A 57,671-nucleotide genomic window follows, 5' to 3' on the forward strand; every position below is an offset into this window, starting at 1 on the left:
AATATGTACTTACGTTTTCTACATTAAGCATTTACCTCAGCCCTCCCCATATAAGCCTCTATTACAGCAGGATGATTCTGAATCACTTCAGGAGGACCTTCTACTAACTTTTCTCCAAAATTTATTACAGTAATTTGGTTTGACAATGTATTTACTAGGTGCATATCGTGAGCAATAATTAAAATCGTAATGCCTTGTTCACTGACCTGTGTAAATAGATTCATAAGCTCTTTTGTTTCTTTCTGATTCATACCAGCAGTAGGTTCATCGAGTAATAATAACCGTGGATTTGTTGCTAAAGCTCTGGCAATCTCAACACGTCTTTGACTTCCATAGGATAGTTTGGCTGCGTACTCATGCCGCATATCCCACAAACCAACGAATTTTAATATTTCTTCAATACGTTCCCTTGCCTGCCGTTCCTTGTTCCGAAAGTTCTTTGTCCGGAATAAAGCAGGGAGAAGTTTTCCACCTGTAAAAAGATAGGTTCCTATTAATACAGTTTCAAAGACTGTCATATCAGGAAATAACCGGATATTTTGGAAGGTACGTGATACCCCTTGCTCGGCAATTTTATCTGGTCTCAATGAAGTAATATCCTGATTTAATAATTGTATTTTCCCTTCATCTGGCGTAATAACCCCTGTGATGAGGTTAAATAAGGTGCTTTTCCCAGCTCCGTTTGGACCGATAATCGCATGAATATTGTTTTGCGAAACCGAAAATGTTAAATTGTTAACTGCCTTTACTCCCCCAAAAGCCTTTGAAAGATTGTCGACGGTTAAGATAGCTGAATTAGTAACATAATTATTGTTCATAACTCAACCCCTCTTTCTCTAACGCTGTTTTTTCTATTCGTGAATTTTTTTGAAAAAGACGTTCTGTTACTAACTTTAATAACCCCATGATTCCCTTAGGGAAAAACATAATCATGACGACGATCAAAAATCCATAAATTAACATTCTTAATTCTGGTGTCTCCCGAAGTGCTTCTGAAGAAACGGTAAGAATCGATGCACCGATTAAGGCACCCGCTATTGAACCTTGGCCACCAATCATGACCATAGTTAAAATCGTTACAGACATTCCAAAAGCAAATGTTTCCGGACTTACAACACGTAAGAAATGAGCATATAAAGCGCCAGCCGCGCCGCAAAAGGAAGCCGATATGGTAAACATCATTACTTTTGTCTTAAATACAGGTATTCCCATCGCTTGAGCTGCAAGTTCATCATCTCTTATGGCCGTACAGGCACGGCCAAATCCTGATTTAATGATTAACCTTGTTACTAAAATACCTAAAAGTACAAATATTAATAATAAAGGGTAATAATCGTGATATTGTAAAAACATTAGCTCAAATGATCCTATTTTAATAGATGGAGGGGCAGGTATTCCGGCAATCCCCATTGGTCCTCCTGTAAGATCATTCCAGTTTAAAAATACTAGCCAGATGATCGTTCCAAATGCTAGTGTCGCCATTACTAGGTATTCTTCGATTAATTTCAATCCAATAAAACCAATGACAAATCCAATTAAGGCGGTTATGACAATGGAAAATGGAAGATTCACCCAGAGAGAAAAACCTAGTTTTTTAGCCAAAATGGCAGCAACATATGCTCCGATCCCAAAGAATGCTCCATGTCCAACGGAAACTTGACCAGTATATCCAACAATGAGGTCTAGACCTAATGCAAGGATGGCGTAGATCAGGATAAGATTAATAACATACATAAAGTAAGGATTCACAACTGCAAGAGGCAGGAGAAATAATGCAATCCCTCCAAAAATGAACACGATTTTTCGAAAACCTGTTTTTTTGATTAATTCCATCCTTTCTCCCCCCTTATACCTTCTGTTGAACGATTTTCCCAAAGATTCCTTGAGGACGAACTAATAAAATGAATAATAAGATGACCATGGCAACGGCATCTCTATAACCCGAAGAAATAAAACCTGCAGCAAAACTTTCAATTATTCCTAGCAATAAGCCGGCAATCATAGCTCCTGGAATATTTCCCATTCCCCCCATAACCGATGCAGTAAATCCTTTTAGTCCTGCAAATACACCCATCGTTGGATATACTAGGAATACAGGACCTACCAAAATACCCGCAAGTGCACCAACAGCTGAACCGATTGCAAAAGTAATCGAAATGATTTTGTTGGCATTAATACCCATTAATTGCGTAGCCTGAATGTTTTGTGAGGCTGCTTGGACTGCTTTTCCCATAAGGGTTCGATTGATAAATAATTCTAAAACAATCATGACTAGAATGGTGACTATGATAATATAAACATAGTGCTGATTGATCAGCATATCTCCAATACTTATATTCTTAGAAAGAAATGGAGAGGTTAATCTTTCCGGTGTGGCCCCCCAAATATATTGAGCTAAATTTTGTAGGACAATGGAGATCCCAATAGCTGCAATGAGTAAATTTAATTTAGGTGCACTTCGCATTCGCATGTAAACCACTTTTTCCATTAAATACCCTAGTAATGCTCCAGCACATACGCCTCCAATATAAGCAAGCCATAAAGGTGTATCTAATAATAGAAGATAAAGGGACACGAATGCCCCTCCCATATATACTTCACCATGTGCAAAGTTTATAAAACGAAGCACATTCCACACCATCGTGTAGCCAATCGCCATTAACGCGTATATGCTGCCGAGGACTATTCCATTTATTAATTGGTCAAAGAACACGATTATCCCCCTATTCTGATTCTTTAATTACTGAGAAGTTACCCTTTTGAACTTGCATAATCATTGGGGTATTTGAACGATCACCGTTTTTATCAAATTTAATTGGTCCAGTTATCCCTTGATATTCAATACTTGCCAATGCCGCGCGTGCTTTTTCAGCGTCGCCGCCGCCATCTTCTAGTGCTTTTGCAAGAGCCATCGCTGCATCAAAAGCAATTGCCGTATTGGCCTGTGCTGGAACATTATTTTCCTCAGCTAGCGCTTTAAATTCTTTCATTTGTTCTGAATCTGCGTTTAGATCAATCATCGACGCAAAAATATGATTTTCAACTGCATCTCCACCTAATGAAATGAGTTGCTCTGAATACATAGAATCATCTGGTGAGAAGAACTGTACATCCAACCCAGCCTGTCTTGCTTGTTGCTCAATTAACGCTACCTCGTTGTACAGTCCGACAACCATAACCGCATCAGGATTTAGGTTTTTAATCTTAGATAATTGTGCTGAGAAGTTTTTATCGCCTGGATTATATTTTTCAGTTGCAATAAATTCTACTCCAAGGTCTTTTGTCGATTTCTTTGCTGCATCATACATTGTAATTCCATAATCTGTATTTTCAAATAAGGCTGCTATTTTCTTTACCTTTTTCTCTTCTGCCATATATTTCATAACAGCAGGTACATAAACGGAACCAGTTAAGATTACACGAAATAAATACTCATTACCCGTTTTAGACAAATCAGGGCTTGCCCCCATATTTAAATGAAGGACTTTTGAGGATCCTGAAACTTCCTGGGCAGCCAATGTTGGTGATGAATTATATCCTCCAATGATAGCCTTAACCCCGTCATTCATAATCATTTTATTGACTACGGCAACGGCTTCTGAAGGAGTAGCTTTATCGTCACCAACTACTAACTCAAGCTTTTTGCCGTTTATGCCGCCTTCACTATTAATCTTTTTAAAAGCAAGATCTACACCATTTTTCATATCTTGTCCGTATTGTGCGTTATCGCCAGTCATCGGTGCTTGCAGCCCTACAAGAATCTTGTCACCACTCTCTGAATTTCCTGTTCCAGATGAAGAATTTGTCCCAGAACACCCAACTAACAATATGGCTAAGACCATAAACATAACAATCTTTTTCACTATTAATTTTGTAGATTGTGCCACATTAAGTCCCCCTTTAATATATTTAGAAATTTTTATTACTTACATAACTCATAGTCTTATAGAAGACTTTGTAGTATTAGGTTTAATCCCAGCTGCTTTTCGCACCAATTCACGATTAGGTTCCAAATCAAAATTGTTAAACACGGCCATTTGTTGAGCAAATGGCGGACTTTGGGCAAATAATTCAAAGGTGGTACGATGACCCGCATAAGAGGAATTTAACAAATCTCTTGCAAAATAGAGCAATTTTCCGCGGTCTTCCGGTGACCATGTCCCAACAGAGTAATATTGATCGATGTATGGTTTGATTTCCGAGTCTGCCATCGTGACAGAGTCTGGCGTTACCGCTAATTGTCCTCCAACCAACTCTCTTGTTAAATGAGCCATTGCCGGGAAATTAGCTAATGCAAAGACACGTCGGTGTACAGTAGTGATTGATTTGGCATCATTAATCCGCCTGGGCTTTTTTCTGCTTCTGCGACGGCTGCGGTTAAATGAGCATTAATTCCTTCACGATAATTAATAAGTTGAGAGATTTTCTCTTTTACTGCTTGTAGATGAGTCAAACCAGTTTGTTCGACATTCAATAAGGCGGCTCCGATTAAATAATCGGCCCTGCGCAACATTCTAAGGGTGTAATTAAAGGCAGAATAACGATGAAGAGTGGAACGGATATAAGCGGCAGATTCTAAGGAGCGATGGAAAAGGACATTTTCCCATGGAATTAAGACGTTATCGAAAATAAGTAATGTATCAATTTCTTCAAATTTTGTGGCAATCGGATAATCTTGAGGGTTTCTGTTAGTACCTAGAGATGTCCGGCAAATATGCTTCAATCCCGATGAACCCATATCACAAATGAATCCGCAGGCGAATGGAGCCATTTTTTCCGACCCAGCGTTCCAGTCTAAAATGGTTGGTTTTACAAATGCTTGATGTGCATAGGCAGCGGCTGTTTCAAATTTAGCACCCTTTACCACAATTCCTTTATCGTTTTCTTCAACGACATGAAGCAGGGTTCCACCATCTTTTCCACTGAATAATTTACTTCTATCGCCTTTTGGATCTGTATTCGCTGATACATGAAACAAATCTTCTCTTGCGACACGGTCAATGTGATACTTAATATTTTTGGCATAGGTTGGATCAATTTCATTTAGTTTATCTTGGGCATCAAAGAGGGACCACATTTCACCAATGGTTTCATCTCCAACTCGGTAAACTACCCCGCCAAGGTCGTCTAGAACGGTTTCCACATGTGTGCGAATAGCTCTCAAATCTTCCTTCGTCTCAGGTGCTTTGTATGCTCGAGATACAATCTCACCATCTGGCAGTCTGGTCGTTAACGTATTGGTATACTTCTCTTCAAACGCAATATCATACATTCTAGCTTTTACATCAATGATGGGCTTAAAGGATGGGTGTTCGGCCACGTTCCGAACTTTTTCACCATCAATATAGATTTCCCTTCCGTCATTCAGCGATTCACGGTACTCTTTACCTGTCATTAATCCCATATGATTCCTCCTATAATTTCATTGATGGCTAGAACCCGCTACATGAATTTCAAAGATTAAGTTTTCTTTGTTCATTTACGGAACTTTTCTTTAATTGTTCTTTAATTAAAAATAACAAATTCACAGTGTTAATGTCAATTAAATATTCAAAAAATTCTTTATTTTATAAATTCAATATTATTACTATATCAAATTTTAATTTAATTTTTTACATTAAAAATACTATTTTAATAGAGAAACTAGAAAGCATTCAAAAAGACCTATACTACAAATGAAGGCCCGCTAATATTAGCAAGCCTTCTATCGTAACATTAAAAGGAAAAAGACTTTATTCCTATCCTTTTCTTTCTTCAATCTTCTTAAACGCTAATCTCCTTTCCTGAAATCTTTCTGTCCAATTGAATAACTCCTTGCAAAATTAAATTTCCAACCTTCTCAATATCATCGGGTTCACTAAACTCTTCCGGGCAATGGCTTTTCCCACCGATACTCTTTACAAAAACCATAACCGATTTCGTTATACTTGCCATATGGGCGGCATCATGCACAGCCATGCTTGGCAGCGTTAAACAAGGTTCGTTCATTTCCCTAGCAGTGTTTTCAAGTACAGATACCATATCCTGATCTAAAATCACTGGTTTTTGGTCAAGAAATACTTCTTGATTGACTTTTACTTTTCTTCTACAAGAAACCTCGTTCCAAACACCTTGGATGGAATCAACCGCCTCATGAATAATCTCCTCCGACTCAGCTCTTATTTCCAAAATAAAATCAACTTGTCCAGGGATGATATTGGCAGCATTGGGAATTACATTTATTTTCCCTACTGTTCCGACAACATTACCCTTGGATTTGCAATACCGCTCCACTTCAAGAATCATTTCCGACGCGGCTGTAAGAGCATCTCGTCTATTAACCATCATGGTAGTACCAGAATGATTGGGGTCCCCTTTTACGGATACAAAACTTCGATAGGTACCAACAACACTGTTAATCACCGCCATCGGAATATTCGTGTTTTCTAGCCGCTGCCCCTGCTCAATATGAAGCTCAATAAAAGCTTTTTTATCATTGTGCATATTTTTCATTTCTGGGAATTTATCAAGTCCTCCGCCAACCTTCTTCAGTTCCTCACTCAGAAGGACTCCTTTTGAATCACGAATATTCTCTAACATTCCTGACGTTAAACGTCCGACAAAGCAACGGCTGCCAAAAGTGGATAGATTAAAATCGTTCGACTCTTCTGCAGTGAAGGAAACAATTTCAATATCATGGTCAAGGAGAATGTTATGGTCTTTTATCGTTTGGATAATTTCTTTTGCCATAAGAACTCCCAGAGGTCCATCGTAATTTCCCCCATTAGGAACAGAATCCAAATGTGAGCCAATAACGATACTGCCTTTCTTTTTTCCAGTACCTTTATATTTCCCCCAAATATTGGCTGCACCATCAATGGTAATTTGAAGTCCCATTTCCTTTAATTCATCTATAAACAATCGACGTACTTGATGATCTTCGTATGAGAAACTAGGTCTAGTCACACCTCCATGTTCATTCTTTCCATATTCGCTATATCGCTCAATATCTTGTAGTAAACGACTAAGAGTAATGTTCACTTTATTTTCCCCACTTTCACAGACTACCAATTTATCATTCTTTTTCTATTTTTTCTCAAGAAATAAAATGGGAGCAACAATTTTGAATAACTCCATCATTGCTGCTCCAGTTTTATAAGATTACTTATACAGAATGAATCTACTAATAAAACTCGAATTCTTTAAACGGCAAAGTTTTTTTCTGCCAAAAAGGAAATATGGCGGACATCTCCCAGTAATTTTTTGGCCGAAGAGTAGTTTCCTTGCAGTAATAATTTGCGAATACGAGTGGAAGAGATTAATTCACCTTGGTCACATTGCAGTGGATTTAAAACACCTACATTAAAATGAGCCCTTAAATCGTCGATAGTACCTTTTCGATCTTTCCCAAATTGAAAGTTTGGCCCTTCCCAGATTTCAACCGGTTTGATTAGGTGTAGTTCTTCTATAAAAGCAGAAACAGTTTGTTTGGTAAATGCTTCGTTAAATTGCCCTACAATCACATGCTCAGCACCCAGCATCTCAAGCCGGTTTAGCTTTTCATCGAGTGAAGTGATCATTTGGCAATTTTTAAAATATACCTTCGGAGGCGGATCAAAGGTATAGACGACAAAAGGAACTTCAAGTTGCTCCGCCCGTAATTTTGTTTTAACGAGCAATGCTTTGTGCCCTAAATGTACACCGTCAAGTGCACCAATCGTGAGAGCTGATGCTGGGAGCTTTAAAGTACCTGGTGCATGAATTTCCAAAGTAAAAACTCCTTTCTACTATATGCTAGAAACAGGTACAGACGATTTAATCCCTGCTGCTTTTCGCACCAGCTCACGATTAGGTTCCAAATCAAAATTGTTAAACACAGCCATCTGTTGAGCAAATGGCGGACTTTGGGCAAATAATTCAAAGGTGGTTCGGTGACCCGCATAAGAGGAATTTAACAAATCTCTTGCGAAATAAAGTAATTTCCCACGATCTTCTGGTGTCCATTCTCCAACAGAGTAATATTGATCAATATAAGGTTGGATTTCAGGGTCTGCCATCGTAGTAGAGTCCGGAGTAACCGCTAATTGTCCGCCAACAAGCTCTCTTGTTAAGTGGGCCATTGCCGGGAAATTAACTAATGCGAAGACACGACCGGTGTACAGTAATGATTGATTTGGCATCATTAATCCGCCTGGACTTCTTTCCGCTTCTGCGACGGCAGCGGTTAAATGAGCATTAATTCCTTCACGATAATTAATTAGTTGAGAAATTTTCTCTTTTACTGCTTGTAGATGAGTCAAACCAGTTTGCTCAACATTCAATAAGGCGGCTCCGATTAAATAATCGGCTCTGCGAAGCATTCTAAGGGTGTAATTAAAGGCAGAATAACGATGAAGAGTAGAACGGATATAAGCGGCAGATTCTAAGGAGCGATGAAAAAGGACATTTTCCCATGGAATTAAGACGTTATCGAAAATAAGCAATGTATCAATTTCTTCAAATTTTGTGGCAATCGGATAATCTTGTGGATTTCGGTCAGCACCGAGGGATGTACGGCAAATATGCTTTAGACCAGGTGAACCCATATCGCAAATAAATCCACAAGCGAAAGGAGCCATTTTCTCTGATCCGGCATTCCAATCTAAAATAGTTGGTTTTACAAATGCTTGATGGGCATAGGCTGCGGCGGTTTCAAACTTAGCGCCTTTTACGACAATTCCTTTATCATTTTCCTCGACCACATGAAGCAGCGTTCCACCGTCTTTTCCACTGAATAATTTACTTCTATCCCCTTTTGGATCCGTGTTTGCCGATACATGGAACAAGTCTTCTCTTGCGACACGGTCAATGTGATACTTAATATTTTTTGCATAGGTTGGATCAATTTCGTTTAATTTATCTTGGGCATCAAAGAGGGACCACATTTCTCCAATGGTTTCATCACCAACCCGGTAAACTACCCCGCCAAGGTCGTCTAGCACGGTTTCCACATGTGTGCGAATAGCTTTCAAATCTTCCTTCGTCTCAGGTGCTTTGTATGCTCGGGATACAATCTCCCCATCTGGAAGTCTAGTTGTTAACGTATTAGCATACTTCTCTTCAAACGCCATATCATACATTCTAGCTTTTACATCAATGATGGGCTTAAAGGACGGGTGTTCAGCTAGATTCCGAACCTTCTCACCATCAATATAGACTTCCCTCCCATCATTCAGTGACTCTCTATACTGTTTACCTGTCATTAATGCCATTCCAATTTCCTCCCTATAAAATTATATTTTTTTCATTCTACTTAGCTTCAATAAATTGACCAAATTTCCCACGATAATAGACTAGTGGATCCGCGCTTGCTGAGTGAGCATTTTGTACCTCAGCTAGAAAAACGGAATGAGTACCACCAGTTACTTCTTCAACGACACGACATTCAAGATGTGCAAGTGTATCTTCGAGGACAGGATTGCCTAGATCCCCGTAAGAGAAATGAACATTCTTAAATTTATCAGTATTTGCTCTAGCAAATCTAAGAGCTAAATCTTTTTGATTTTCATTCATAATGTTGACTGTAAAAGATTCTGCAGCCGATATCGCATGACATGTTCCTGTGCTTTTATTGACACAAACGAGCAGCATTGGCGGCTCAACGGATACAGAACTAACTGCGCTGGCAGTAATTCCAAAATCTACTCCGTTGTTTCTAACGGTAATAATCGATACACCGCTGGCAAAATGGCCAATAACATGTTTGAATTGATCTTGTTCAACCAAAGGTAACCGTTCTTTATTCTCCTTCGATGAATTCATTTACAAACACTCCTCATTTTTTATTTACGGAATAATTCTTAATATGTTCCTTAAATAAAACTATACAGAGGGTATAGAGTAATGTCAACAGAATTTTCAAAAAATTCTCTATAATTATATTGAAAATATTGTTTAATGTTAGGTAAACTTAAAATACATTTATTGATACCTAAATATTTTCATAATTGATATAATTAAATACAATCTTTTTATTGGGGGGAATTATTTGAAACCAAGAGTTGGAATTATTGGACCAGATGACTCGGTCCAACTTATTTCTGAAATTGCAATGGAATATAGTGACCACATCCAACCTGTGCCATTTATTTATTCCAATACAAATGAAGCTTCTGACTTGATACAAAAAAATCAACAGGCAGTTGATCTTTGGATTCTGGCAGGACCTGCATTATATAATTCATTTCTAGAGAGTGGTGTCAATCAACCCTTCTTTTTACTAAAGTTAGATGGTGCCAGCCTAACAAAGACTTTAGTAGAGATTGGATACAATGATAAAAAAGCGCTTGAATCCATTAGCATTGATATGCTAACAGAACGTGATGTCTATGAAACCTACAACGACCTTTATATTTCAAGCAATCAGGTTTATGTTCAAGAGTATACACATGAAACTCCGCTAGAAAGTCTTCTAACCTTTCATCAAAATCTTTATCAAAAAGGAAAAGTAGAACTTTGTATCACTTGTTTGCGTTCAATATATGATCAATTACGATTGGAAAATATTCCTGCCTATAGAGTTACTCCGACAAGAAGCAACATTCGTGAGACCCTATCAACGGCCATACAACAATGGGAAACCATGCATTTTAAACAATCACAAATTGCAGCAATACTTGTAAAGATTCAAGGTATAGAGAAAAAAGATGATCATCATATGGTATCGTACGAATTACATCGCTTAATTTTAGATATTCAGGCTGCCATCTTAAATTTTGCAGAATCTATTTCTGGCTCTTTTATCACCATTGGAACCGGAGCCTTTGTTATATTTTCCACGAGAGGTTCTGTTCAAGAAACAGAGAAACCGATTGGATCTCTTCTAGAAGAATTATCGTTAATTTCTGATTTACCATCCAATATCGGTATAGGTTATGGCGATACCGCTCTGTCAGCCGAAGAAAACGCAAGACTTGCTTTAAATCATGCTCAAAACTATGATTCTTTTTGTGCTTTTCTTGTTGATAATAATGGATCCATTGAAGGACCTTTAGAAGAAAAAGAAGTCATCACCTTCAAATACCGAACTGAAAATAAGGAAATAAGCGATAAACTTAAACATAGTGGGATAACTATCACAACATTTAATAAAATTTTGTCGGTGCAAAAAAGAGTTGGTAATGGTACCATTACCGCAACTCAGATAGCAGACACACTAAAAATGACTCCAAGAAACGCCCGCCGTATTCTAACGGGTCTACTGGACCAAGGAATTGCTGAAATCATCGGAGATGAGGCTCCAACCTCTAAAGGGCGGCCGCGGAAAATATATCGAGTGAGTGGTGGAGTAGAAACGGGGACAAGCAAAACCATTTAATGGCTATTTTAATAATAAATCTACTTCTGTTGTAATCTTTGAGTCCTATCCCATTTAAGATAGGACTTATTTTTATCTAACCCTTTTTATATTTATTTTTAGGATAGGTGCGATTGGGATAATCTACAAAGTGCATTCTCATATAAAGACAAAAATAATTGAAAATATTAGTGTTAATCGCTATATTTGATAAGGTAATAAAAGTAAAGTGACTGAGTTGATTGATTGTTCAGCACTTTTATTGGAGGATTGAGCATTGTGAAGTTAGGACCTCGCGTCATTAAAACAGGAATCGCTGTTACATTGGCCTTATATATATGTTCGGTATTAAATCTTGAATCCGCAGTCTTTGCGGGAATTGCTGCGATTTTTACGATTCAACCCTCCATTTACCGCACATGGAAACAAGTATGGAATCAAGCTCAAACCAATATCTTAGGTGCTATTTTTGCCTTTCTGGGATTATACTTTCTTGGCAATGACCCATTTTCTATTGGACTCGTAATCATTATTCTGATATCGATTAGTTTAAAGTTAAAAATGGGAGAAACGATTTCGCTAACGGTCGTGACGGTGTTAGCGATTATGAGTGCACCAGGTAACGATTGGCTCTTTGCTTTGAACCGTTTTATCGTTACCTTCATTGGAATGGCAATCGCATTATTGGTGAATATTTTTGTCTACCCGCCAAACTACAAGAAAAATTACGTAAATAAAATCAATGAAATTTTCCAAGATTTCTCTATTTTAATGAGAACCGCGATCTCTGACGAAATGACGGAAAAGTCGTTTAAGGAGCAAATGGAACAATTAGAGAATGATATTTTTCAATTAGAAGAGCAATTTATGTTATTTGATGAAGAACGCGAAAAAATGTCCAAGATCAATAATATGGATGTACGAGAAATTGTTGTGTTTAAGCAAATGTTTAAATCACTCCAACATGGATATATGGTCTTAGAGGATATTGATTCCATCTATTTTACCAGTAAGCCGACACCTGAAGAAAATCGGCTTTTTGATCAACACCTCGAGTATCTTATCAAGTATCATGAGCTGTTTCTATTAAAATATGATGGAAAAATAAAAATGGATCTACCTTCATTAGAAGATGAGTTTTTGAAACAAACAGAGGTCTTTTTGGAAAAAGTAATGAAGTCCTATCTTGAAAATCATAAAATTCAAATGACCGTTATTGGGGCTTCTGTTTATCATTATGCCTTTCAATTGGACCGTTTGAATACCTTGGTAGAACAATATATGAAGAAATCACATTAGAATATAGTTAACTTTTTTAAATTTATATTTTGTTCTTGAAGATCCAATTCAACTTACACTTGAAACTAACTAGTAAAAAAGCAACCTAAGGTTGCTTTCTTTATTAATAATATCTTTTCAATTTATAGTTGCATCTATCTATAAGGCGTTTTTTACGTTCTTTATTTCGAACAATTTATTGTTCAATCTAGGAGTATAGATAATTAGAAATCCAGATCTCCCAATCGTATAGACAATGAACGCAAGCCATAAGCCATGATTATGCCAGATAGGTGTTACCGTAATTTGAATAAGAATATAGACAATCATTGCATAAATCATAGAGTTTCGGACGGGAGCAATTTCAGTCGCTCCGGTAAAGACACCATAAATCACAAGGCCAAAACACGCAGCAAACGGATAAAGAATTAACCATATTCCATATTGAGTTGAAAGTTCGATAATGCTAGGTATATTTGTAAATAGGGCAATAATTTGTTCATGAAAAAATCCATATACAAAAGCGATAGAAAACGCGGTAATCACCGCCCATTGCTTTGATAAAGTAAGTGTTTTTTTATATAATTCCTTGTCGTTCGCTCCTACCGCTTTGCCGACAAGAATACTTGTGGCATTCGCAAACCCTTCGAAAAAATAAGCCATTATGTAATGAATTTGAAAAAGCACTGCATTTGCAGCTAGAAAATCTGTTCCAAACGAAGCACCCTTTGCCGTAAACATATTAATAACGACTAATAAACAAATAGTTCGAATAAACAAATCCTTGTTAACGTTGAACATCTTTTTCATCGACACAGTATCTATCAGTTCTTGAAAGGATGGTAATCTCCATACGAATGGTGATGCCTTTATCACAATAAGTAATCCTAATATAAAGGCTGTCACTTCAGCAATCAAAGCCGCCGTAGCAACCCCTTTAACAGCAAATGAAAAGACATGAACAAAAACAATAGCCAATATCATATTCAAAACATTCATAAACACTTGTAAAAATAATGATTCTTTAATCTTAGCCATCCCCATTAGCCAGCCAAGGATGACATAGTTCATCAAGGTAAAAGGTGCTCCCCAAATTCTAATTCGAAAATATTCTGCAGCAAACTTACTGACATCAGAATCAGAGGAAAACAATATCAGAGCCAAATATTCAATCGGCCATTGTAAGAGAATAAAACAAATTCCCACCACAACAGCTAATAGAAAGGGACGCGCTAAAGCAAGTATTCCTTGATCTGGGTCGCTTGCCCCGTTCGCTTGTGCAGCAAAAGCAGACGTACTAACCCGTAAAAAACCGAATACCCAATATAATGTATTAAAAATTAAAGTCCCAACTGCAACTCCGCCAATATAAGCCGAATCAGGAAGCTGCCCTACTACGGCTGTATCTACGGCGCCTATCAAGGGCGTTGTCATCGTCGAAATTGTTAAGGGAATTGCCAAAGCAAGGTACGCTCGATGATTCATTCGGAACGGCCTCCTTCTATATCAATTAAAAACAATAGCCCCGATTTTTTAAATGAAATCGAGGCATTCGAAAATGTAAATACTTTATAATTAAGCACGTCTAACCGAGCGAAAACGCGGATGACTAGCAAGCATTGAATCTCTCATTTCATTTACCACAGGATGTTTTGATGTGAAAAACAGATTTTTCTCATCGTATAAATCGACTAGTTCCCCTTTTTCTAACACACCTAGTCGATCACTAATGGTATAGGCAGCGTTAATGTCATGGGTAATAAAAAGATACGATAACCCGAAGTCTGCTTTTAACTCTTTTAGTAATTCCAAAATCAGGGTTTGATTCACCATATCCAGACTACTAACAGATTCGTCAAGGACAATCAGCTTTGGCTTGAGTGAGATGGCTCGAGCAACATTGATTCTTTGCAATTGCCCGCCGCTAAATTGATTTGGATATTTTTTCAAATCTTTTTCACTGAGCCCTACCCTTTCCAATAATTCAATTACGGTTCGTTTTTGTTCAGTGGGTGTAAGCTTTTCATAGTTTTCCAACGGTTCTGCAATAATTCGTTCGGCCGTCATTCGTGGGTTGACCGATGAATATGAGTCCTGAAAGACTGCCTGAAGGTCCCGGCGTATATTTTGACGAATATGTTTATCTGCGGAATAAATATCATGCCCTTGAAACAGAACCTGTCCAAGTTGCGGCCGTTCCAAACCGAGAATCACTTTTCCTAAGGTACTTTTTCCAGCACCACTCGTACCGAGCAATCCTAAACAAGTTCCTTCCTCTATATTAAGAGAAATGTTAGAAAGTATTTTTTTAGAACGGTCTTTCCAGTTGAACAACTTTCGGGATCCGTAGCTATGAGTTACATCCTTTACTTGTAATAAACTCATTTTTCCACCCCTTATTTAAGCCAAATGGATGACAGATTCATTTAATGGTAATACTGAGCGTGCATTTAAAAGTTTTTTCGTATACTCATGCTGTGGCGCGTCAAATAGCTGGAACACGTCCGCTTTTTCTACGATTCGACCATTCTGCATAACAGCCACTTCATCCGCCATTTCAGCAATGACCCCAAGATCATGGGATACTAATAATATAGCCGAACCATATTCAGAGCGAATTTTATCTAGGTGATATAGCACTCTCTTTTGATTAGTTACGTCAAGAGCAGTTGTTGGTTCATCGGCAATAATAACCGACGGATGTAAGCATGCTGCGATCGCAATCATCACCCGTTGAAGCATACCCCCACTCAATTGAAAAGGATAATGTTTTAATAGTTTATCGGGATTTGGTAAATTCACATGACACATCGCTTCAATAGCAAGCTCTTTTGCCTGTTTTTTATTCCATTGTGTATGGGAGCGTATGGTTTCAATAAATTGATGACCTATCGTAAAAACAGGCGTAAAAGCATTCATGGGATTCTGCATTATAAAGGCGATATCCTTACCACGAATCTTACGCATTTCTTTCTCACCTAAACCGTTCAATTCGTGCCCTTGTAATTCTATGCTTCCGTCAACCTTGGTAGTTATCCGGTCGAGCAGCTGAAGAATGGCCATACTCGTAACGGTTTTACCGCATCCACTTTCTCCAACTAGCCCAAGGACCTTTCCATGCTTTAATTCAAAATTTATATCTTGAACGAGAGTGGCAGCCCCATTCTTTGAATTTACCTGAACATGTAAATCTCTAACTTGCAGCACATTTGACTCTTCTCTACCCAACATTCTCATTCCTTTTTAAAATCGCGTTTGACTCCGTAACGTTCTGATAACGCTTCGCCCAATAAATTGAAAGTTACAATAACTATCATAATCATTAAACCAGGATAAATCATCAATGCAGGATTTGTACGAATATACGACTTTCCTTCGTGAATCATGGCTCCCCATTCAGGTGTTGGCGGTTGTACCCCTAACCCAAGAAACGACATGGCGGAAATATCCATAATCGCCCAACCCATTTCTAGTGTTCCCATGACAACAAGCGGTGGAAGCACATTTGGGACAATATGATTTTTAATAATCTTCCATTGCGAAGATCCACTTATTTTCGCAGCAGCTATAAAGTTTTGTTCCCTAAGACTAAGTACCATTCCTCGGAACATTCTTGCATAGTAAACCCATTGGACAAGCATTAGCGCGAAGATAACCTGCCGAAGTCCAGGACCGAAAATACCAACCAAACCAAGTATTAGGATAAGACTAGGAAAAGCCATCACACCATCACAAAATCTCATCAAAACCTGATCAACCCAGCCGCCTTTATACCCCGAGATGGTTCCTACGATTAACCCAATCACTAATGATGAAATGAAGATCAGCATGGCAAAGCCTAATGAAATTCGAGCTCCATATAACAGACGTGATAAATTACATCTTCCTAGGTGGTCGGTTCCTAATGGAAATTCCCATGAAGGAGGCTGTAGTTTATAAACTAAATTTACCGCTATTGGATCATTCGGTGCCAGCCATGGAGCAAATATCGCCATTATAAAAAGTATACCTAAAATGATTGAACATATGGGAATCACTTTTTGGTTTATGAATATCTTACGTAGACTGGTTATCATCAGCGGTGCCCTTCTTTCCTGGAGATGCGCGGGTCAATGTACATTTGAATTAGATCCACTATCAAATTGCTAAAAATAAATAAGCCAGCTGCAATAAACACATAACATTGAATGACAGGTATATCACGATTAAAAATCGCTTCTATAAAATACCGGCCAAACCCCGGCCAAGAAAAAACGGTCTCAACGATAATCGTTCCCGTCAAAAGTTTTCCAAGATTCATCCCTAGTCCAGTAATCATCGGTGAAATAGCAATCCTTAAGACATGCTTGACCATAATCGTTTTTTCTTTAATTCCCCTTGTTCTTGCGAATAGCACATAAGGCTGTTGTAAATTTTCAAGGATGCTGGTACGCAATAACCTTGTGTACATCGCAATTAACGGAAGTGCAAGTGTAACCGAAGGCAGAACTAGATGCTGCCATGTACCAATCCCCTCTACTGGGAAAAGATCAAGCTTAACAGAAAAGAAAAATATTAATATATATCCGAGCCAAAATGAGGGAATGGAAGCCCCGAAAAAAGAAAGTAAGCGGCTAAAATGATCAATTGCACTGTTTTTCCTAATTCCGGCAAAAAAGCCAAGGGGGACACTAACAAGCACCGCAATCGCTAAACTTCCAAGAGCCAGCTGGATGGTCGCTGGAATACGAGTTGAAACCTCGTCCCAAACAGGCTTATTCGAAAGATAAGATATGCCAAAATCAAGTTGGCATATCTTCATAATAGAGTTTACATATTGGATGAAGAATGGTTGATCCAAACCAAACTCATGTCTTTTTTGGGCTAAAATCTCATCAGTCGGTTCAATATGGGCCGCTGTTAAATAAGCCTCAGCCGGATCCACCGGTGATAGGTGAATCATCCCAGTCGTTAGAAGTGCCGCCAAAAGAAAAACTGGGATAATAGACATCACGCGTTTTATGATATAAGTGCCCATAATAGCCTCCTGTTGCTTACTGCTTGATGCTAATTCCTGTAAATGGATGTTCATCACGATTAGCAGGGAAAGTGAAATTCGTGACATCCTTTTGATAAATCGCTGTTTTCTTAAGATAAGAAATAGGAACAATCGCACCTTGAACTTGCAGTGATGTTAAAATTGATGTGTAAAGCTGCTGACGTTCTGTTTCGGCTGTAGTTAGAGGAACTTGTGCAATTTGTTGTATTATTTCAGCTTTGTTTGGATACGCTGAAATGGCTTCATTAAATCCAAATCCTTCTTTTGCTACAATATTGATAAATGTATGTGGATCATAAGGAGCACCAAAGTTACTATATATATTGATATCAAAATCATTATCTTTAAATCTCTGAACCTGAACCGCAAGTTCTACCGGAGCAATATTTAATTTAACACCAATAGCTGCCCACTCTGATTGAAGCGTTTCTGCCATCGCTTTTTGAATCATTTCGGCTGAATTGTACATCATCTCAATTTCAAGTAATTTCCCATCTTTTTCACGAACTGTTTTTCCCTTCGGAAGAGTCCAGCCCGCTTCGTCTAACAAGGACTTTGCTTTCTTCACATCATTTTTAATGGTCTTCACATCAATATCGGAAGTGTAGGGCAAGTTTGTCGGTAAAATAAATTCTGCCGTTTCTTCTAGTCCAGACGTAATCCCTTCTACCATTGCTTCTTTATTAAATCCATAATGCAGCGCCTGGCGAACACGTTCATCAGAAAGATTTTCTCTTGCTGAATTTAGTACAAGCTGTCTTGTCGCTACTGGCTCAGAAATACTAGTTTCATATTTACCAGTAGATTCTAGTTGTTTGAAACTATCTAAACTGATCATTCCTTCTCCATAAATTAAGTCTATTTCACCTTTTTCAAACGCAAGTACTCTCGTTTCCGCATCAGGAATGACTTTTACTTGAATTTTTTCTACTTTTGGGATTTCACCCCAATAATTTTCATTGCGTTTATAAATAGCATATTCATCTGCTTTATGCTCTTCCAAAATCCATGGTCCTGTACCAACCGGTTTAACAACACCTTTTGAGGTATCCCCATCCTCCGGGAAACCAGCTTCACCTAAGAAACGGACTGGTCGAACAACGGCTAACTCCTGGATGGTTGGGTAATAAGGTTCTGTTAATATCATTTTAAACGTATGCTCGTCAATGACTTCAATACTGTTTATTTTCGAAAGGAACCCCAACCAGCTATGTAAATCCATATGCTTTAAAATCGTATCAAAATTCTTTTTTGCAATGTCTGCATTAAAGCTAGTTCCATCAGTAAACTTCACATCTTGACGTAGATGAAATGTATATTCTTTGCCATCTTCTGAGATATCCCATGATTCAGCAAGATGTGGTTTCAACTCGCCTCCATCTCCATAGCTTACTAACGGCTCATAAACCATGGACTGTGCGAATAATTGTGAAGGATTATAAACATGTGGATTCATTTCTCCCACATCCCTTGGGTAAGCGATTGTTAGCATATTTTCTTTTACGTCCTTTGACGTTGCAACCTTATCACTAGCATTTGCACAACCTAGTAATATCGTCGATAATAGAAAAATAGACAGCAAAGTTAATAAAATATTCCGACCTTTTTTTGCATAGAACATATAGTTTCCTCCAAATGACGTTGATAATCATTTTCAATTGTATGGGCTTTATATATTCTTGTCAATGTAAATTTTGTGACTTATTTGTTAACCCACTAGCCCAAAACAATAAGGCAAGAAGAGATTCCATTGTCTTTTTATAATAATTGGATACGTTTTAAATGAGTAGAGTATTCTAATACTTGTATATTAGAATAAAAAACACTCACAAACATTGATATATCAAAATTTGTGAGTGTTTACTATTCCATAGCGTGATTGCCGCCTTGTGGGTGAAAGACCTATTATTAAAGTATATTCGGTTTCCCATATTCATACGGTTTTAAAATCCCATACAAAGTTTCAATAACCGGAACTGCCACCTTATGTTTGACAGCCAAACGCAGTGCTCCTCCCTGGAGGTGTTCGACTTCAATCGGGTGCCCTTTTCTCATATCTTGATGCATGGAAGATGTCGCTTCTTTCTTGAAACCTGTTAAGGTTTTTATTACCGTCTCCACTTCCTTCTCTGTTAAGACGGCCCCCTCTTGACCAGCGAGCATGGCCATTTCACGAATCACCTTCTTCGCAACCGTAAAGGTAGCTTCTGAATCTACTATAAAACCTGACGGCAGCTGCATCGCTGATGTGACCCCTGAAAATGCCGTAATAAATATGTACTTCTTCCACATTGATTTTAAAATATTCTCTTCCCTAACGAATTTTGTCTTCATTTGATGATGTAATCCTTCTAGCTGCTCACATATTTCGGTTTGCTGTTCATGAAGAATCCCAAATTTAAACGTACTGCTTCCACTAGTATGCTCCACATGACCTTGTTCATTTAACGTAGCAACGATTGAGGCAAATCCCCCTAATACCTTCTCGTTTCCGATTGCCTCCTGTAATTTTCCAATATGCTCCATCCCATTTAACAAAGGCAGCACGAATGCCCCCGTCTGTTTAGCAATGGTTTGAACCTGCGGGATCACTTGGTCAAGATGGTAGCCTTTGATAGCCAGTATAACCAAGTCTATATTTCTCACTTTTTCAGGCGTTGTATAAATCGTTATCTCTCTGCTTACAAAATTTCCTTCGGGGCTTTTTATCTTTAATCCTTCCTTTGTTAATTGAACAGCCCTTTTTTCTCTGACAAAAAAGGAAACATTTTGACCTGCTTCTAACAGCCTACCGCCTAAATATGCTCCTAAAGCTCCTGCACCAAATACTAAAATATTCATTAAAACATAGCCTCCCTATCGTTTTATTAGTTCATTGCAATGTTAGAAATGTTTGCTTTTCCCGGTATTCCTTTGGTGTACATAATTTTATTTTTATAAAATTGCGATTGAATGAACGAATGTTCTCATAGCCACAAAGATGGGCAATTTCGGTAATCGGTTTTTCTGAGGTACTTAGTAAATAGCAAGCATAGTTAATCCTTGTTTCATTTAGAAAATCTACAAAAGACGTTTTGACATGGGCATTAAAATATTTTGATAAATAATTGTAACTGTAGCCTAATGTACGAGCAATGCTGTTTAATGAAATAGATTCGGTAAAGTGTTCTTGTATGTAGGATAAGATGTAATGGAGCAAATCTGGTTCTTTTTTTGCATTGATAAGAGTGGTTTGTTGAATCAGCTCTGATAATAGTAAATAAAGACTACCTTTTTGTTCTAGTAAATTGGATTGACCGGAAAAGAGAGCTTTAGAAATAAGTGTTTGTGCTTCTAAAGAGAGGTCGAAAACTGGATTTTCCAAAGACCTCTTTTCAATCATCTTTTGAAAAGTCGGAACATAATCAGGAGAAAAAATACAAAGTCTAGCTCGGGATTGTGATTTTGTGATAAGAGAATGGATTTCATACGGTAATATGAGTAAGAATTGTCCACTTTTCAACTGGAAACATCTCTCACTAATAATGACTTCCATTTCACCTTCAACTACAAAGATTAATTCAAAACAGCGATGTAGATGACTTGGGAAGTTTAGGTTCTCCGTTTGATAGGTTGTGAGTAAATCAAAATGTTGCGATTCATATAATAACATTTTAATAGTTTCCTCTTCTAATAGGATAAATTTTGTCTAGAATTTTATAAGTTTTTTCTTGTTGTGTCAATTCGAAAAATGATACATTTACCATCAATTAGAAGCTTTCAATCTATTTAAAGGAGATCGATTATGGAGAATATCAGAATTGGGATGGTCGGTTATAAATTTATGGGGAAAGCACATAGTCATGCATACCGTGATCTTCCTCTCTTTTTCCCAGACACCGTTCATCCTGAAATGAAGGTGATCTGTGGCCGCGACCCTCAAGGAGCAGCGACGGCAGCCAAACAATTTGGCTGGGAGGAATACACAACAGACTGGAGATCTCTCCTGGACAGAGACGATATTGATTTAATCGATATAAATGCACCAAGCGATGTCCATAAAGAAATCACAATTGCTGCTGCACAAGCAGGCAAACACGTTTTTTGCGAAAAACCGTTAGCGCTTACATTAGAAGACTCTAGGGAAATGCTTCGTGTTGTTGAAGAGGCTGGGGTTAAGCATATGGTTGGATTTAATTACCGCTTTGCCCCTGCCGTCATGCTTGCAAAAAAGCTTGTGGACGAAGGACGGCTTGGCAAGATCTATCATTTTCGTGCTTGGTTTCTACAAGATTGGCTCGTCGATGAAAACTTTCCATTAGCCTGGAGACTTCAGAAAGAAATCGCGGGTTCTGGTTCTCACGGAGATCTTGGTGCCCATCTAATCGATTTAGCGCACTATCTCATTGGGGATATTAGCGAAGTCATTGGAATGAACGAGACATTTATAAAAGAAAGACCTCTTCCTGCTCACATGACAGGGCTGTCAGCGAAAGTCAGTGATAGCAATGAAAAAGGAGAAGTAACGGTGGATGACGCTACCCTCTTCTTGGCACGATTTGCAAATGGAACGTTAGGAAGCTTTGAAGCTACTCGTTTTGCTGCCGGACACCGCTGTACGAATTCATTCGAAATTAATGGAAGTAAAGGCAGTGTCATCTTTGACTTTGAACGGATGAATGAACTGCAGGTTTATTTTGTTGATGACAAAGAGGATGTCCAAGGCTTCCGCCGTGTCTTAGCGACTGACCCTCCTCATGCGTTTGCGCAAAACTGGTGGCCGCCTGGTCACACAATTGGATATGAACATACCTTTATTCATGAAGTGGTGGAACTAATGGAGTCTTTCCGTGAAAACCGACAGCCCATTCCAAACTTCCGTGATGGCGTCAAGTGCCAGGAGGTTTTAGAAGCAGTTGATTTATCGATTGAAAAACGACAATGGATTCGAATTTCTGATGTCTAAAATATAAAACAAACAAAGGAGTGCATAGTTATGACAAAAAAAGCATTAATCGTTTGGGGCGGCTGGGATGGGCACGAGCCAGAACAGGTAGCTGAAATCTTTAAAGGAATCCTTGAGGAAGAAAACTTCCAAGTGGAAGTATCCAATTCACTTGACTCCTATGCCGACAAGGAAAAGCTGAAAGAATTGGATCTCATCATCCCTCACTGGACTATGGGAGAAATTCAAAAAAAATATGTTCTCAATATCTCCGAAGCCATTGCCGCTGGTGTAGGTTTAGCTGGGTGTCATGGCGGCATGTGTGATTCGTTCCGAAATAGTGTGGACTGGCAATTTATGACGGGTGGTAATTGGGTGGCCCATCCCGGAAATGATGGTGTCGAATACATGGTCAATATTAAGCATTCCTCAAGTCCATTACTAGAAGGTCTTTCTGATTTTAAAGTGGTTAGTGAACAATATTACCTTCACTATGATCCCGCTGTTGAAGTGTTAGCGACAACACGCTTCCCAGTTTTTCACGGTCCACATGCAACCAATAAGGCTGTCGATATGCCTGTTGTTTGGACGAAACGCTGGGGCTTAGGCAATGTTTTTTATAGTTCACTCGGTCATCAAGCCAACATCATTGCCATGCCGGAAGTCTCGCTCATCATGCGCCGAGGATTCTTGTGGGCTGCTGACGGAAAGACACGCTCAAAAGAATTCGATGTTGAGTCGATTTATGGAAATATTCGAAGCTATACAGGAATGGGAGACAGTCAATAAGCTGTGATGGATGCAGAATAGAAAGTTGATTAATAATTATTTGGAGGTCCTTTATGGAAAAACTTAAAATCGGTATCATTGGATGCGGAAATATTAGTTCTATTTATATGGAAAACTGTCAGAAATTCCCTCACCTCGAGCTTATCGCCTGTGCCGATCTTGATCTAGAACGTGCCCAGTCCCAAGCAGACAAGTACGGTATCCCTAAAGCGATGTCAGTAGTTGAGCTGCTTTCTGACCCAGAAATTCAACTCATCATCAATTTAACAATTCCAAAAGCCCATGCCTCTGTCTGTATCCAAGCACTTGAAGCAGGTAAGCATGTTTATACAGAAAAACCACTTGCCGTGACACGTGAAGAAGGAAAACAAATTCTAGAAACTGCCAAGAAGAAAAATCTCCTTGTTGGCAGTGCTCCGGACACCTTCCTCGGTGCTGGTATTCAAACAGCAATTCATGTCATCGAACAAGGTGAAATTGGTCAACCCATTGGGGCATCTGCCTTCATGATTTGCCGCGGACACGAACATTGGCATCCAGACCCTGCCTTCTATTATGATATTGGCGGCGGACCTATGTTCGATATGGGACCGTATTACTTAACAGCATTAGTTGCCCTCTTAGGACCAATAAAACGAATTTCCGGATCCGCTCGTATAAGTTATCCAGAACGAACTGTGCTTAGCCAGCCTAAAGCAGGTACAAAAATCGAAGTATCGATTCCTACCCACATCTCAGGTGTGATCGATTTTGATTCGGGCGTAATCGGAACAATTACAACAAGTTTTGATGCGTTCGGCGGTACTTCCCTCCCGCCAATTGAAATCTACGGAAGTGAAGGGACGTTACTTGTTCCCGATCCCAATACATTCGGGGGTCCTGTTAAAATTAGAAAACGAGATGAAGCTGAATTTAGAGATGTCCCTCTCGCCTATGGCTACCTACAAAACAGTCGAGGACTTGGTGTGGCGGACATGGCCAAAGCGATTCTTGAAGGCGGAAATTATCGAGCAAATGGAGAATTAGCGTATCATGTATTGGAAGCGATGCATGGATTCCATGATTCCTCGGATCGTGGTCAGCACTATATCATGGAAAGTACGTGCAGCCGTCCGGAATCAGTACCTTATGAATTGCAGGCTAAATAAGCGCCTATTAATTCTTAGCACTACACGAAAATCAACAATGAATAATAACAGAGCTAAAAATAAAAACCGGTCAATGACCAGTCGGATTGTCGAGAAGGGTATTTCTCGGCAATTTTTTAATTTTATCTTAGTACTCTAACTTATTCTTGGATTTTCATCATTGCCAAACTTCATCGTACTTTCCCTTAGGCTATTTCTTTCCTAGTTCAACTTAATAAATCACATTGGAGTTAAAAAAATTCCCACAAAGCTTGGATTAAGCAACATTTGTGCATTTCCTCTTTGCAGTATAGAGTGCTCGGTCAGCTTTTCATATTCGTTTTTGCATGTTTAGGCGATAATCTATATTGGTACGGGGATACGCCTGTATTCTTTTTAAAAACACGCCAGAAATGAACATTGTTAGCATACCCCACCTTATTCGCGATTTGGTTCACTTTCATGGTCGTTTCAGTTAAAAATCTTTTTGCTTCATTAATACGGATTGCATGTAAGTAGTCAATAAAACTACATCCCGTATATTTTTTAAATAACCTACTGATATACTGCTCATTTAAATGGAAATGATGAGCTAGTAAAGCAAGTGATATGTTAGTTGCATATTCTTTGTTTATAAATGTGATAATCTTCCCAATTTCATTTCTACCTGTCATTTGTTGGTTATTGGGAGCTTTAGTTGTTTTTTTGGGGCTTACCACTTCTAACAATCTACTACTTTCAATCAATAATTGAGACAATAGTGATCTCAGATAAATATCCCTTTCCTTTAGATTCATTTGATATTCCTCAAATAGTCTCATAATAATGCTGTTGATTAATGCCTTTTTATTTGGAGGAATAGGCAAAACATGTGGGCCTTTTTCAAAAAGTTGCTTTAACAAATGATGTTCGCTTGAATTTAAAAAGCACTCACGGAAATTAATGACTACGCGCTCATACCCCTGATTGTTCTTACCTAACGTTTTATGAATCACATTTTTATCAATAAAGACTAAATTCTGGTTCTCTACCATGTACTTTTCTCCATTAATTACATAAATCCGTTCTCCTTCATTTAAATAATAAATTTCGTAATCCTGGTGCAGGTGTTGTGTTGACATTGATGGATGGTGTCCAATAAATCGATCTATGTAAAATGGTTGCTCACGCAAAGAGACACTTACTTTTTGTATCACAGTTAATACCTCCAAATTTTAAGGAGTCAACGAAAATCTATTTAGGCTGATGTTGTCCTTAATCAAGTTAGATTCGTCCATTCTGTCGCTGTACCTTATACATTTATCAAACTTCCATGTATTTCCTTCCTCATTTAAACAATCACTACTTTCTTCCTACTTCAAGTAGATTAATTGTAGACGGTACGCTTACAAAATAGTCATAAAGTAGCCCCTTTTTTATTTAACTCTTTTTTGGCATTCCATCCAGAACTCATAAAGGATTAGAGCCTCCCTAACGCATACTCATTTCAGCTTGTCAGAAGCATCTGACATTAAGCAAAGCAGAAATACGAATTTGTAAACATTTGCAGTTTATACCTACAAAATATGTAATAGAGAGGTTGCTATACTTAAGTGGTGATAATGAATACGGTTACAAAAATAACTTATGGCTTTAAGGAGGTGAGGTTTGGCGGAATGTTACATCCAGACATACATATGTTTTTATAAATTTTTAGAAGGTGGTAATGCTATGAGATTTAATAAGGCATTAATCTGGATATTGGTTCTATCATTTTTTACTTCCTCCTTATTATTAGGAGGAAATGGTGTAGTTAATGCAGCTGAAATTGATTCCATCCCGCATACAAACAGAGCATTTAAAGATTACGACAATAGTTTTCTATCAGTATCTGGGTACGCATCATTAGGAGTTAAAGACAGAAGCCAATACATTGATACTTCCAATTATCGTCAGGTTAAAACAGAAAGAGAGTTTTTGCAGGCCATTTTGGATGCACAAGCTGGAAATGTGAAAGTAATCGAAGTAGCGAAAGATTTGAACTTTGGTTGGACATCATTAAATCTAAGTTCAGATGAAGCCAAGAAATATCGTTTTATCACTAAATACCGGAATCCTATGAATGGATTTACAAATCCAAAAATAGCCTCCTCCGGTGTTTCACAATTAAATATAGATGGTGTTGATGGGTTAACGATCTTTTCAAAAAAAGGGCAAACCATTAGGTCTGTAGAAATAAAATTACAAAGATCGATGAATGATATTGTCTTAAGAAATCTCAATTTTGATGGAATGTGGCAATGGGATGATACTGGTAAACATAAGGAAGTGGGCTGGTCATTTATTAAGATAAATGGCGCGAATAATGTTTGGATTGACCATTGTAAATTTACCATTGCATCGGATGGATTAATCGATACAGAAAATGGCGGCTCCAATATTACGATTTCTTGGTCTGAATTCGGGCTACCTGCAAATGAGAATCCACCAGAAGATAGTGATATTTATCAGTCGATTCAGTTTATGGAAGAAAAATATGCTTCAAATGAACTGAATTATGATAGTGTGTACTATAACATGCGAAATGGTGGTGCCACCAAAGAACAAATCATGGCATATGCAGCCTATCATAGTAAGGTTCATTTATCAGGTTCAGGTGATAAAGACTATGTGAATTATGTTTCTAGTAGTGGAAATGAGATAAAAGATGGAAATCAAAGAATTCGTATCACGCTTGCCTATAACAGTTATACAAATGTTGGGCAACGAATCCCAATGGTACGCCAAGGTACGGGTCATGCATACAACTTGTATTTGGACAATTCAACGCATAATGATGTTTTGGAGAATGTAAGCGCAATTGCAGAATATGGAACCGATACACTTTCCCGAGCACTTAATGCAAGGAATGGAGCGTCAATCGCAGCTGATACATCTGTATTCAATGACATTAACGAGCCAATCACAGGTGCTGAGATTCAAGGTTTAGATACAAGTAACATGGACGCACAATGGGCTGAACTATTCCAAAGCGCTTATAATAGAAATTTAATTGTAAACTCCAAAATCACTAATCAATATGGGACGTATACAGGAAGCAGCTGGGACAATAATGGGGAAAATCTGTTCACAAAAGGATTTACATGGCATGACAAATCAACGATAGGAAATTGGGCATGGTCTTCTCAAATTGTGGGAATTGAAAATATGAGTAAAACGAATCCACCGATAGATCCATTTACCTTCGAATATATGTATGACGAAGTGCTACCTTACACTTATAACGTGCTTCCTTTGGATAGTGTAGTACCTACACTTACAAAACATGCAGGTGCTAACAAAGTGAATATGAGCCCAATCGGTTGGTTAAAAACAGATTACAGCTCCAAGAATAAAGAGAATTAATAAATCTTTCGTAATCGGAAAGCTTCCGCTTAACACCTTGTTTAGCGGATTTTGCGAAAAACAAAAAACACCTACAAATGTTGATATAGCAATGTTTGCAGGTGTTTTATCGTTTATGAAATAATCTCATTATTTGATTTCTACCTGTTTTCCAACGCACTTAATCTATGTACTCTAAATTTGGCTAAAAGACCTGACTGGACTTATTTATTCAAAAAGATATTTTCTAATGTCTTGGCAACTTCTTTATCTAAAGTTCCATATCCTTCTTTTTCATTATTGCTAATAATTGTTGCCGTATCATTACTTTGTTTGAACCAAATCTGGTATTCAAATAATCTCTCGGGCATATTCGCATCATACTTGAAAAATAGGGTTGCCTTTACATCTTCTTTTCTTGCCATTTTTGGTTCCGCATTCGGTTCCCAGTTAACTTGTTTAAATGCTTTTCTTAACACATCTACTGTTTCCTCATCCGTAATCATGAAAGCTTCTTCATAGGTATCATCTTCCTTAACTACTTCTACATCTACTCTAGTAAGTTGACTTAAATCATATTCAATCTGAGCCTTATTTGTACAGCCTGTTAAAAACAGTACAAAAATCATAAAGATGATACGGAAAACATTTGTTTTTTCCAATTTACTAGAAATGTCATTAACATTCACCTGAACACCTCCTTATCTAATGTAGGTTACCGTAAAAATCTCCCAATCAACGTCTCGTGTACTTCCGTTTAAGTGAAATGATTTTACCGGACGAGGTTATTTCATAAAGGTTTTCGTAATCTTCAATTGGTTTCTTCGCTTCCTCCAGATGTATCCCCTTTTCGGATAAAAGATCGGCTATTGATTTGAAATGAACAACATAATCCCTATTGACTGTTTCCCACAAATATAGTGAAGCAATAGAATAATATGGTTTCCACTTCTCGGATTTTTGTGCTAAAAATTCTTTCCCATTTGTATCTTTGTCTGCTTGATATAACCATTTGCAAGCACGTTGAAGTCCAACATCACCGAACGACAAAACATTATTTCTTCCTAATGAAAAAATAAGAAACATTTCCGCAGTCCATTGTCCAATCCCTTTAATTTTTGTAAGTTCAGCAATTACTTCACCATTACTTAAATGATCTAAAAGCTCTAACTTAAGTTCATTAGACAAATATTTTTCAGTTAAATCCTTTATGTAATTAATTTTTGATTTTGAAACACCTGTCGCTCTTAATTGATCTATGGATGCATTATAAATGGATTGAGGGGTTATACCGTTACAGAGTGCTTCTACCCTCCCTATAATCGTACCCGCAGCTTTTACGGAAAGTTGTTGTCCGATTATAGACTTTACAAGAGACTCATATCGATTTCCCCTAATCGGGATTTCAATGTTCCCAATGATGTTAATCAATTTACCCATAGTATTATCCGATTTGCATAAAAACTGAACATCTTCGTTTTTTAAATTCGCTTCAATTTTTACCTTCATCACTTTTCCCTCAATTGTTTTTTTCTTTATCTCAAACGGTCTTCACCATATAATCATACAGATGTTCATTAATTTTGATTTCTTTTTCATCCTTAAAGCCGATCTGCTCGTATAGCTTCTTTGCGTACGGATTATCTTTAGCCACATTTAGAGAGAGTCTTGAATATCCCTTTTGTATTGCTGTTTTTTCGGCTTCTTTTAGAAGTATTGATCCAATTCCATTACCTCTTAACCGTTCTTTAACACACACGGTGTCAATATAAAAATCACTCTCGTCAGCCTCTTTATCCAAGGAGATCATTTCATTCCTTCTTTTCATTCTTAATCGTTTTAAGATTGGCTCGTCTAATTGAGATGCAACCTCTCCTGGATAAGTAATCACGACCCCTACTACTTCTCCAAAAACATCTGCAACAATCGTATTCTGATAGCTTAAACGATTATTCTCTTCGCGAAAGAAATCCGCCAGCGTTTCACGGATATTTTCTATCTTCGTTTGTCCAGTTAACTTCTCGGCTATATCACCAATTGCAATATGAATGAGTTCCGCAGCTTTCTTGGCGTCCTTTTTCACTGCTCCCCTTAACCTTAAATCTTGGGCAATGATTTCTTCCCAAGTCATTAAGTTTTCGTCAGAATCTTCCTTAAAATATTGGGTTTGTTTATAGCGTTTTGTTTTTGCTTTTATCTTCAACAATTTCCCTCCGTACTGTTGTCCCATTATCATTTTTAAAAAAATGCTGATAATCCTTAACATATTGTCTAAATGTAATAGGCTTCCGTTTTAATAGCCTCTCTACCTTATCTGTCACATTTTTCGCATTCCCTAACCGGGTCATGGTGTATAATACCGTCATTACATTAGCAAAGTTTCTAGGTGTACCTCTTGCAATAAGCTTTTTTCTAAATTCTATTATACCGGGATTTTGATAGGTGATTTTACGTTTAAGTACATCCGACATAATCGATGCAGCTTCGTAATAAGTAATAGCTTCGCTGCCTGTGAGGGTATAAGCCTTATAAAAGTGCCCATCTTCTGTTAAACAGACAGCGGCCACTTCAGCAATGTCTCTCGTATCGATAAAACTCGTTTTGGCTTTTCCAACAGGCATAAACAATTCATTTCTAAGGAGTACATCTTCGCGGTGAGTGGTATTTAAATTTTGCATAAAAAAGCTAGGTCTTAAAAAAGTATACTGAAATTCCAAATTACGAATCAAATCTTCAATTTTCCGGTGAGGGACAACAGGTTTTTTTTCTACCCCTAGTAAAGAAACAAACACAATATGGTTAACCCCCAATTTTTTTGCTTCGTTCAAAAAAGGAAGCATATCTTCTTTCGGTTTCGCTAAATGAGGCGGCCTCATTAAAAATATCTTTGATACTCCTTCTAATGCTTGAGGATATGTATCTTTCCTTAAAAAATCAAATTCTACCAGTTCTACATTTATATCAGAAAAGACTTTTTTACCTCTATCCAAATTTGTAACCGCAGCTTTTACCTTACCATCTCTCTTAATTAATTCTTCAACCACATGGCAACCTATATTTCCTGTTGAACCCGTTACTAAAATTTTAGTCAAGTTTATCTCCCCTTACATAATGTACGATCTAATTTTCTCAATAAAGTTAAAAAGGTCTCTCTCTCCCCAGTTGTAAAATTTATTAATGATTGTTCTATTACTGTGTCACTGACTTTTTCTATAGTTGGGATTATTTTTCTTGCTTCCTCTGTTAAGGATAAAATAACAACTCGACGATCACTCGGATGTTGCTCCTTCTTAATCATCCTTTTATCAAAAAGCCTGGATAAAATACCGGATATTGTTGGTTTATCAAAATCAAGTGCAGCTGCAATCTCAACAGCTGTTCGACTTTGGTATGTTGATCCGCAAGCTTCTTCTATTTGTAACCTTTTTAATACCGCCCATTGTGAAGTGGTCAGTCCAAATGCTTTCAAATCAGTCGTTAAATTATATCTTAGTTCTTTCGAAACCTTCATCAATATATAACCTATATTATCCATAAAAAAACCTCCCTAATAGTTAGTATACTAACTAATTTTTATTCGCAAATGACATTAATCACTAAAAAATACATAAAAAAAAGATGAAACCTATAGATTTCACCCAAATTCGTATGCACTTGGCACCATTACTCTAATTTTTTGCAAATTGTCCATCGACTTCAACGGTTTCAAATATATTGATAAAGGCTTTGTCATCATGGAAGCGGACTATTTTTTTTATTTGCATTGTTTCGTAACGTGTTACCACCATCATTAAAATCTGCTTTGGTTCCTTTGTATAGCCGCCAAAACCCTCTGTGATGGTGATGCCTCGATAGATTGAGTCTAATAAATCCTTCCGAATAACTTCTCCTTTTGTTGTAACAATCTGCATTGTTAATTTGATGTGATTCGTGTGAATGGTATCAATCATTTTACCTGTTAAATAAATCGACAACAGCGTGTATAATGCGATATTCCAATTGAAAGCAGCACCTGAAATTAAAACAATGACGCCGTTCATCGCCGTCAGTAGAAGACCGATACTAACATTACTTGTGCGTGAAAGGATAATCGCAATGATATCCAATCCGCCAGAGGTGCCGGAATACTTCAAAATCACGCCAACTCCAATACCACCTATGATTCCTCCGAATATCGCCGACAGGAGTATATTGTCAGTTACAGGAACGATTGGCAATAGATATAAGAAAACGGAGAGTGATACCACACAAATCAGTGTATTGACCGTAATCATCTTTCCAAGCTTAAAGTATCCCAAAATGAGTAATGGAATATTGAGCAAGAGATTCATTAAACCAATATCAAATGGAGTGACTAACCCAATCAAAATCGCAATACCACTTATTCCACTGCTCAAAATCCCATACGGAACCAGAAAGAAGTTAAAGCCAAATGCAACAATCAACGAACCTACAACAACAATTAAGTTTTTCATACCGGTAAAAACTCCGTTTCCAGACAAAATAATTTAGAACATAAAATAGTTAGGATTTAAAAGAATAGTCGATTCATTATGGATGTACCTGACTATTTTTTGTATAAAAAAACTCGCCCCAAAATAGGGACGAGTTCTTGCTCGCGTTACCACCCATATTCCGCAAGTTTCGCAACATGAAACATTCCGCTCACAGTCAACGTACCATCATACGTTTTCCCTTGTAACGGTGGAAATCCCTCAAAGCTACTCCGAACAGCTTTGCATTCGCAGATGATTTTTAGAAAAAAAAGTGTCCCTAGGCTCTCACCAACCTCAACACCAAAGGAACCAGATTCTTTTCTTACTTTTACTCGTCACTGTTTGAAATTATTAATAGTAATCTACCAGAGGGCAAATAAAGTTGTCAATATACTTTTCCAATATATCAATATTATGAATATTTAGGATTTAATTTCCAGTTTTAACAAATTATAATTCACGTACAAAAAAGAAGTCGCACGATACCCATCGGTTTGTACGGCTTATTATTTACTACTTATGCCATTCGTATCTGGCTGTTGCAAATGGAGTCAGTCCCCTCGTGGGATAAAGTATTACGGGACAGGGGACCTTACCCCGAAGTCTGTTTTTTTAAGAATACACCACATAAATTAATCCCTAACTGAAAAATATATACTATTACTATTTTTTTGGGGAGTGTTATAAAAATGGCGTTTGAGAAGGGGCTCGCTCAATCAGAAAAAGCTTATAACCAGTTGCATGATGTTAGTTCTTTATTTGCAAAGATAGTGAGGGAAGACTTTCTGTCAACATGGCAATGGTGGTTTGGTCTCGCTCTTTTTATAATTCCTTGGATTGTTTGGTTTAAATTCAGGAAGAAAGATAGTACAGGACGTCTCCTTTTAGGTGGCCTGCTAACGATATTACTATCACTATCAATAGATCTTGTAGCCTTATCTTTAGGGCTCTGGTCATACCCTATGGTCATTATTCCTCTAGCACCTTTTCTATTTTTACCCTATCACTTTTCTTTGGCACCCGTTGCCGTAATGTTCGCTCTGCAAATAAAACCAAAAATGAATCCCTTGTTAAAAGGAATCATTTTTTCTGCAATTGCTGCGTTTGGAGGAATGAATTTCTTTGATGCCATCGACTTTTACAACCCTAAAAATTGGTCCACTTTTTATGATTTTTTTATCTTTTTAACTATTTACTATTCGGCTTATTCGCTTACAAAAGTGGATGGCTATTCTGAATTAAGTTAGGGGAAAACTTTAATAGGGTTGGAACAAATGAGGTCAGTCCCTCGGTGATGTAAAGCTTTAACTCACCGGAGGACTCACCCTTAAATCCTAAATACAATTTTAAAAGTTCTATCTTTTCGAAATTTATCCCTTGCTTTCCTAGTCCCCTAAAATAGAGACATACTGATTTTGCAAAACAAATCGATTATCTAGCCATCCTAGTGTATTCAAAACATACCCTAAAGAATCTGCGTTATATCTTCCAGCAATTTTTTGATACGCCAATAGCTCATACACTTTATTTGAATCAAAATCTACCGGATATAATCCACTTAGAGGATTTACAAAACCAGTAATAGGACTTTTCAGCTTACCGTTTTCATCATATATTTCATTTAAATACTCAGGACCTTTTGTTGATATGTCTATGATGTACTTTTTATTATTTACCTTGCTGACAACTTCTACTTTGTAATTATCTTGATAACTAACCTCATATTGGTATTGCATATTATATAGATTGAAATCAAATAGTAATTGTGGTGTATGTTCCACAAAGGAATAAATATAATGGTACATGATTCCACCACTTCCACCTGTAGCAATACTTATTAAAATATCCTTTACTCCATTGCCTGTAAAATCCCCTAAGAATACAGTTGGATTGTAGCCAGCATTTTCACGAAGTGGAACATTGTTTACGCTGCCAGTTCTTCCATCTTGGACGACTAGAGTAATATTTTGAGTAAATGGACTAGCTGGAGTCTTTATTCCGGTTAGATAGACATTATCAGGTATTCGATCCCCAGTTACATCACCACTTGCACTCGAAACAACACTTGGCTGATTCATCGTTGCCCTAGAATAATAGTTATTCATACCATACTCCTTTTCTTGAAGACTTTCATCATTATTTTCTAACAGCCAATATCAAGCCTTCATTGAGTAATATCTAGTCACAGGCGTCATAAAATTTATAAGGTAATTTGAATTTATATTTGAATATAATACGCTCCCCGCTCTCAAAGTTTCCGCAGGATGTCGTTAATGATTCATCAAAATGGAGGGGAAATAATGAAAAAATACGGTTCATTTTCTGGTACGGTTACCATGATTCAAGATTATTTAGTGGGTTCAGAAGAGGAATTAAACGGGTGTTTTAAATTAATGTCCTTATTAAGAGAAGATGGTTCAATCGTAAATTTCGTGATTAGTACAACCACCTATTTTCTAGACCATGTAATAGTTTCAGTTGGAGACCATGTAACTGGTTTTTATGATGTCAATGTACCTGTCATTCTTATTTATCCGCCACAATATCAAGCCCTCATAATCGTAAAAGATCACTCTTATCAAAATGTAAAGGTAGACTATTTTAACAGCCAGCTGGTGAGTAGTGATGGTCAACTACAATTGAATATTTCTAGTTATACTCCATTATTATTACAAAACGATCAACCCTTCACTTTGAATCCGGCAAATCGAAATCTGCTGGTTGTATATGGTCCTGCCACATTTAGCATTCCAGCCCAAACCACTCCCTATAAAATCATTGTTTTATGTTAGTCATATTTAGAAAAGTAACGGGGCGTAAAAATGACCAACAAATTGGATGTTAAAATTTGCGGGTCTATTTTTGTTGATATAAAGAGATTTTGGTTGCTTGCAATTATAAGAATATTTAAAGATACATACGGAAAGGTTTTTGGATATTTATGTTAAAATGGCAGTAGCAGAACCTTTGAAATAAAAATATAAAGTTGCTCAGTTCAAAAATTGCTTGAAAAAGGATGCGTATCATGCCGATTAATTCTTTTAAGAACTATCCGATGAGCTGGAAGCCATCGATTGATAAAACAGAAAAGCCCATTTATAAAGCACTCGCAGGGCAATTGGAACAGGATATAGTTGATGGGGTTTTATTACCTGGAACAAAACTCCCCCCACAGCGAGAACTTGCTGATTATTTGGATTTAAATGTAAGTACCATTTCAAAAGCTTTTAAAGTGTGTGAATTAAAGGGCTTGTTAAGTGCAACTGTTGGAAGTGGGACATTTGTATCGTATGATGCGTTATCGAATGCGTATTTACTTGAAGATACAAAGCCGAAACACTTAATTGAAATGGGAGCAACACTTCCAGATAATGCTTCTTACGAGCCACTGCTGTTACAACTTAAAAGCATGCTGCAAGAAACAGATTATGAAAAATGGTTTGGTTACGGTCGTGCAGGCGAAAGCATTTGGCAAAAAGACGCTGCTATAAAGCTAATCCGAAGAGTTGGGTTAGAAACCACCGTTGATCACATTTTATTTGCCAATGGTGGTCAAAATGCAATTGCTGCTACACTTGCAAGTCTTTGTAAGCCTGGAGAACGCATTGGTGTTGACCAGCATACGTACCCTGGCCTAAAAACTGTTGCAGCGATGCTTAATGTACAAATAGTTCCGATAAAATCAGAGAACTATGAAATGAGTCCAACGTCTTTTGAATATGCATGTAAAAATGAAAATATTAAAGGCATTTACTTGATTCCAGATTATCATAATCCGACTTCTTCCTTTATGTCCGTAGAGAATCGAAAAATGATTGCAGCAATTGCCAAAAAGTATAATCAGTTCATTATTGAAGATGGCTCGTACCATCTTCTATGCAAAAAAACACTGCCAGCAGTCGCATCATTCGCCCCTGAACAGGTCATCTATATTGCAAGTTTATCGAAAGCATTAGCACCAGGCTTACGACTGGCCTATGTAGTAGTCCCTAGTCAATTCAAAAAGCCCATTTCAAAGGGACTTTATAACTTAAATATAACAGTTTCCCCGTTATTAGCAGAACTGACAGCACGTACGATTGTTTCGAATGAATTTGAAGTCTTAATTGAGGGTCATCGGAAACAAACCATTCGCAGAAACCAAGTCGTAAAAAAATATTTGGCAGACTATACGTGCCTTGGTGATGAGACAGGCATTTTTCGTTGGCTGTTATTACCAGGCAAGATTACAGGTGCCGAATTTGAATCATTAGCAGCGCATCAGGGGGTACAAGTGTATGCGGCTGAACGTTTTGTAGTTGGAAATAGTTGTCCAGATAGAGCTGTTAGGGTTTCTGTCTGTGCACCTAAAACAATTGAAGAGCTTGAACAAGGGTTGATAATCCTTAAACGTTTGTTGGACGATCTTAGCTAATATTGTTTGCCATACAATTATAATATTGTGTGGTTTTTTTGTACGTGTTATGATGATTCAAATCTAGTTGGAGGTAATAGAGTTAATTTTCCTAGAAAGGTAGGTTATATATGTCACACCAAGATAATGTTAAAGCGTTAGACGCCCAATCCGTTCGGTTACAAAGCTACATTCATTCTTCAGTACAACAAAAATCGTTATACAAACGTACATTACTTGTTGTAAGTATTTCACAAATTTTAGGTGGTGCAGGGTTAGCAGCAGGCGTTACAGTAGGTGCACTTCTTGCACAACAAATGCTCGGGACTGATGCGTTTGCTGGACTTCCTTCAGGTTTACTAACTCTAGGTTCGGCAGGAGCAGCTTTATTTGTTGGGAAACTATCTCAACGTTATGGTCGTCGTACAGGTCTATCAACTGGTTTTATGATTGGTGGACTTGGAGCAATAGGGGTCATTATTTCAGCGATCATAAATAGTGTTTTCCTTTTATTTACTTCCCTACTTGTTTATGGTGCAGGGTCAGCAACAAATTTACAAGCTCGTTATGCGGGTACGGACTTAGCAAGTAGTAAGCAGCGAGCGACTGCCATTAGTATTACGCTGGTTTTTACTACATTTGGTGCGGTAGCAGGTCCAAATTTAGTAGATGTGATGGGTGATTTCGCCCTTTCTATTGGTGTTCCATCACTTGCAGGTCCTTTCATTTTAGCAGCCGCCGCATATATCTTAGCAGGTCTTGTCCTTTTCAGTTTGCTACGTCCCGATCCATTCGTTATTGCTAGAATGATTGAAGCAACCAACCAAAAACCTAGTGATAAAGGACATTTGGTAGCAACTGAACATACTGAAAATAAAAGAGGCATCATCGTTGGTGCAACGATTATGGTTCTTACTCAAATTGTAATGGTAGCTATTATGACCATGACACCCGTTCATATGATGCATCATGGACATAGTTTGGGTGCAGTAGGACTTGTTATTGGATTTCATATAGGTGCCATGTATCTCCCTTCACTCATTACAGGTTTCCTCGTTGATAAGTTGGGGCGTACGGTGATGGCTATTGCTTCAGCTACTACGTTACTTCTTGCAGGTTTACTATCATCATTTGCACCAGGTAATTCCATGGTTTTTATGGTAATCGCTCTATCATTACTTGGATTAGGATGGAATTTTGGTTTAATAAGTGGGACAGCGCTTATTGTTGATTCGACTGAAACTGCCACACGGGCAAAAACACAAGGTACAGTGGATGTTTTAATTGCGTTGTCAGGAGCTGCTGGCGGATCATTGTCGGGAATGATTGTGGCAGGTTCAAGTTATCCAACATTATCTTTTGTTGGAGGAATTTTGTCCTTATTACTAATCCCAGTGGTGATATGGTCTCGTGGAGGTAAAAAATAAGACAGATTGTTTTACGAAGAAAGTATTTTTGGAGTAAATTCGCTTATCCGAGAGTAATTTCACTTTATGCGAGAGTAACTTTGCTTATCCGAGAGTATTTACCGTTATGCGAGATTAACTTTGCTTATCCGCGAGTATATTTCGTTTTCTGAGAGTAATTTTGCTCTTCCTAGAGTAATTTCCATTATACGAGGGAAATATTTGTGGAACTATTGTCTGCGATTGTTCAATAAGAGCAGTCGTTGATTTACTAGCAGGCAGGATAGTTATGAGAATCCTTAATAACCCAAGGATACGGAAGCTTCTACACAAAACTAGTATCCTTGGATTTTATATTATCTATTTCAAAGATCCCATTTACTTATGAGAAAGTACTCCATAATAAATCTAAATTAGGTTTAAATTGCATTAGTATTTTCGATTTATTACATAAAAAAGATTCATTTTACTAATGCATGATTAAGGCATAGTATGGAGGTATCAACGAATTTGAAAGGAGTTACTAAGATGAGAGAAATAAGAGTTTATCATGTGGATGCTTTTACAACAGAAAAATTTGGAGGTAATACAGCAGGTGTTGTGTTAGATGCAGAAAAATTAACGGAAAATGAGATGCAAAGTATCGCAAAAGAATTAAATTTACCGGAATCCGTATTTTTACTGCCTTCAAATAACGAGGAAATTGATTATAAAGTGAAATACTTTACTCCTACTGAAGAAATCAACTTCTGCGGCCATGCAACTGTTGGGTTAACATGGCTTTTGGCAACAGAGTTTGGCCTAGCAGAGAAAAAAGGAGGCATTTTGTTAGAAACGAATATTGGTAAAATACCTGTTGTATGGCATAAAGAAAACGGAAACATAATTGATGTGGAAATGACACAAGTTACTCCAAAAACCCAAGATTTCACAATTGTTCTGGAAGAGCTTAGTCAATTGATCGGCGTCAAAACGGAAAGCATCGACACAACCTATCCAATCAAGCTGGCGAATACAGGAAACTGGCATTTACTTGTTCCTCTGAAAAATCAAATGGACATTGACAATGCAATGCCAGACTTAGCAGCTTTAGGGAAGCATAATAAAGAACATAATATCAGCACGACACACCTTTATACTTTTAACACCTCGAAGGAATGTGATTTATATACCAGAGATTTCGCACCGGGGATTGGCATACCTGAGGATCCCGTAACGGGGGCAGCAAACGGCGCATTAGCTGGTTTCCTCTATTTGGAAAATATTATCCCTCAAAGTGAGAATACACATCTTAAAATCGCTCAAGGAGACGCGATTGGAAGACCTGGAATGCTTTACGTGGCTGTCATTCCTAATGAATCAGAACCAGTTATCAAAGTAGCAGGAGCAGCAACCATCACTATTCGCGGTATATTAACAATATAAACATATCAGCTTGAAGAGAGGAAATCTTATTCAAGCTGATCTTAATTAAAATGTTCTTTTACTATTTCCATAAACTCCCTTATGGAAGGGGATGATTGCTTAAAAGATTTTATGGCAATACCTATTTCACGATACAAATCCGTATCAATTGGAATCACTTTCGCGTAAGGAATGTATTTCGGTAAGACCATTTCCGGAAGAATGGTTATCCCTAGCCCTTCTTGAACCATCGAAATGATTGTATTGTTATCTACTATTTCAAAAATAACATTAGGAAGTACGTTATTTTCTCTAAACAGCCTCTTTAATAAAACATCACAACCTGCTTTTGGCATAATAAATGTTTCATTATGTATTGATTTTACTTGAACTAGTTTCATTGTGTTCAATGGGTGATTTTCAGGTACTAAAACAAATAATTTGTCTTTTAGTAATTGAATTGTATCAAATTCTCTGGCTGGAAGCGTTAAAAATCCAATATCAACCATTCCTGAGGCGATCCAATCTTGGATATCGTCGTAGCCACCTTCGAATAACTCTATCTGGATACCCGGATATTTATTTATAAAATTACGAATGAGACCTGGAAGAAATTTAGACGAAAAACTAGGGAAGGTACCAATTTTAATGCTTCCTACTTCGATTCCTTGAATAAGGGCAGCTTCTTGCTCAAGCAATTTTGCATGGTGAACGAGCTGACGAACATACGGTAAAACTCGTTCACCTGCATCTGTTAAAGATATTCCGTTCCGATTACGCCGGAGCAATACGATTCCTAATTCTGTTTCAAGTGTTGAAATATTATGACTTACTCCTGATTGTGACAACCCTAGTTTTTCACCAGCTTTTGTAAAACTGCCCCTTTCAACAACCGTTAAAAAAACTTCGTACTGGAAAATAGCCAATACTCTCACCTCATTCATTCCTATTTTGAATTTTGAATTCCAAATTCAACAAAGGATATAAAATCATTCCTAAACTGTAATGAGTTTGGTTTTCTGCCAATCTAATATGTTACTTAAAATATACGTAAGATAAATAAATTCATCAACACTAGTTCAAGAAAATAGATAAAAAATGCAATCTTGAAAATACTAGATTACCCTTTTGATTTTCCTCTAAAGTTATTCATTTGTAACCTCAATTATTTATGATACCGTTCAGAGGTTTTATTAATTACCTCCTCAATGAGGAAATAAGTTAAGCTTTGGTGTCATAACAGTTGTTCTTATTACCATTAATAGCTCTTATCAAAAGCATATCTTTATCTTTTTAAAAAAACACTTAACTATATAAAGAATTTCCCCTACCTAATTCAGTGAACTATAAAAATTAAATCATAGCGCTTGCATATTTTGAAAATCCTATTATAATACTTGTATACAAGTAGACTTGAATTAACAAGAGGTGAGTTTATGGCCGAACAAAAGGAATATCTCTATCCCGTAAAATGGCTTTCCAAGGCTTCTGCCGGAGACCGTGTTACCTGCGAACTTAGAATGCGAATTATTTCGGGCATGATTGAAAGCGGTACCGTCCTATCTGAAAATAAATTAGCTGCAGATTTTGCTGTGAGCCGGTCACCCATCCGCGAAGCACTAAAAACCCTAGCATCTGAAAAAATCATTCGATTAGAAAGAATGGGAGCCACTGTAGTAGGACTAACGAAAAAAGAATATGCGGAAATTTATGATGCCCGTATCCTGATCGAAACGTTTGTATTTGAACGGCTTGCCAGAGTGGAAACGACTGAATTAGTCATGGAACTAAGTAAAATACTAGAAATGATGAAAATCGCCATAAAATATCAAGATGCGGATGAGTTTTCCTTTCAGGATGTCCTATTCCACGAAACTATTATTCGGGCAATCAATCATTCTTACATCCTGATGATCTGGGATAATTTAAAACCTGTGATGGAAAGCTTAATTCTCCTTTCTATGCGCAGTCGTTTTAAAGAAAAGTATGAAGATTTTACCAGAATCATAAATAATCATCAACTATACATTGAAGCAATCCAAACAAAGGATCGAGACCTTATGGTTAGATCGTTACATCAAAACTTTGATGATGTTCAAGAGAAAGTTGAAGATTCGTGGAGATCACAAATGAGGCTTTCAAAAGGAGTCGAACAACAAAATGACTAATTATATGTTAGGTATAGACATCGGTACAACCAGTACAAAAGCTGTTTTATTCACAGAAAATGGTAATGTCATTCAAACAGAAAATATCGGTTATCCGCTTTTCACACCGAATATATCAACAGCAGAACAAAACCCGGATGAAATTTTCCAAGCGGTTTTGACAGCCATTTCTTCGATAACGAAAAAGCATTTAGATAAAAAACTTTCATTTATTTCATTTAGCAGTGCGATGCATAGTGTTATTGCAATGGATGAAAATGCCCAGCCACTCACACCTTGTATCACTTGGGCTGATAATCGAAGTGAAGCTTGGGCACATAAAATTAAAGATGAATTAGATGGGCATAACGTATACAAACGAACCGGAACACCGATTCACCCGATGTCACCACTATCCAAGATTACTTGGATTGTAAATGAACGTCCCGAAATCGCTGTTAACGCAAAAAAATATATCGGTATTAAGGAATATATTTTTAAAAAATTCTTTGATCAATATGTTGTTGATTATTCCCTGGCTTCAAGTATGGGGATGATGAATCTGAAAAACTTAGATTGGGATGAAGAAGCCCTGGAAATTGCTGGTATCTCGCGTGATCAATTATCGAAGCTCGTACCAACAACTAAGATTTTTACCAACTGTAATCTGGTTTTAGCCAACCAGATTGGGATCGACCCGCAAACACCTTTTGTTATCGGAGCAAGTGATGGAGTCCTTTCGAATCTAGGTGTAAACGCTATCCGTAAAGGTGAAATCGCTATCACGATTGGGACAAGCGGTGCGATTCGAACCATTATTGACAAGCCGAGAACAGACGAAAAAGGAAGAATCTTTTGTTATGCTTTAACGGAAAAACATTGGGTGATTGGAGGACCGGTAAACAATGGAGGTATGGTCCTTCGTTGGATTCGTGATGAATTCGCCTCTTCAGAGGTAGAAACAGCCAAACGACTCGGAATCGATCCTTATGAAGTCTTAACTAAGATTGCGGAACGTGTACGACCAGGTGCCGATGGATTGTTATTCCATCCTTACCTCGCCGGAGAACGTGCACCATTATGGAATCCAGACGTGCGCGGTTCATTCTTTGGTTTAACCTTGTCACATAAAAAGGAACATATGATTCGAGCAGCTCTAGAAGGTGTTATATTCAATTTATACACCGTATTTTTAGCCTTAATTGAATGCATGGACGGGCCCGTTACCCGTATTCAAGCTACGGGAGGATTCGCACGGTCGGATGTATGGAGACAAATGATGTCCGATATATTCGAATCGGAAGTCGTTGTTCCAGAAAGCTACGAAAGTTCGTGCCTTGGTGCTTGTATTTTAGGTTTATATGCCATTGGAAAAATAGACTCATTTGAGAGTGTTTCTGAAATGATTGGGAGTACCTATAAGCACGCACCAAAAGGAGAAGCTGTAAAAGAGTATAGGCAATTGCTGCCAATCTTTATTAACCTATCAAGAGTATTAGAAAACGAATATACACAGATTGCAAATTATCAAAGAAGCTTACTAAAAACAACTTGATAAACATCAGGAGGAAGTAAAATGCCATTAGTTATAGTAGCATTAGGAATTATTGCCTTATTAATTCTAATCATGGGCTTAAAATTAAACACCTTTATTTCATTAATCATTGTATCGTTTGGAGTAGCCTTAGCACTTGGCATGCCACTAGAGGAAGTGGTTAAAACCATCGAAGCCGGATTAGGCGGAACACTTGGACATATTGGTTTAATCTTTGGGCTTGGAGCTATGCTCGGTAAGTTAATCGCTGATTCAGGCGGTGCGCAGCGAATTGCGATGACTCTTGTGAAAAAGTTCGGTGAAAAAAACACTCAATGGGCAGTAGTTGTTGCTTCATTCATTATCGGTGTTGCGTTATTTTTTGAAGTAGGTTTAGTATTATTGATTCCAATTGTCTTTGCGATTTCAAGAGAATTAAAAGTTTCGATCTTGTCACTTGGTATTTCCATGACAGCAGCTTTATCCGTCACACACGGCTTCTTGCCGCCTCACCCAGGGCCAACTACGATTGCTGGTGAATTGGGTGCCGACATTGGTGAAGTTTTACTTTACGGTTTCATTGTTGCTGTCCCTACGGTTATCTTAGCTGGACCAGTTTTTACAAAGATTGCGAAAAAACTTGTTCCTGAATCATTTACAAAAATGGGCAGCATTGCTTCATTAGGTGAACAAAAAACATTTAAACTTGAAGATACGCCTGGATTTGGTATCAGTGTTTTTACCGCTTTACTTCCTGTTATTTTAATGTCCATTGCTACCATTATAACTTTAATGCAAAAAACAATGGGCATTGAAGATAACTCTGTACTAGCAGTCATCCGATTTATCGGTGAAGCTGGTACGGCTATGTTGCTCTCGCTATTATTTGCTGTTTATTCAATGGGGATTGCAAGAAAGATTCCTATGAAGGATGTTATGGAGTCTTGTACACAAGCGGTTCTGCACATTGGTATGATGTTATTAATCATCGGAGGCGGCGGAGCCTTCAAACAAGTATTAATTAACGGCGGCGTAGGTGACTATGTTGCAGAATTATTCAAAGGGACTGCTATATCACCGATTATCCTCGCATGGGTGATCGCTGCAATTTTACGTATTGCATTAGGATCTGCAACCGTTGCTGCTTTAACGACAGCTGGTTTAGTGATTCCAATGTTAGGACAAACGGACGTTAACCTTGCTCTCGTCGTTCTTGCAACAGGTGCCGGAAGTGTCATTCTTTCCCACGTAAACGATGCTGGTTTCTGGATGTTTAAAGAATACTTTGGGTTAAGCATGAAAGAAACATTTGCAACATGGACCTTGCTGGAAACGATTATTTCCGTAGCTGGATTAGGTTTTGTACTATTATTAAGTTTGTTTGTATAAACCTTCCAGGCAGTAAATCCCCACTTTTAGAGTGAAGGTTTTACTGCCTATTAATTTGATATAAAGGAGCACGAATAAATGGTAAATACAATTGGTGTCATAGGTTTAGGAGTAATGGGAAGCAACATCGCGTTAAACATGGCGAATAAAGGCGAACAAGTCGCTGTTTATAATTACACAAGAGATTTAACTGATCAGCTTGTAGCTAAATTGGACGGGCAATCGATCCATCCATACTATGAAGTCCAAGATTTTGTTCATTCCTTGGAAACGCCTAGAAAGATATTTCTAATGGTAACAGCAGGTAAACCTATCGACTCGGTCATTCAAGCTTTACTCCCCCATCTTGACCAAGGTGATATTATCATGGACGGCGGCAACTCCCATTACGAAGATACGGAACGCAGATATGATGAATTAAAGTCTAAAGGAATTGGATATTTAGGAATTGGTATTTCCGGCGGTGAAGTCGGGGCATTAAATGGGCCTTCGATCATGCCAGGCGGAGATAAAGACGTCTATGAAAAAACAGCTCCGATTCTGACAAAAATCGCCGCTCAAGCAAATGGTGACCCTTGCTGTACCTATATCGGTCCCAAAGGATCAGGGCATTTCGTAAAAATGGTACATAACGGAATTGAGTATGCAGATATGCAGCTAATTGCCGAAGCCTATACATTTTTGCGAGAAAAATTGGAATTACCCGTTGAAGAAATTGCCGGCATTTTAGAAACCTGGAATGAGGGCGAACTCAAAAGTTATTTAATCGAAATCACGGCTCAAATTTTACGAAAAAGGGATGAAATAACAGGGTTGCCTCTGATTGATGTGATATTAGATAAAGCCGGCCAAAAAGGAACCGGTAAATGGACCAGTATCCAAGCGATTGATAATGGCATCCCGGCTTCGATTATTACCGAGTCATTATTTGCCCGCTACATCTCTGCGATAAAAGAGGAACGTGTTCATGCCGAATCGATCTTAACCGGCCCTAAGAACGGACAGCAACATTTAGATAAAAATGAATGGATTGACTACATTAGACAAGCCTTATATATGGGAAAAGTTTGTGCCTACGCACAAGGATTTACCCAATATAAAATGACTTCGGAACTTTTCGGATGGAATTTACCATTAAAGGATATTGCGCTGATTTTCCGCGGTGGATGTATTATTCGTGCAGAGTTCTTAAACGTCATCAGCGAAGCCTATCAAGATCAAACCGATTTAGCGAATTTATTAATCTCTCCATATTTTGCTGAAAAAGTTCAGGACTATCAAATGGGTTTGCGTAAAGTAGTGTGTGAGGGTATTAATTCTGGAATCTCGTTCCCATGTTTAAGTGCTTCACTTACTTATTACGATAGCTATCGAGCTGGTCGATCAAGTGCAAATCTTTTGCAAGCACAACGTGATTATTTTGGTGCCCATACCTATGAACGACGTGATTTAGCGGGAGTATATCACACCAACTGGCAGTCATAAGAGCATTAAACCGTTCAAGGAATTTGAGATTAAATAACCGGATAAACTCTAAAAAAGCAGGTAAAAAATAATTACTTAAATAATTTAAGCTGAAGTATACAGCCCATTCCATGAGCTTTGTATATTTCAGCTTTTTTTATTATAAAACTTCAATTAGACACGGCTTTAAAGGGAATTTAATGCTTCTGCAAATCTTTTTATTCCTTCATGTATGGATTCGGTATCTTCCCTTGCGAACGTAAAACGGACAAAACTCTTTTGCGATCCCATCGTGGAGCCCGGAACATATATGACTCCTTTTTTAATCGATTCTTCCAATAATTGTGTTTCATTAAAGTCCTTTTTCAACTTACACCAAAGATGGATACCTCCATGAGGGATAGCGAATTCAACTTGATCCTTTAAATAAAAATTAAGACTCGTAACAATTTGATCCCTTCGTTTTTCTAATTCTTTCACCAATCGTTTAATATGTAAATGAAAACTACCAGATTCCAGAAAATCGTTTGCAATCCATTGAGTAAAGCTGGCATGCCCGAAGTCTATTTGTTGCTTTGCATCGGAAAGTCTTTCTATTACAGGTTTCGGTCCAATAATCCAGCCAATTCGCAGCCCGGAAGCAACAATCTTTGATAAAGAACTGATATAAAGGACATTTCCGTGAGCATCCATCGACTTTAATGCCGTAACTTCTTCTCCTGTGAAAGAGGTTAAACTATAAGGATCATCTTCCACTACAGGAATCCCATGTTCAGATGATATATCCAGTATTGCTTTCCTCTTTCCTTCACTAATTAAAGTTCCTGTAGGATTTTGAAAAGAAGGGTTTAAGAATATCATTTTAATTCGATGTTTCTTATGCAAATCCACTAATTCACCTGGATTTATTCCATCCTTATCTACTGATAAATAATATGGTTTTATCCCCGCTGATTTAAATATTGGCAGATTAAAGTTATAGGAAGGGTCTTCTAGTGCTACTGCATCACCTGGCTTTAAAAGACATTGAACCACTAAATGAAGAGCCTGTTGTGCTCCCGATGTAACTAATATGGAAGAAGGATCTGTTTCAATTCTCCGAAATTGCTTCACGTGCTCTGTAATGGTTTCCCTCAGTATCGCATTCCCCTGCGGATGATCATAACCTAAGCTTCCAATAAATGATCTTGAAGATGTAATTTGTCTTAAGGAGCCAACTGGAAACAGATCTTCTGATAATTCACCGCTAGCTAAATTGATGAGTTTATGTTCTACCGCTTCTTTTCGTATCCTTTGGGTTACAGGTAGATTAGGTAAAAACGACCCCGCCTCAATATACCGGTTCCAGCTTGGGATACGTTTCTTCGTAATGCCCCAAATATCCTTGCTTATCGTTGTCCCGCTTCCTCTATTTCTCTGAATCAGTCCATTTGATTCCAACTCATCATATGCGGCCACTACGGTACTTCTATTTACGTTAAGTTCTTTCGCTAAGGAACGTTCTGATGGTAAGGGTTTATCCGGCGGGAAAGTACCATGTGCTATCCCATTTTCTATGTATTCAGCAAGCTGTTTATAGATCGCTTTTTTAGCGTTTCGATCTGGCTTCCAGTCCATTTTCTACAGTCCTTTTTAATTTTCTAATTATTAATATACTATATATTATTTTCCTATATATTTTTACTCAGATACACAATGATATAAAAAAATTACCTATCGATTTATTCGTCGATAGGTAAACAAATAGTATTTATGCATAGAACTTAATATAAACCCCCAGTGCAATTAATGACAAAAAAATAACTACTACATATATTAGCGTTAAATTTGTGGTATTTCTTTTTGCCGAACTACTATAATTTTCATCACTTTTACCTAGAATTAATAATGTAGAAACAATCGCTATTAATAAAATACTGATTACCAAAACAGACAATACATTCATGCTACACCTCTATGAATCTAGATTTTTCGCTATCATTCTACTATACAATTTTTAAATAGATTTATTATAAAGCTTTATTATAAATCTTTTTTACCAGCAAACAACCATCCACTTGACAAGAATTTTAGCCATCCACTTTTAATTATTGGTGGTAACTGCTTTTTGGGGAATAGAAGGAGTATTCTTAATAAAGTGGTTGGTTAAATTCATTGGGAATTGGATGGTTCATTAAATGAAGAATTACCTTAATATAAGTTTTGATAATCTTAACCGTAAATATGAATGATTTAAAAATGAGGACTTACAGGTAGATTATTACTTAAGGAGGCGGTTTATATGACATGGACGGTTGTTCTTTCAGTAGTGATTGGAATAGTTATTAAAATGGTTATGAGTCCACCTAGTGCAGTTGTGGAATGGGTGGTAAGTAAAATTGCACTTCATCCAAAACTGGTCCTTAATGAAGTTACTATAACCTATAATAAAAAACACTTAGAAAAGGAAGAAAAGAATAAATTTACTGACTATTTTAATGAAGCTATGTTTTTAAAACAATATGATATCTTTCCAGGCAATGAAAAGTTTTTTCTACAACCAGAAACGAATGTTATACCATTTGTGGTCAATGTAAAAAGAGGCAAAAAAGAATTGAATTTCTTTGTTTTTTGTTACGCTGATCATGTTGATGTAGTGAAGCAGTTCAATAAAAAGGTTGTTTCTTATCGGCTTCGGTCTGATTATTTACAAAAATACCAAGAATATTTACTAAAACAAAAAGAAATATCTATATAAATAGAAATAGTATAAACACCTTCCCGTTCGGTAATCAAATATGATTTCTTGGAGGGTTTTTTTCCGTGGAACAAAAGAACATTATTGAGAAAAAAATAAAATCAACACATTTGGTAAATACTTAAAGAAGTTTTAATTAGAACGTGTAATAGGAGGAAATATGAAAAATATTGCTGACATTATCCATATAGGTGAATTAATAGCTGTATCCAAGGTTTTCCAACTTAATCCTTATAAAATGGTAACATTAATAGAAAATGGTTTAATGGAAGTATTCGAAAATAAGGAAGCATTTTTAAAAAAATATGGAAATCACGAAACAAATGAGGATTTAGACTGGTGTGAGTTAAATAATGGAAAAATCTTCACTAAACCGAAATAGCCCCCCAAGAGCATTATTTATCTATTAATCCCCATAGGATATTTAATCGTATGTATTTATTAATTATTGTTTTTATCAAACTTAAATAAAAGGAACGATATTAACCCTGATAAGATTCCTGCACCTATAGCAATAATAATTCTCGTCATAATATTAATTTCCGAGTAGTCCTTTTCAAGCATCCACAATGCCAACACTACTACAATAAACATAATTGGAAAAGTTATAGGAAATTTCTTCATTTATTCTACCTTCCATTCTGAAGAATCAAGTATATTACAATCTATTCTTTCACAATAACAAACGTGTATAGACTAAGCCTATACACGTTTTGAAATTGGCTAAACGCCCCGAAACGCGGTTTATCTACTTACAGGAAGGACTAATTTTTTTCCTGATTTTAAGCTTAAACGGGTACTGATCATGGACCTTTTTCGGAAATGGTTATAACTTGAAATTTCTGCTAATTGTACTTTTTTCAAACCGAACCACCATAAGAACATCATATAAGGAGACATCGCAAACCAAGATCCTTGGTTTAGCAATAAAAAATTAAATATCCCATGTAAAAAGGCTGGAAGCAGTAAAGATAACAGGAACAAAGGCCATTTCGATCCTTTTGTAAACTTTGCTTTACTAATATAATATCCCATAACAACACCAAACAAGGCGTGGCCTGAAACAGGAAGTAAAGCACGAGTTAAAGCATATTCCATACCATTATTCATTAAATACAGTATATTCTCTGCGGTTGCAAACCCCAAAGATATGGAAGTACCATAGACAATTCCATCAAACGGCTCATCAAATTCCGCACTCTTGTATGCAATAAAAAATAAAATCGACCACTTAAAAAATTCCTCTATCAGACCCGAAGAAAAAATGGCATAAATAGAATCATATTGAACAATGTTTTCTACTTTTAGAACATATTCAATAAAGGCAATTGGAATGATAATCAACGCACCAGAAAAAAACGTGTTTAATACCATCGATACCGGTTCTGGTTCATACTTATCTTTTAAATAAAAATAACTCAATAAAGCAAAACCAGGGGCAATACCAGCTAATAGGATTCCTAACATTTACAACCCCCTAGGTACATTTAAAATATATTTTTAATAATACCCTAAAAGTGATTGAATTGAAACTACTTCAATGCTCATTTTGAGTCTGTTTTGATTATGTAAAAACAAAAGAAAGTAAGCTTTCCGCCTCCACTTTCTTTTTTTAAAGATTTCATTAAAATTTCAACTTAATCCATATTCTTTTATTTTGTTATATAATGTGCCTCTGGAGATGCCAAGTAAACTGGCTGCAGCACTTTTGTTTCCGTATGTTTTTTTTAATGCTTCCTCAATCTCTAACGCTTCTGAATTTTTTAATCCTTGCTCCTGTGGATTGTTTTCGCCTTTTTTTAAGACGGTTTGGTTTGCTGTTATCTTGCTTCTGATATGCTCTGGCAGATGCGCACTCAATATCAATGATTTATCAATAAGGAGGATTATCCGTTCAATCGTGTTTCTAAGCTCCCGGACATTTCCAGGCCAATCATAATTAACTAACTGTGTGATTACTTCCGGATCCATATCTGGCACGGGCTTTTTATACTTGGAGCTAAATTCCTGAATATAATTGTTAACTAGTGATACAATATCCTCTTTTCTAAACCGAAGAGGCGGAATATCGATACTGATCACAGATATATGATAATAGAGCTGCTCGTTGAAATTTCCTTCTCTCAGAAGAAGATCAATGGATTTTGAAGTAGAAGTAATAATTCGAGTTGGAGATGTAATTTCATCGACCCCTCCCACACGGTAAAATCGATAATCAATCAGGTAATTTAATAATTTACCCTGAATTGTAAGCGGCATCTTATCGATATCTTCTATAAATAAAGTGCCATTTAAAGCTTGCTCAATCCTGCCGATCTGTAATGTTTGCTGGTCTGTTGAATAAACATCCTTTTGAAAACCAAAAAGTTCAATTTCTAACAATCCAGGAGGAATAACTGAACAGTTTATAGTGATAAATGGGCCATCCGCTTTTGTCCCTCCATAATGTATCGCTTGAGCCAACATTTCCTTTCCAGACCCGGGTTCCCCGGTTAAATGGACCGGAATATCAGCATGTGCAACCTTTTGTGCAATTTTTAAGGCTTCCTGAAATTTCGGACTTCCGCTCTCCATTTTTGCGAATGGATTTGACTTGGGGACAAGTACCGCTGAATTTGAATCCAATTCTTCGTTCAGCCGAATAATATTTGTAATATTATGTTCGGCAGCAACCCCACCAATGATTTTATTATCAATCATAATAGGTGAGGCGTTAATCAAAACATGTGTATCCTTATTCGGCCGATGGTATTGTCCTCTTACGGGAAGTCCTTCGTTTAAAATTCTATGGAGGACTATAGATTCATCACTAAAGTGCTCACCTAATTTTTTCCCTATTATAAACTCTTTTTTTATTTTATAGGTTTCTTCTGCCGTTACATTCCAGTAAACCACTTCTCCAGCTTCATCCACTGCAGTAACAGAGTCATTGATTGTCTCAGCTAAGGTTTGAAAATAGGCTGAGAGTTGACGATTCTCTTCTTCCAGCTTCTCAATCCGTTTTTCAAATGTATATACACCAATGATTTTTCTTCCATTTTCGATGAGTACTGGCCTGCGCCAATCAACATTTGCCAAAATTCCTGTTTCAGAAGAAATGACTGTAGATGGCAGCCAATTAAGCTGTTCAAGCCAATCAATTATCTTTGCTGTATCAATACCCAATTCGATCAGCCGATATTCATAGTTATGAATGATAAAGTATGCTCCACCAGCCACAACGACAAATTTATACTTTTCTAATTTCTTTTTTACTTCTGCTAAAGTCATATGGTCATTTACAATTGTAAAGGAGTCATCAAGTTGAATTTGCCCACTTCTGAACATACTAAAATCCTTTCAAGCCTTTTTTTTCACTTTAACATAAAATGAACTGCACTTTCTAGCAATAGAAATTAAAAAGCTGAACCTGAAAAACACAGGTATCAGCTTTCATACTCTTTCTCTAAAGGTTCCATAAAAGATGGGCTCTACTTTACGCAGATTGCTTATACTGATCAAATTCTCTTTGTAATTTTTCGCTTGGTTCTGGAGTCAGTAAACTAACAATCCAGATTGCTGCCAAACCGACAATGAAACCTGGAATAATTTCATAAAGGGTGTTTACTAATACTGGCACATTTGCCCAAATGATGACAGTAACAGCCCCGCCAATGATGCCGGCAAGAGCACCCCATCGATTCATCCGCTTCCAATAAAGACTGAGGAGAATGACAGGTCCAAAAGAAGCGCCAAAACCCGCCCATGCATAACCAACCAGTGATAAAATAGTTCCATTCTTATCAAATGCAATGATAACAGAAATAATTGAAACCACTAATACGGAAATTCTGCTAATAAACATTAATTCTTTATCTGTTGCTGATCTGCGAAAAAATGTCTTATAAACATCTTCTGTCAGTGAGCTTGCCGTAACAAGAAGCTGCGATGAAATGGTGCTCATAACTGCAGCTAATAGAGCCGCCAACAAAAATCCAGTAATGATTGGATGAAATAAAATTTCACTTAGTTTAATAAAAATGGTTTCAGGATCTGATAGAGTGAGTCCCTGGTTTGAATAATAGGCCAAGCCGATGAATCCTGTAAACATCGCACCGCAAACGGAGAAAATCATCCAGCCCATCCCAATCCGCCTTGCTTTTTTGATTTCTTTGACAGAGGATATAGCCATAAAGCGAACAATAATATGTGGCTGCCCAAAATAGCCCAAGCCCCATGCCATCAAGGAAATAATCCCTAACAAAGTGGTCCCTTTAAAAATATCAAATAATTTAGGATCAATTCCTTTTATCTCATTAAATGCCGGTCCTATTCCGCCTACTTCCATGATCGTTACCGCCGGAACCAGAATAAGGGCAATGACCATAATCAACCCCTGGACAAAATCAGTCCAACTCACTGCTAAAAATCCACCGAATAACGTATAGCCAATCACAACAGCCGCAATAATCCAAAGTCCCACCTGGTAATCAAGATTAAACGTTGTCTCGAAAAGAACACCTCCCGATACCATTCCGGAAGAAACATAGAAGGTAAAGAAAACAATAATGACAAGTCCTGAAGTTAAACGCAGCATCGACGACTGATCACCAAAGCGATTCTCAAGGAAAGCGGGAATGGTCATCGAATTGTTGGCGTTTTCAGTATAAACCCTTAATCTTGGTGCTACATACAGCCAGTTAAAATACGCACCAATCGTTAACCCGATCGCAATCCATGATGCACTTAGACCTTGAGCAAACATTGCACCAGGAAGACCCATTAGGAGCCATCCGCTCATATCAGATGCCCCGGCACTCAGCGCTGTTACGGCAGCTCCAAGCCCTCTTCCGCCAATCATATAATCTGATAGATTGGACGTACGCTTGTAAGCAAAGTATCCGATTAACAACATACCAAGCATATAAATACCGATAGAAATAAGTATTTGTGTATTCAAACCTCATCCCCCCGTTCTGTTTTTTGAATAGAAAAATAACAATTGTTCATTGAAGCGCTTTCAATAAAATTTGATATTTTTTAGATTAAGGTGTAGGAAATCCCCACTAAAGGGATTTCCTAGCTTTTCTATTTTTTTATAATTTTCTAGATTTCAGCTTAGCTTGAGTAAACAACAGCAAATAGTCGTATCCGCCGGCTTTTGAATCTGTGCCAGACATATTAAAACCGCCAAATGGATGAGCTCCAACTAACGCACCTGTACATTTTTTATTGATATAAAGGTTACCACAATGCATATTTTCAAGCGCAAAGTCGATTCGCTCCGCATCCTTTGAATGATAGGCACCTGTCAATCCATAGTCAGTGTCATTATAAATCTCAATTGCTTCCTTCCAGTCAGCTGCTTTAGCAAGTGCAAGAACTGGGCCAAAGATTTCCTCCTGCATGATTCGTGCTTTCGGTTCCACATCAGCAAATACAGTTGGTTCAATATAGAAGCCGTTCCCATCTGCGCTTGATCCGCCAGTCAGCATTCTGCCTTCTGTTTTGCCAATTTCAATATAGCTCATGATTTTATCAACTGACTTTTGATCGATAACTGGTCCAATGGCATGGTTTTCTTCAGGAAGACCAACCGTTAATTTCTTGGTTAACTCCGTTACTTTCTCAACCACTTCATCATAAACCGATTCAACGATAATCGCTCTTGATCCAGCAGAACATTTTTGCCCCTGGAAACCAAAAGCGGAAGCAACAATGGCGGCCGCTGCTGCATCCAAATCAGCAGTTTCATCGACAACTACGCCGTCTTTACCGCCCATCTCGGCAATAACACGCTTTAACCACAATTGTCCCGGCTGCACTTTTGACGCTCTTTCATAAATTCGGCATCCCACCGCACGGGATCCTGTGAATGAGATAAAACGAGTTTTAGGGTGCTCTACTAGATATTCACCAACGTCGATTCCATCTCCAGGGATAAAGTTAAGTACTCCGGAAGGAAGGCCAACCTCTTCCATCAATTCTACAAACTTAGCTGCAATGACAGGTGTAGCATCCGCAGGCTTCAAAATAACCGTATTCCCTGAAACAATCGCTGCTACTGTTGTCCCTGCCATAATGGCTAATGGGAAGTTGAACGGAGAAATCACAATCCCTACACCAAGAGGAATATAAGAGATTTGATTGTCTTCTCCCTCAATTTTTGTGAGCGGCTGGTGAATACTTGTTTCACTGAGGCGAATCATTTCTCTTGCATAAAATTCTAGAAAATCAATGGCCTCTGCAGTATCTGCATCTGCCTCTGCCCAGTTCTTTCCTGATTCATATACTAGATAAGAAGAAAACTCATGCTTTCGCTGTCTCATTAATTCTGCCGCTTTGAACAAATACTCTGCACGATCAGAAGGTGCAACCTTTTTCCAAGTTTCAAAGGTTTTCAACGCTTCCTGCATTGCTTTTTCAGCTAATTCTTTATTCCCTTTACTAACGTAACCTACTACCTCATCCACATTTCCTGGGTTGATAGAAATCGTTTGTTCCCCAGTAAATAGTTTTTCACTGCCAATCACCAATGGGTACTTCTTTCCAAGCTCTTTTTTGACTTTCGCAAGTGCCGAATACATGGCTTGCTTATTTTCTTCAATCGAAAAATTAGTAAAAGGTTCATTTTTGAAAGGTGCGATTTGTGTCGTTGTTGTTGTCATAATGGTTTAACTCCTTTATGTAAGATTTTTATTTTAGTAGATTTTTTAACACGAACCAAACATTGGCAGGCCTTTCCGCAAGGCGTCTCATAAAATAGCCAAACCAGTCGACTCCGTACGGAACATAAACACGTACTTTAAAGCCTTCTTTTACAAGCTTGTCTTGAATATCCTCACAGATGCCGTATAACATTTGGAATTCAAATTGTTCTTTTGGTATTTGATACTCACTAACAACAGATTTAGTATAATCAATCATCGTTGCATCATGGGTTGCAACAGCGGTATAATTCCCGTTCAGGAGATGCTGCTTTATAATTTTTTTGAAATTATCATCCACATCTTTCTTCTCAGGAAAAGCGACGGTCGGAGATTCTTTGTAAGCTCCTTTTACAAGACGCAGATTGGCCTTTTGAAGATTCAAGTCAGCAATATCCTGCTCCGTTCTATAAAGGTATGCTTGAATGACCACACCGACATTGTCGTATTCCTGGCGTAATTCTCTGAAAATATCCAATGTGATTTGGCAATGCTCGTAATCTTCCATATCGATTCTGACAAAATTTTGATGAAGTTTGGCACAATCAAGAATTTTGCGCATATTTCTCATACATAAATCCCGGCTAATATCCAGTCCTAGTGAGGTCATTTTTAGAGAAAGATTTGACTTTACCCCTGCTTCTGCAATCGCATCTAGAGTTTGGATACACATTTCCGTTGACTCCAGCGCTTCTTCTTCCGTATAGACAAATTCCCCAAGATGATCCAGGGTTACAACTTTACCTTCACGATTTAACTTTTTCACAGCCTCAATAGCTGTCTTAATCGTTTCTCCGGCGACAAATCGTCCCGCACCGAAACGCAATCCGTATTTCTTTGCAAGTTTATTGGCTGAGGTATTTTTCCCTAATGACTGAAACATATTTCTCATCAGTAATTCCAAAACAATCCATCCCCCTTTTTAACATAAACACTGTTGTTTATCATTTAACACCTTTACATAATTTTATAACATTTTTAAACACATGTGTCTATATTTTTCGAAAATAAACAATATTGTTTAATTGTTAAATTGAATATAACCTTTATTCAATACTTTTAAACACTTTTGTTAGTATTTCTGACACACTTTTTTATTATGATCATCAAAAAAAATAATGGTAAATGCTTTGAATGTCTCAAAGCATTTACCTATGAGCATAAATACTTAAAAAAGGGACAAAAGGGCTTCCCAAACTGTTGGGAAGCCTCTTCTCTTTTTATTTGTCTTTTACTCTGAGAAGTCGTAAACCATTTAATGTGACAATAAGTGTTGCTCCCATATCAGCAAATATAGCAATCCATAGTGTTAGCCATCCGGGAATCACTAATAGCAATGCCACGAGCTTAATTCCCAACGAGAACGTGATGTTTTGTTTTATGATTGTTAAGGCTTTTCTACTTAGTTTGACCGTAAACGGAAGTTTTCCGAGGTCATCTGCCATTAAAGCAATATCTGCCGTTTCAAGAGCCGTATCTGTTCCCGCTCCACCCATTGCGATTCCCACTGAAGAAGCAGCCAGTGCTGGGGCATCATTCACACCGTCTCCAACCATTGCCACACGGTCATATTTGCCTCTGAGTTCTTTAATGAATGTTAACTTATCCTGCGGTAAAAGTTCTGCTTGTAAATCAGACACTCCAACCTGTTTTCCAATGGCATTTGCTGTTCCAGCGTTGTCACCCGTCAACATAATGGTTTTTTTGATATTTAATGAGTGCAGTTTTTTTATGACACCCTTACTGTTCTCTCTTAACTCATCCGCAACAGCGACGAGACCCATTACTTCATTAGATGTACCCGCTACCATAACAGTTTTTCCTTGATTTTGCAGTTCAGAAATTTGGGATTTAATATCAATTGGGATTCCTTTTGTCATGGTCTCCTCAAACAAATTAGGACTACCAACGTAATAGGTCTTACCATTAATAATTCCTTTAATCCCTTTGCCAGTTATGGATGAAAAGTCTTCTATTAAAACTTTTTGATAGGGTGAATTTTCTTGTTCAGCTTTTTTCATGATGGCTGATGCCAACGGATGCTGAGAACCATTTTCTAATGCTGCGATAATGGTTAGAAGCTCGTTCGGATCATTAATTTGCAGTGGAAGGTAATCCGTAACAGCTGGAATACCCTTTGTTAAGGTACCTGTTTTATCAAAAGCAATGGCTTTAATTGCCC

Annotated in this window: 53 protein-coding genes (2 of these 53 only partly in view); 17 read left to right on the top strand and 36 right to left on the bottom strand. The window is 37.5% G+C overall.

All coding sequences use genetic code 11. From position 1 onward, the window contains the following. The 11 genes from QNH29_RS19045 to QNH29_RS19095 all read right to left on the bottom strand — a co-directional run. Positions 1-31, bottom strand: the 5' end (the start) of a protein-coding gene (locus tag QNH29_RS19045; RefSeq protein ID WP_283860909.1) for an ABC transporter ATP-binding protein. It extends 668 nt beyond the left edge of the window; the window shows 31 of its 699 coding nt (coding positions 1-31); the start codon lies at positions 29-31; its stop codon lies off the left edge, out of view. Next, complete coding sequence (locus tag QNH29_RS19050) at positions 24-818, bottom strand: ABC transporter ATP-binding protein (RefSeq protein WP_283860910.1); 795 nt, start codon at positions 816-818, stop codon at positions 24-26. The genes QNH29_RS19045 and QNH29_RS19050 overlap by 8 nt, the downstream gene beginning before the upstream one ends. Beyond that, positions 808-1,833 carry a branched-chain amino acid ABC transporter permease gene (locus tag QNH29_RS19055; RefSeq protein ID WP_283860911.1) on the bottom strand — a complete coding sequence of 342 codons (1,026 nt, stop codon included), beginning with the start codon at positions 1,831-1,833 and terminating at the stop codon, positions 808-810. The genes QNH29_RS19050 and QNH29_RS19055 overlap by 11 nt, the downstream gene beginning before the upstream one ends. Positions 1,834-1,846: 13 nt before the next feature. Further along, entirely contained in the window at positions 1,847-2,713 is an 867-nt protein-coding gene (locus QNH29_RS19060) for a branched-chain amino acid ABC transporter permease (RefSeq protein WP_283860912.1), read from the bottom strand. A gap of 10 nt (positions 2,714-2,723) precedes the next feature. Further along, positions 2,724-3,887, bottom strand: coding sequence for an ABC transporter substrate-binding protein (locus QNH29_RS19065; RefSeq protein ID WP_283860913.1), 1,164 nt, complete (start codon positions 3,885-3,887; stop codon positions 2,724-2,726). Positions 3,888-3,935: 48 nt separating this feature from the next. Next, positions 3,936-4,274 (bottom strand): 4-hydroxyphenylacetate 3-hydroxylase C-terminal domain-containing protein, encoded by a 339-nt coding sequence (locus tag QNH29_RS19070; RefSeq protein WP_283860914.1) that lies wholly within the window; start codon positions 4,272-4,274, stop codon positions 3,936-3,938. Between the two features lie 14 nt (positions 4,275-4,288). Then, positions 4,289-5,404: a 4-hydroxyphenylacetate 3-hydroxylase N-terminal domain-containing protein gene (locus tag QNH29_RS19075; RefSeq protein ID WP_283860915.1), complete on the bottom strand. Its 1,116-nt coding sequence runs from the start codon at positions 5,402-5,404 to the stop codon at positions 4,289-4,291. A 359-nt stretch (positions 5,405-5,763) separates the two neighbouring features. After that, entirely contained in the window at positions 5,764-7,020 is a 1,257-nt protein-coding gene (locus QNH29_RS19080; RefSeq protein WP_283860916.1) for a Zn-dependent hydrolase, read from the bottom strand. Between the two features lie 161 nt (positions 7,021-7,181). Continuing rightward, on the bottom strand, positions 7,182-7,748 hold the full coding sequence (locus QNH29_RS19085) for an FAD synthetase family protein (RefSeq protein WP_283860917.1): 567 nt from the start codon (positions 7,746-7,748) through the stop codon (positions 7,182-7,184). Between the two features lie 18 nt (positions 7,749-7,766). Further along, positions 7,767-9,230 (bottom strand): 4-hydroxyphenylacetate 3-hydroxylase family protein, encoded by a 1,464-nt coding sequence (locus QNH29_RS19090; RefSeq protein WP_283860918.1) that lies wholly within the window; start codon positions 9,228-9,230, stop codon positions 7,767-7,769. 37 nt (positions 9,231-9,267) lie between these two features. Further along, positions 9,268-9,780, bottom strand: a complete 513-nt coding sequence (locus QNH29_RS19095) for a flavin reductase family protein (protein WP_283860919.1) — start codon at positions 9,778-9,780, stop codon at positions 9,268-9,270. 226 nt (positions 9,781-10,006) lie between these two features. Between QNH29_RS19095 and QNH29_RS19100 the strand changes: the two genes are divergently transcribed. Next, a complete protein-coding gene (locus QNH29_RS19100) occupies positions 10,007-11,335 on the top strand; it encodes a helix-turn-helix domain-containing protein (RefSeq protein WP_283860920.1) in 1,329 nt (442 codons plus the stop codon). Positions 11,336-11,593: 258 nt separating this feature from the next. Next, positions 11,594-12,613 carry an FUSC family protein gene (locus tag QNH29_RS19105; RefSeq protein WP_283860921.1) on the top strand — a complete coding sequence of 340 codons (1,020 nt, stop codon included), beginning with the start codon at positions 11,594-11,596 and terminating at the stop codon, positions 12,611-12,613. A 138-nt stretch (positions 12,614-12,751) separates the two neighbouring features. On the opposite strand, the gene QNH29_RS19110 is transcribed toward QNH29_RS19105, so the two are convergent. From QNH29_RS19110 to QNH29_RS19145, 8 genes are all read right to left on the bottom strand, one after another. Further along, the gene (locus QNH29_RS19110) at positions 12,752-14,077 is read right to left on the bottom strand and encodes an MATE family efflux transporter (RefSeq protein WP_283860922.1); all 1,326 of its coding nucleotides are present in this window, start codon (positions 14,075-14,077) and stop codon (positions 12,752-12,754) included. A 90-nt stretch (positions 14,078-14,167) separates the two neighbouring features. Continuing rightward, on the bottom strand, positions 14,168-14,977 hold the full coding sequence (gene nikE / locus QNH29_RS19115) for a nickel import ATP-binding protein NikE (RefSeq protein WP_283860923.1): 810 nt from the start codon (positions 14,975-14,977) through the stop codon (positions 14,168-14,170). Between the two features lie 15 nt (positions 14,978-14,992). Beyond that, positions 14,993-15,820, bottom strand: coding sequence for a nickel import ATP-binding protein NikD (gene nikD / locus QNH29_RS19120; RefSeq protein ID WP_283865683.1), 828 nt, complete (start codon positions 15,818-15,820; stop codon positions 14,993-14,995). A gap of 5 nt (positions 15,821-15,825) precedes the next feature. Continuing rightward, the gene (gene nikC, locus QNH29_RS19125) at positions 15,826-16,668 is read right to left on the bottom strand and encodes a nickel ABC transporter permease subunit NikC (protein WP_283860924.1); all 843 of its coding nucleotides are present in this window, start codon (positions 16,666-16,668) and stop codon (positions 15,826-15,828) included. Then, positions 16,668-17,609 (bottom strand): nickel ABC transporter permease subunit NikB, encoded by a 942-nt coding sequence (gene nikB / locus QNH29_RS19130; RefSeq protein WP_283860925.1) that lies wholly within the window; start codon positions 17,607-17,609, stop codon positions 16,668-16,670. The genes nikC and nikB overlap by 1 nt, the downstream gene beginning before the upstream one ends. Before the next feature lie 16 nt (positions 17,610-17,625). Then, on the bottom strand, positions 17,626-19,251 hold the full coding sequence (nikA, locus tag QNH29_RS19135; protein WP_283860926.1) for a nickel ABC transporter substrate-binding protein: 1,626 nt from the start codon (positions 19,249-19,251) through the stop codon (positions 17,626-17,628). Between the two features lie 287 nt (positions 19,252-19,538). After that, complete coding sequence (locus QNH29_RS19140) at positions 19,539-20,471, bottom strand: ketopantoate reductase family protein (RefSeq protein WP_283860927.1); 933 nt, start codon at positions 20,469-20,471, stop codon at positions 19,539-19,541. Positions 20,472-20,502: 31 nt separating this feature from the next. After that, on the bottom strand, positions 20,503-21,282 hold the full coding sequence (locus QNH29_RS19145) for a helix-turn-helix domain-containing protein (RefSeq protein ID WP_283860928.1): 780 nt from the start codon (positions 21,280-21,282) through the stop codon (positions 20,503-20,505). Positions 21,283-21,414: 132 nt separating this feature from the next. Between QNH29_RS19145 and QNH29_RS19150 the strand changes: the two genes are divergently transcribed. The 3 genes from QNH29_RS19150 to QNH29_RS19160 are packed head-to-tail and all read left to right on the top strand — an operon-like array spanning position 21,415 to position 24,491. Next, the gene (locus QNH29_RS19150) at positions 21,415-22,575 is read left to right on the top strand and encodes a Gfo/Idh/MocA family protein (protein ID WP_283860929.1); all 1,161 of its coding nucleotides are present in this window, start codon (positions 21,415-21,417) and stop codon (positions 22,573-22,575) included. A gap of 30 nt (positions 22,576-22,605) precedes the next feature. Then, positions 22,606-23,343, top strand: coding sequence for a ThuA domain-containing protein (locus QNH29_RS19155; protein ID WP_283860931.1), 738 nt, complete (start codon positions 22,606-22,608; stop codon positions 23,341-23,343). Positions 23,344-23,396: 53 nt separating this feature from the next. Further along, a complete protein-coding gene (locus tag QNH29_RS19160; protein ID WP_283860933.1) occupies positions 23,397-24,491 on the top strand; it encodes a Gfo/Idh/MocA family protein in 1,095 nt (364 codons plus the stop codon). Positions 24,492-24,793: 302 nt separating this feature from the next. On the opposite strand, the gene QNH29_RS19165 is transcribed toward QNH29_RS19160, so the two are convergent. After that, complete coding sequence (locus QNH29_RS19165; protein WP_283860934.1) at positions 24,794-25,666, bottom strand: AraC family transcriptional regulator; 873 nt, start codon at positions 25,664-25,666, stop codon at positions 24,794-24,796. 514 nt (positions 25,667-26,180) lie between these two features. On the opposite strand from QNH29_RS19165, the gene QNH29_RS19170 reads away from it, so the two are divergent. Beyond that, complete coding sequence (locus QNH29_RS19170; RefSeq protein ID WP_283860935.1) at positions 26,181-27,854, top strand: pectate lyase family protein; 1,674 nt, start codon at positions 26,181-26,183, stop codon at positions 27,852-27,854. A gap of 203 nt (positions 27,855-28,057) precedes the next feature. Here the strand turns inward: QNH29_RS19170 and QNH29_RS19175 are convergent, their stop codons facing one another. The 6 genes from QNH29_RS19175 to QNH29_RS19200 form a co-directional block, all read right to left on the bottom strand. Further along, a complete protein-coding gene (locus QNH29_RS19175) occupies positions 28,058-28,522 on the bottom strand; it encodes a hypothetical protein (protein WP_283860936.1) in 465 nt (154 codons plus the stop codon). A 46-nt stretch (positions 28,523-28,568) separates the two neighbouring features. Further along, complete coding sequence (locus QNH29_RS19180) at positions 28,569-29,342, bottom strand: DNA-3-methyladenine glycosylase family protein (RefSeq protein ID WP_283860937.1); 774 nt, start codon at positions 29,340-29,342, stop codon at positions 28,569-28,571. Positions 29,343-29,373: 31 nt separating this feature from the next. Further along, positions 29,374-30,036, bottom strand: coding sequence for a GNAT family N-acetyltransferase (locus QNH29_RS19185; RefSeq protein WP_283860938.1), 663 nt, complete (start codon positions 30,034-30,036; stop codon positions 29,374-29,376). After that, positions 30,005-30,925 (bottom strand): SDR family oxidoreductase, encoded by a 921-nt coding sequence (locus QNH29_RS19190; protein WP_283860939.1) that lies wholly within the window; start codon positions 30,923-30,925, stop codon positions 30,005-30,007. The genes QNH29_RS19185 and QNH29_RS19190 overlap by 32 nt, the downstream gene beginning before the upstream one ends. Positions 30,926-30,927: 2 nt before the next feature. Continuing rightward, on the bottom strand, positions 30,928-31,368 hold the full coding sequence (locus QNH29_RS19195) for a MarR family winged helix-turn-helix transcriptional regulator (RefSeq protein WP_283860940.1): 441 nt from the start codon (positions 31,366-31,368) through the stop codon (positions 30,928-30,930). 133 nt (positions 31,369-31,501) lie between these two features. Then, entirely contained in the window at positions 31,502-32,308 is an 807-nt protein-coding gene (locus QNH29_RS19200; protein WP_283860941.1) for a YitT family protein, read from the bottom strand. 710 nt (positions 32,309-33,018) lie between these two features. On the opposite strand from QNH29_RS19200, the gene QNH29_RS19205 reads away from it, so the two are divergent. Beyond that, positions 33,019-33,576 carry a CBO0543 family protein gene (locus QNH29_RS19205; protein WP_283860942.1) on the top strand — a complete coding sequence of 186 codons (558 nt, stop codon included), beginning with the start codon at positions 33,019-33,021 and terminating at the stop codon, positions 33,574-33,576. Positions 33,577-33,714: 138 nt separating this feature from the next. Here QNH29_RS19205 and QNH29_RS19210 read toward each other — a convergent pair whose 3' ends face one another. Further along, positions 33,715-34,434 carry a YybI family spore inner coat protein gene (locus tag QNH29_RS19210; protein WP_283860943.1) on the bottom strand — a complete coding sequence of 240 codons (720 nt, stop codon included), beginning with the start codon at positions 34,432-34,434 and terminating at the stop codon, positions 33,715-33,717. Positions 34,435-34,629: 195 nt separating this feature from the next. Here QNH29_RS19210 and QNH29_RS19215 point away from each other — a divergent pair, with 195 nt between their 5' ends. From QNH29_RS19215 to QNH29_RS19230, 4 genes are all read left to right on the top strand, one after another. Continuing rightward, on the top strand, positions 34,630-35,121 hold the full coding sequence (locus tag QNH29_RS19215; RefSeq protein WP_283860944.1) for a hypothetical protein: 492 nt from the start codon (positions 34,630-34,632) through the stop codon (positions 35,119-35,121). 233 nt (positions 35,122-35,354) lie between these two features. Next, complete coding sequence (locus QNH29_RS19220; protein ID WP_283860945.1) at positions 35,355-36,743, top strand: aminotransferase-like domain-containing protein; 1,389 nt, start codon at positions 35,355-35,357, stop codon at positions 36,741-36,743. 110 nt (positions 36,744-36,853) lie between these two features. Further along, positions 36,854-38,149, top strand: a complete 1,296-nt coding sequence (locus QNH29_RS19225; protein ID WP_283860946.1) for an MFS transporter — start codon at positions 36,854-36,856, stop codon at positions 38,147-38,149. Positions 38,150-38,656: 507 nt separating this feature from the next. Next, a complete protein-coding gene (locus tag QNH29_RS19230) occupies positions 38,657-39,553 on the top strand; it encodes a PhzF family phenazine biosynthesis protein (RefSeq protein WP_283860947.1) in 897 nt (298 codons plus the stop codon). A gap of 41 nt (positions 39,554-39,594) precedes the next feature. On the opposite strand, the gene QNH29_RS19235 is transcribed toward QNH29_RS19230, so the two are convergent. Further along, complete coding sequence (locus QNH29_RS19235) at positions 39,595-40,467, bottom strand: LysR family transcriptional regulator (protein ID WP_481858842.1); 873 nt, start codon at positions 40,465-40,467, stop codon at positions 39,595-39,597. A 501-nt stretch (positions 40,468-40,968) separates the two neighbouring features. Between QNH29_RS19235 and QNH29_RS19240 the strand changes: the two genes are divergently transcribed. From QNH29_RS19240 to gnd, 4 genes are all read left to right on the top strand, one after another. Beyond that, complete coding sequence (locus QNH29_RS19240) at positions 40,969-41,700, top strand: GntR family transcriptional regulator (protein WP_283860949.1); 732 nt, start codon at positions 40,969-40,971, stop codon at positions 41,698-41,700. Beyond that, positions 41,693-43,234, top strand: coding sequence for a gluconokinase (gene gntK, locus QNH29_RS19245; protein WP_283860950.1), 1,542 nt, complete (start codon positions 41,693-41,695; stop codon positions 43,232-43,234). Before QNH29_RS19240 ends, gntK begins: the two co-directional genes overlap by 8 nt. Before the next feature lie 21 nt (positions 43,235-43,255). Then, positions 43,256-44,602 carry a GntP family permease gene (locus QNH29_RS19250; RefSeq protein WP_283860951.1) on the top strand — a complete coding sequence of 449 codons (1,347 nt, stop codon included), beginning with the start codon at positions 43,256-43,258 and terminating at the stop codon, positions 44,600-44,602. Between the two features lie 78 nt (positions 44,603-44,680). Continuing rightward, positions 44,681-46,087, top strand: coding sequence for a decarboxylating NADP(+)-dependent phosphogluconate dehydrogenase (gene gnd / locus QNH29_RS19255; protein WP_283860952.1), 1,407 nt, complete (start codon positions 44,681-44,683; stop codon positions 46,085-46,087). Between the two features lie 165 nt (positions 46,088-46,252). Here gnd and pdxR read toward each other — a convergent pair whose 3' ends face one another. After that, positions 46,253-47,683: a MocR-like pyridoxine biosynthesis transcription factor PdxR gene (gene pdxR / locus QNH29_RS19260; protein ID WP_283860953.1), complete on the bottom strand. Its 1,431-nt coding sequence runs from the start codon at positions 47,681-47,683 to the stop codon at positions 46,253-46,255. Between the two features lie 664 nt (positions 47,684-48,347). Between pdxR and QNH29_RS19265 the strand changes: the two genes are divergently transcribed. Both QNH29_RS19265 and QNH29_RS19270 read left to right on the top strand, forming a co-directional pair. Further along, on the top strand, positions 48,348-48,803 hold the full coding sequence (locus QNH29_RS19265; RefSeq protein ID WP_283860954.1) for a YfmQ family protein: 456 nt from the start codon (positions 48,348-48,350) through the stop codon (positions 48,801-48,803). Positions 48,804-48,963: 160 nt separating this feature from the next. Continuing rightward, positions 48,964-49,185: a hypothetical protein gene (locus QNH29_RS19270; RefSeq protein WP_283860955.1), complete on the top strand. Its 222-nt coding sequence runs from the start codon at positions 48,964-48,966 to the stop codon at positions 49,183-49,185. Between the two features lie 59 nt (positions 49,186-49,244). Here the strand turns inward: QNH29_RS19270 and QNH29_RS19275 are convergent, their stop codons facing one another. The 7 genes from QNH29_RS19275 to QNH29_RS19305 all read right to left on the bottom strand — a co-directional run. Further along, positions 49,245-49,427, bottom strand: a complete 183-nt coding sequence (locus tag QNH29_RS19275; RefSeq protein WP_283860956.1) for a histidine kinase — start codon at positions 49,425-49,427, stop codon at positions 49,245-49,247. A 120-nt stretch (positions 49,428-49,547) separates the two neighbouring features. Further along, positions 49,548-50,270: a glutamic-type intramembrane protease PrsW gene (prsW, locus tag QNH29_RS19280; protein WP_283860957.1), complete on the bottom strand. Its 723-nt coding sequence runs from the start codon at positions 50,268-50,270 to the stop codon at positions 49,548-49,550. Between the two features lie 165 nt (positions 50,271-50,435). Beyond that, entirely contained in the window at positions 50,436-52,130 is a 1,695-nt protein-coding gene (locus QNH29_RS19285; protein ID WP_283860958.1) for a sigma-54 interaction domain-containing protein, read from the bottom strand. 148 nt (positions 52,131-52,278) lie between these two features. Further along, on the bottom strand, positions 52,279-53,742 hold the full coding sequence (gene putP, locus QNH29_RS19290) for a sodium/proline symporter PutP (protein ID WP_283860959.1): 1,464 nt from the start codon (positions 53,740-53,742) through the stop codon (positions 52,279-52,281). A 136-nt stretch (positions 53,743-53,878) separates the two neighbouring features. Beyond that, entirely contained in the window at positions 53,879-55,450 is a 1,572-nt protein-coding gene (gene pruA / locus QNH29_RS19295; protein WP_283860960.1) for an L-glutamate gamma-semialdehyde dehydrogenase, read from the bottom strand. A 28-nt stretch (positions 55,451-55,478) separates the two neighbouring features. Then, positions 55,479-56,393, bottom strand: a complete 915-nt coding sequence (locus QNH29_RS19300) for a proline dehydrogenase family protein (RefSeq protein WP_283860961.1) — start codon at positions 56,391-56,393, stop codon at positions 55,479-55,481. A 316-nt stretch (positions 56,394-56,709) separates the two neighbouring features. Next, a protein-coding gene (locus tag QNH29_RS19305) for a heavy metal translocating P-type ATPase (protein ID WP_283860962.1) crosses the window boundary here: on the bottom strand, positions 56,710-57,671 show its 3' end. The gene runs 1,177 nt beyond the window's last position; only the last 962 of its 2,139 coding nucleotides appear in the window; the start codon falls outside the window, past its right edge — the gene reads right to left on this strand; it ends in the stop codon at positions 56,710-56,712.

The organism is Neobacillus sp. DY30, assembly GCF_030123065.1.
In the GTDB taxonomy this organism is placed as follows: Bacteria; Bacillota; Bacilli; order Bacillales; family Cytobacillaceae; genus Neobacillus.

Excerpts from the sequence above, each read along its gene's own strand:
- QNH29_RS19050 (WP_283860910.1), bottom strand. The coding sequence starts at position 818 with ATGAACAATAATTATGTTACTAATTCAGCTATCTTAACCGTCGACAAT.
- QNH29_RS19055 (WP_283860911.1), bottom strand. The coding sequence starts at position 1,833 with ATGGAATTAATCAAAAAAACAGGTTTTCGAAAAATCGTGTTCATTTTT.
- QNH29_RS19070 (WP_283860914.1), bottom strand. The coding sequence starts at position 4,274 with ATGGCTCATTTAACAAGAGAGTTGGTTGGAGGACAATTAGCGGTAACG.
- QNH29_RS19075 (WP_283860915.1), bottom strand. The coding sequence starts at position 5,404 with ATGGGATTAATGACAGGTAAAGAGTACCGTGAATCGCTGAATGACGGA.
- QNH29_RS19090 (WP_283860918.1), bottom strand. The coding sequence starts at position 9,230 with ATGGCATTAATGACAGGTAAACAGTATAGAGAGTCACTGAATGATGGG.
- QNH29_RS19095 (WP_283860919.1), bottom strand. The coding sequence starts at position 9,780 with ATGAATTCATCGAAGGAGAATAAAGAACGGTTACCTTTGGTTGAACAA.
- QNH29_RS19110 (WP_283860922.1), bottom strand. The coding sequence starts at position 14,077 with ATGAATCATCGAGCGTACCTTGCTTTGGCAATTCCCTTAACAATTTCG.
- nikE (WP_283860923.1), bottom strand. The coding sequence starts at position 14,977 with ATGAGTTTATTACAAGTAAAGGATGTAACTCATAGCTACGGATCCCGA.
- nikC (WP_283860924.1), bottom strand. The coding sequence starts at position 16,668 with ATGATAACCAGTCTACGTAAGATATTCATAAACCAAAAAGTGATTCCC.
- nikB (WP_283860925.1), bottom strand. The coding sequence starts at position 17,609 with ATGGGCACTTATATCATAAAACGCGTGATGTCTATTATCCCAGTTTTT.
- nikA (WP_283860926.1), bottom strand. The coding sequence starts at position 19,251 with ATGTTCTATGCAAAAAAAGGTCGGAATATTTTATTAACTTTGCTGTCT.
- QNH29_RS19140 (WP_283860927.1), bottom strand. The coding sequence starts at position 20,471 with ATGAATATTTTAGTATTTGGTGCAGGAGCTTTAGGAGCATATTTAGGC.
- QNH29_RS19145 (WP_283860928.1), bottom strand. The coding sequence starts at position 21,282 with ATGTTATTATATGAATCGCAACATTTTGATTTACTCACAACCTATCAA.
- QNH29_RS19150 (WP_283860929.1), top strand. The coding sequence starts at position 21,415 with ATGGAGAATATCAGAATTGGGATGGTCGGTTATAAATTTATGGGGAAA.
- QNH29_RS19155 (WP_283860931.1), top strand. The coding sequence starts at position 22,606 with ATGACAAAAAAAGCATTAATCGTTTGGGGCGGCTGGGATGGGCACGAG.
- QNH29_RS19160 (WP_283860933.1), top strand. The coding sequence starts at position 23,397 with ATGGAAAAACTTAAAATCGGTATCATTGGATGCGGAAATATTAGTTCT.
- QNH29_RS19170 (WP_283860935.1), top strand. The coding sequence starts at position 26,181 with ATGAGATTTAATAAGGCATTAATCTGGATATTGGTTCTATCATTTTTT.
- QNH29_RS19180 (WP_283860937.1), bottom strand. The coding sequence starts at position 29,342 with ATGAAGGTAAAAATTGAAGCGAATTTAAAAAACGAAGATGTTCAGTTT.
- QNH29_RS19195 (WP_283860940.1), bottom strand. The coding sequence starts at position 31,368 with ATGGATAATATAGGTTATATATTGATGAAGGTTTCGAAAGAACTAAGA.
- QNH29_RS19200 (WP_283860941.1), bottom strand. The coding sequence starts at position 32,308 with ATGAAAAACTTAATTGTTGTTGTAGGTTCGTTGATTGTTGCATTTGGC.
- QNH29_RS19205 (WP_283860942.1), top strand. The coding sequence starts at position 33,019 with ATGGCGTTTGAGAAGGGGCTCGCTCAATCAGAAAAAGCTTATAACCAG.
- QNH29_RS19210 (WP_283860943.1), bottom strand. The coding sequence starts at position 34,434 with ATGAATAACTATTATTCTAGGGCAACGATGAATCAGCCAAGTGTTGTT.
- QNH29_RS19215 (WP_283860944.1), top strand. The coding sequence starts at position 34,630 with ATGAAAAAATACGGTTCATTTTCTGGTACGGTTACCATGATTCAAGAT.
- QNH29_RS19220 (WP_283860945.1), top strand. The coding sequence starts at position 35,355 with ATGCCGATTAATTCTTTTAAGAACTATCCGATGAGCTGGAAGCCATCG.
- QNH29_RS19225 (WP_283860946.1), top strand. The coding sequence starts at position 36,854 with ATGTCACACCAAGATAATGTTAAAGCGTTAGACGCCCAATCCGTTCGG.
- QNH29_RS19230 (WP_283860947.1), top strand. The coding sequence starts at position 38,657 with ATGAGAGAAATAAGAGTTTATCATGTGGATGCTTTTACAACAGAAAAA.
- QNH29_RS19240 (WP_283860949.1), top strand. The coding sequence starts at position 40,969 with ATGGCCGAACAAAAGGAATATCTCTATCCCGTAAAATGGCTTTCCAAG.
- gntK (WP_283860950.1), top strand. The coding sequence starts at position 41,693 with ATGACTAATTATATGTTAGGTATAGACATCGGTACAACCAGTACAAAA.
- QNH29_RS19250 (WP_283860951.1), top strand. The coding sequence starts at position 43,256 with ATGCCATTAGTTATAGTAGCATTAGGAATTATTGCCTTATTAATTCTA.
- gnd (WP_283860952.1), top strand. The coding sequence starts at position 44,681 with ATGGTAAATACAATTGGTGTCATAGGTTTAGGAGTAATGGGAAGCAAC.
- pdxR (WP_283860953.1), bottom strand. The coding sequence starts at position 47,683 with ATGGACTGGAAGCCAGATCGAAACGCTAAAAAAGCGATCTATAAACAG.
- QNH29_RS19265 (WP_283860954.1), top strand. The coding sequence starts at position 48,348 with ATGACATGGACGGTTGTTCTTTCAGTAGTGATTGGAATAGTTATTAAA.
- QNH29_RS19270 (WP_283860955.1), top strand. The coding sequence starts at position 48,964 with ATGAAAAATATTGCTGACATTATCCATATAGGTGAATTAATAGCTGTA.
- QNH29_RS19275 (WP_283860956.1), bottom strand. The coding sequence starts at position 49,427 with ATGAAGAAATTTCCTATAACTTTTCCAATTATGTTTATTGTAGTAGTG.
- prsW (WP_283860957.1), bottom strand. The coding sequence starts at position 50,270 with ATGTTAGGAATCCTATTAGCTGGTATTGCCCCTGGTTTTGCTTTATTG.
- QNH29_RS19285 (WP_283860958.1), bottom strand. The coding sequence starts at position 52,130 with ATGTTCAGAAGTGGGCAAATTCAACTTGATGACTCCTTTACAATTGTA.
- pruA (WP_283860960.1), bottom strand. The coding sequence starts at position 55,450 with ATGACAACAACAACGACACAAATCGCACCTTTCAAAAATGAACCTTTT.